The 54,596-nt window shown below is 70.8% G+C and carries 48 protein-coding genes and 1 pseudogene; 22 read left to right on the forward strand and 27 right to left on the reverse strand.

What is annotated here, in order from left to right; genetic code table 11:
* Nucleotides 1-390: 390 nt before the first annotated feature.
* The 3 genes from AB0E94_RS44625 to AB0E94_RS44635 form a co-directional block, all read right to left on the reverse strand.
* Entirely contained in the window at nt 391-1,551 is a 1,161-nt protein-coding gene (locus tag AB0E94_RS44625) for a hypothetical protein (protein WP_360339957.1), read from the reverse strand.
* An 18-nt stretch (nt 1,552-1,569) separates the two neighbouring features.
* Nucleotides 1,570-2,082: a SigE family RNA polymerase sigma factor gene (locus tag AB0E94_RS44630; protein WP_360339960.1), complete on the reverse strand. Its 513-nt coding sequence runs from the start codon at nt 2,080-2,082 to the stop codon at nt 1,570-1,572.
* 84 nt (nt 2,083-2,166) lie between these two features.
* Nucleotides 2,167-2,991: a phosphotransferase gene (locus AB0E94_RS44635; RefSeq protein WP_360339963.1), complete on the reverse strand. Its 825-nt coding sequence runs from the start codon at nt 2,989-2,991 to the stop codon at nt 2,167-2,169.
* Between the two features lie 120 nt (nt 2,992-3,111).
* Between AB0E94_RS44635 and AB0E94_RS44640 the strand changes: the two genes are divergently transcribed.
* Both AB0E94_RS44640 and AB0E94_RS44645 read left to right on the forward strand, forming a co-directional pair.
* Nucleotides 3,112-3,456: a hypothetical protein gene (locus AB0E94_RS44640; RefSeq protein ID WP_360339966.1), complete on the forward strand. Its 345-nt coding sequence runs from the start codon at nt 3,112-3,114 to the stop codon at nt 3,454-3,456.
* Nucleotides 3,457-3,487: 31 nt separating this feature from the next.
* Nucleotides 3,488-4,123, forward strand: coding sequence for a GNAT family N-acetyltransferase (locus AB0E94_RS44645; protein WP_360339969.1), 636 nt, complete (start codon nt 3,488-3,490; stop codon nt 4,121-4,123).
* Here AB0E94_RS44645 and AB0E94_RS44650 read toward each other — a convergent pair.
* Both AB0E94_RS44650 and AB0E94_RS44655 read right to left on the reverse strand, forming a co-directional pair.
* Nucleotides 4,118-4,960 (reverse strand): substrate-binding domain-containing protein, encoded by an 843-nt coding sequence (locus AB0E94_RS44650; RefSeq protein ID WP_360339972.1) that lies wholly within the window; start codon nt 4,958-4,960, stop codon nt 4,118-4,120. The genes AB0E94_RS44645 and AB0E94_RS44650 overlap by 6 nt on opposite strands.
* Nucleotides 4,960-7,428, reverse strand: coding sequence for a glycoside hydrolase family 2 TIM barrel-domain containing protein (locus AB0E94_RS44655; protein ID WP_360339975.1), 2,469 nt, complete (start codon nt 7,426-7,428; stop codon nt 4,960-4,962). The genes AB0E94_RS44650 and AB0E94_RS44655 overlap by 1 nt, the downstream gene beginning before the upstream one ends.
* A gap of 109 nt (nt 7,429-7,537) precedes the next feature.
* Between AB0E94_RS44655 and AB0E94_RS44660 the strand changes: the two genes are divergently transcribed.
* Both AB0E94_RS44660 and AB0E94_RS44665 read left to right on the forward strand, forming a co-directional pair.
* Nucleotides 7,538-9,718 (forward strand): alpha-galactosidase, encoded by a 2,181-nt coding sequence (locus AB0E94_RS44660; RefSeq protein WP_360339978.1) that lies wholly within the window; start codon nt 7,538-7,540, stop codon nt 9,716-9,718.
* A gap of 185 nt (nt 9,719-9,903) precedes the next feature.
* Nucleotides 9,904-11,250, forward strand: a complete 1,347-nt coding sequence (locus AB0E94_RS44665; protein WP_360339981.1) for an ROK family transcriptional regulator — start codon at nt 9,904-9,906, stop codon at nt 11,248-11,250.
* Nucleotides 11,251-11,328: 78 nt separating this feature from the next.
* Here the strand turns inward: AB0E94_RS44665 and AB0E94_RS44670 are convergent, their stop codons facing one another.
* Entirely contained in the window at nt 11,329-11,724 is a 396-nt protein-coding gene (locus AB0E94_RS44670; RefSeq protein WP_360339984.1) for a VOC family protein, read from the reverse strand.
* A 91-nt stretch (nt 11,725-11,815) separates the two neighbouring features.
* Nucleotides 11,816-12,229, reverse strand: coding sequence for a hypothetical protein (locus AB0E94_RS44675; RefSeq protein ID WP_360339987.1), 414 nt, complete (start codon nt 12,227-12,229; stop codon nt 11,816-11,818).
* A gap of 297 nt (nt 12,230-12,526) precedes the next feature.
* Between AB0E94_RS44675 and AB0E94_RS44680 the strand changes: the two genes are divergently transcribed.
* Together AB0E94_RS44680 and AB0E94_RS44685 are read left to right on the forward strand one after the other, a co-directional pair.
* Complete coding sequence (locus tag AB0E94_RS44680) at nt 12,527-13,165, forward strand: HEAT repeat domain-containing protein (RefSeq protein ID WP_360340093.1); 639 nt, start codon at nt 12,527-12,529, stop codon at nt 13,163-13,165.
* A 7-nt stretch (nt 13,166-13,172) separates the two neighbouring features.
* Complete coding sequence (locus AB0E94_RS44685; RefSeq protein WP_360339990.1) at nt 13,173-14,162, forward strand: HEAT repeat domain-containing protein; 990 nt, start codon at nt 13,173-13,175, stop codon at nt 14,160-14,162.
* Between the two features lie 68 nt (nt 14,163-14,230).
* Here AB0E94_RS44685 and map read toward each other — a convergent pair whose 3' ends face one another.
* On the reverse strand, nt 14,231-14,998 hold the full coding sequence (gene map, locus AB0E94_RS44690; protein WP_360339993.1) for a type I methionyl aminopeptidase: 768 nt from the start codon (nt 14,996-14,998) through the stop codon (nt 14,231-14,233).
* Nucleotides 14,999-15,062: 64 nt separating this feature from the next.
* Here map and AB0E94_RS44695 point away from each other — a divergent pair, with 64 nt between their 5' ends.
* Nucleotides 15,063-15,329, forward strand: coding sequence for a helix-turn-helix transcriptional regulator (locus tag AB0E94_RS44695; protein WP_360339996.1), 267 nt, complete (start codon nt 15,063-15,065; stop codon nt 15,327-15,329).
* On the opposite strand, the gene AB0E94_RS44700 is transcribed toward AB0E94_RS44695, so the two are convergent.
* From AB0E94_RS44700 to AB0E94_RS44720, 5 genes are read right to left on the reverse strand one after another with little or no spacing between them, the layout of a single operon-like run.
* Entirely contained in the window at nt 15,317-16,189 is an 873-nt protein-coding gene (locus tag AB0E94_RS44700; protein ID WP_360339999.1) for an ATP-binding cassette domain-containing protein, read from the reverse strand. The genes AB0E94_RS44695 and AB0E94_RS44700 overlap by 13 nt on opposite strands.
* Nucleotides 16,186-17,094, reverse strand: a complete 909-nt coding sequence (locus tag AB0E94_RS44705; RefSeq protein WP_360340002.1) for an ABC transporter ATP-binding protein — start codon at nt 17,092-17,094, stop codon at nt 16,186-16,188. Before AB0E94_RS44705 ends, AB0E94_RS44700 begins: the two co-directional genes overlap by 4 nt.
* Nucleotides 17,091-17,969, reverse strand: coding sequence for an ABC transporter permease (locus tag AB0E94_RS44710; protein WP_360340005.1), 879 nt, complete (start codon nt 17,967-17,969; stop codon nt 17,091-17,093). The genes AB0E94_RS44705 and AB0E94_RS44710 overlap by 4 nt, the downstream gene beginning before the upstream one ends.
* Complete coding sequence (locus AB0E94_RS44715) at nt 17,966-18,955, reverse strand: ABC transporter permease (protein WP_360340008.1); 990 nt, start codon at nt 18,953-18,955, stop codon at nt 17,966-17,968. The genes AB0E94_RS44710 and AB0E94_RS44715 overlap by 4 nt, the downstream gene beginning before the upstream one ends.
* A 6-nt stretch (nt 18,956-18,961) precedes the next feature.
* A complete protein-coding gene (locus AB0E94_RS44720; protein ID WP_360340011.1) occupies nt 18,962-20,629 on the reverse strand; it encodes an ABC transporter substrate-binding protein in 1,668 nt (555 codons plus the stop codon).
* 207 nt (nt 20,630-20,836) lie between these two features.
* Between AB0E94_RS44720 and AB0E94_RS44725 the strand changes: the two genes are divergently transcribed.
* Both AB0E94_RS44725 and AB0E94_RS44730 read left to right on the forward strand, forming a co-directional pair.
* Nucleotides 20,837-22,207 (forward strand): cellulase family glycosylhydrolase, encoded by a 1,371-nt coding sequence (locus AB0E94_RS44725; protein WP_360340014.1) that lies wholly within the window; start codon nt 20,837-20,839, stop codon nt 22,205-22,207.
* A gap of 104 nt (nt 22,208-22,311) precedes the next feature.
* Nucleotides 22,312-23,925 (forward strand): methyl-accepting chemotaxis protein, encoded by a 1,614-nt coding sequence (locus AB0E94_RS44730; protein WP_360340017.1) that lies wholly within the window; start codon nt 22,312-22,314, stop codon nt 23,923-23,925.
* A 288-nt stretch (nt 23,926-24,213) separates the two neighbouring features.
* Here the strand turns inward: AB0E94_RS44730 and AB0E94_RS44735 are convergent.
* Both AB0E94_RS44735 and AB0E94_RS44740 read right to left on the reverse strand, forming a co-directional pair.
* Nucleotides 24,214-24,336 (reverse strand): annotated as a pseudogene (locus AB0E94_RS44735) (ClpX C4-type zinc finger protein); the annotation flags it as partial.
* Between the two features lie 40 nt (nt 24,337-24,376).
* Nucleotides 24,377-24,823, reverse strand: a complete 447-nt coding sequence (locus AB0E94_RS44740) for a hypothetical protein (protein ID WP_360340020.1) — start codon at nt 24,821-24,823, stop codon at nt 24,377-24,379.
* Nucleotides 24,824-24,903: 80 nt separating this feature from the next.
* On the opposite strand from AB0E94_RS44740, the gene AB0E94_RS44745 reads away from it, so the two are divergent.
* The 4 genes from AB0E94_RS44745 (at nt 24,904) to AB0E94_RS44760 (ending at nt 27,952) form a co-directional block, all read left to right on the forward strand.
* Entirely contained in the window at nt 24,904-26,301 is a 1,398-nt protein-coding gene (locus tag AB0E94_RS44745) for an ATP-binding protein (RefSeq protein WP_360340023.1), read from the forward strand.
* A gap of 10 nt (nt 26,302-26,311) precedes the next feature.
* A complete protein-coding gene (locus tag AB0E94_RS44750) occupies nt 26,312-26,683 on the forward strand; it encodes a YccF domain-containing protein (RefSeq protein WP_360340096.1) in 372 nt (123 codons plus the stop codon).
* Nucleotides 26,684-26,986: 303 nt separating this feature from the next.
* Complete coding sequence (locus AB0E94_RS44755; RefSeq protein ID WP_360340026.1) at nt 26,987-27,325, forward strand: hypothetical protein; 339 nt, start codon at nt 26,987-26,989, stop codon at nt 27,323-27,325.
* Between the two features lie 63 nt (nt 27,326-27,388).
* Complete coding sequence (locus AB0E94_RS44760) at nt 27,389-27,952, forward strand: alpha/beta fold hydrolase (protein ID WP_360340029.1); 564 nt, start codon at nt 27,389-27,391, stop codon at nt 27,950-27,952.
* A 5-nt stretch (nt 27,953-27,957) separates the two neighbouring features.
* Here the strand turns inward: AB0E94_RS44760 and AB0E94_RS44765 are convergent, their stop codons facing one another.
* From AB0E94_RS44765 to AB0E94_RS44775, 3 genes are read right to left on the reverse strand one after another with little or no spacing between them, the layout of a single operon-like run.
* Nucleotides 27,958-28,167 (reverse strand): dodecin, encoded by a 210-nt coding sequence (locus AB0E94_RS44765; protein ID WP_360340032.1) that lies wholly within the window; start codon nt 28,165-28,167, stop codon nt 27,958-27,960.
* A 41-nt stretch (nt 28,168-28,208) separates the two neighbouring features.
* The gene (locus tag AB0E94_RS44770) at nt 28,209-29,078 is read right to left on the reverse strand and encodes a LysR family transcriptional regulator (protein WP_360340035.1); all 870 of its coding nucleotides are present in this window, start codon (nt 29,076-29,078) and stop codon (nt 28,209-28,211) included.
* Nucleotides 29,078-31,540, reverse strand: coding sequence for a LuxR C-terminal-related transcriptional regulator (locus tag AB0E94_RS44775; RefSeq protein ID WP_360340038.1), 2,463 nt, complete (start codon nt 31,538-31,540; stop codon nt 29,078-29,080). Before AB0E94_RS44775 ends, AB0E94_RS44770 begins: the two co-directional genes overlap by 1 nt.
* Before the next feature lie 270 nt (nt 31,541-31,810).
* Between AB0E94_RS44775 and ppk2 the strand changes: the two genes are divergently transcribed.
* The 5 genes from ppk2 (at nt 31,811) to AB0E94_RS44800 (ending at nt 36,880) form a co-directional block, all read left to right on the forward strand.
* A complete protein-coding gene (gene ppk2, locus AB0E94_RS44780; protein WP_360340041.1) occupies nt 31,811-32,671 on the forward strand; it encodes a polyphosphate kinase 2 in 861 nt (286 codons plus the stop codon).
* 155 nt (nt 32,672-32,826) lie between these two features.
* Complete coding sequence (locus tag AB0E94_RS44785) at nt 32,827-33,366, forward strand: GrpB family protein (protein ID WP_360340044.1); 540 nt, start codon at nt 32,827-32,829, stop codon at nt 33,364-33,366.
* A gap of 45 nt (nt 33,367-33,411) precedes the next feature.
* Entirely contained in the window at nt 33,412-33,933 is a 522-nt protein-coding gene (locus AB0E94_RS44790; protein WP_317793099.1) for a PadR family transcriptional regulator, read from the forward strand.
* A gap of 20 nt (nt 33,934-33,953) precedes the next feature.
* Nucleotides 33,954-34,637 (forward strand): ABC transporter ATP-binding protein, encoded by a 684-nt coding sequence (locus AB0E94_RS44795; RefSeq protein WP_360340048.1) that lies wholly within the window; start codon nt 33,954-33,956, stop codon nt 34,635-34,637.
* The gene (locus tag AB0E94_RS44800) at nt 34,634-36,880 is read left to right on the forward strand and encodes an ABC transporter permease (protein WP_360340051.1); all 2,247 of its coding nucleotides are present in this window, start codon (nt 34,634-34,636) and stop codon (nt 36,878-36,880) included. Before AB0E94_RS44795 ends, AB0E94_RS44800 begins: the two co-directional genes overlap by 4 nt.
* Before the next feature lie 39 nt (nt 36,881-36,919).
* Here the strand turns inward: AB0E94_RS44800 and AB0E94_RS44805 are convergent, their stop codons facing one another.
* Nucleotides 36,920-39,949 carry a BTAD domain-containing putative transcriptional regulator gene (locus AB0E94_RS44805; RefSeq protein ID WP_360340054.1) on the reverse strand — a complete coding sequence of 1,010 codons (3,030 nt, stop codon included), beginning with the start codon at nt 39,947-39,949 and terminating at the stop codon, nt 36,920-36,922.
* 176 nt (nt 39,950-40,125) lie between these two features.
* Here AB0E94_RS44805 and AB0E94_RS44810 point away from each other — a divergent pair, with 176 nt between their 5' ends.
* The gene (locus tag AB0E94_RS44810; protein WP_360340057.1) at nt 40,126-40,926 is read left to right on the forward strand and encodes an alpha/beta hydrolase; all 801 of its coding nucleotides are present in this window, start codon (nt 40,126-40,128) and stop codon (nt 40,924-40,926) included.
* On the opposite strand, the gene AB0E94_RS44815 is transcribed toward AB0E94_RS44810, so the two are convergent.
* Both AB0E94_RS44815 and AB0E94_RS44820 read right to left on the reverse strand, forming a co-directional pair.
* A complete protein-coding gene (locus AB0E94_RS44815; RefSeq protein WP_360340060.1) occupies nt 40,927-42,450 on the reverse strand; it encodes a diguanylate cyclase in 1,524 nt (507 codons plus the stop codon).
* 58 nt (nt 42,451-42,508) lie between these two features.
* Nucleotides 42,509-43,048, reverse strand: coding sequence for a hypothetical protein (locus AB0E94_RS44820; protein ID WP_360340063.1), 540 nt, complete (start codon nt 43,046-43,048; stop codon nt 42,509-42,511).
* Between the two features lie 17 nt (nt 43,049-43,065).
* On the opposite strand from AB0E94_RS44820, the gene AB0E94_RS44825 reads away from it, so the two are divergent.
* Complete coding sequence (locus AB0E94_RS44825; RefSeq protein ID WP_360340066.1) at nt 43,066-43,725, forward strand: helix-turn-helix domain-containing protein; 660 nt, start codon at nt 43,066-43,068, stop codon at nt 43,723-43,725.
* A 20-nt stretch (nt 43,726-43,745) separates the two neighbouring features.
* Here the strand turns inward: AB0E94_RS44825 and AB0E94_RS44830 are convergent, their stop codons facing one another.
* The 5 genes from AB0E94_RS44830 to AB0E94_RS44850 are packed head-to-tail and all read right to left on the reverse strand — an operon-like array spanning nt 43,746 to nt 51,165.
* The gene (locus tag AB0E94_RS44830; protein ID WP_360340069.1) at nt 43,746-46,517 is read right to left on the reverse strand and encodes an AbfB domain-containing protein; all 2,772 of its coding nucleotides are present in this window, start codon (nt 46,515-46,517) and stop codon (nt 43,746-43,748) included.
* 9 nt (nt 46,518-46,526) lie between these two features.
* Nucleotides 46,527-47,540 carry an ABC transporter permease gene (locus AB0E94_RS44835; protein ID WP_360340072.1) on the reverse strand — a complete coding sequence of 338 codons (1,014 nt, stop codon included), beginning with the start codon at nt 47,538-47,540 and terminating at the stop codon, nt 46,527-46,529.
* Entirely contained in the window at nt 47,537-48,493 is a 957-nt protein-coding gene (locus AB0E94_RS44840) for an ABC transporter permease (protein WP_360340075.1), read from the reverse strand. Before AB0E94_RS44840 ends, AB0E94_RS44835 begins: the two co-directional genes overlap by 4 nt.
* Nucleotides 48,490-50,019, reverse strand: a complete 1,530-nt coding sequence (locus tag AB0E94_RS44845) for a sugar ABC transporter ATP-binding protein (protein ID WP_360340078.1) — start codon at nt 50,017-50,019, stop codon at nt 48,490-48,492. Before AB0E94_RS44845 ends, AB0E94_RS44840 begins: the two co-directional genes overlap by 4 nt.
* 60 nt (nt 50,020-50,079) lie before the next feature.
* Nucleotides 50,080-51,165 carry a substrate-binding domain-containing protein gene (locus AB0E94_RS44850; RefSeq protein WP_360340081.1) on the reverse strand — a complete coding sequence of 362 codons (1,086 nt, stop codon included), beginning with the start codon at nt 51,163-51,165 and terminating at the stop codon, nt 50,080-50,082.
* A 316-nt stretch (nt 51,166-51,481) separates the two neighbouring features.
* On the opposite strand from AB0E94_RS44850, the gene AB0E94_RS44855 reads away from it, so the two are divergent.
* Nucleotides 51,482-53,023 carry a ricin-type beta-trefoil lectin domain protein gene (locus tag AB0E94_RS44855; protein WP_360340084.1) on the forward strand — a complete coding sequence of 514 codons (1,542 nt, stop codon included), beginning with the start codon at nt 51,482-51,484 and terminating at the stop codon, nt 53,021-53,023.
* Nucleotides 53,024-53,295: 272 nt separating this feature from the next.
* Here AB0E94_RS44855 and AB0E94_RS44860 read toward each other — a convergent pair whose 3' ends face one another.
* Complete coding sequence (locus AB0E94_RS44860; protein WP_360340087.1) at nt 53,296-53,817, reverse strand: gamma carbonic anhydrase family protein; 522 nt, start codon at nt 53,815-53,817, stop codon at nt 53,296-53,298.
* Between the two features lie 132 nt (nt 53,818-53,949).
* On the opposite strand from AB0E94_RS44860, the gene AB0E94_RS44865 reads away from it, so the two are divergent.
* Nucleotides 53,950-54,300, forward strand: coding sequence for a hypothetical protein (locus tag AB0E94_RS44865; protein WP_360340090.1), 351 nt, complete (start codon nt 53,950-53,952; stop codon nt 54,298-54,300).
* Nucleotides 54,301-54,596 lie beyond the last annotated feature (296 nt).

A 54,596-nucleotide genomic window follows, 5' to 3' on the forward strand; every position in this document is an offset into this window, starting at 1 on the left:
TCGGATCCTGTCTCGACAAACCGGAACCTAAGGCCTGCAACGGCGTGCGCCTGTCTAAACCCCTCAAACCACCCACACATACGACCGGAGAGCCGACTTTTCAGGCCCGCGCCGATCTTGCAGCCCTTTCCACACCCCAGCACGAAGAAAGCTGCAAGGTCTCCCCAGCGCAGTAGACCTTGCACGGCAAACCGTGCCCAGACGTGAAGAAACGTGCAAGATCGCTGCCAACGTGGGGAACCGTGCAAGATCTACAAGGCTGATCGAGGACGAACCTTCTGCGAATACGGTTTCCAGCAACCACAGCCACGTCCGGTGTGAGGACCACGTGGCCGCCGCCTGAGCCGCGCAGCGGGGGCCGGCCCGTAGCGGCCGGCCCCCGCTCCCCCGTCAGTTGCAGTGCCAGATGACCGAGCGGCGCGTGGCGGACGCGTCGACGATCAGGCCGGTGATGGTCCGGCCGTCGTCACTCACGGTGAACTGGGAGTCGGCTGCCGCCATGGCGCCCTCGGGCACCGGGAGGTCCAGGGTGGTGTCGCCCGCGACGAGCACCGGGCCGCGGCCGGCCTCCGTGCCGACCAGCCAGCCCTCCGCGGTCACCGCGGTGGGCTCCAGCTTCGCCGACTCGAAGACCCGGGTCTCGCCGGTCCGCACGTTCCAGAGCGCCGGCGCCGACTTGAGGACGACCACCGAGGCGCCCCCGGCCGGCGGCCGCTCGGTGACCTGCACCGACCCGACGACCCAGCCGTTGCGGATGCCGAAGACCGTGCTCATCGTCGTCTTCTCGCCGCCGAGGTCCGGCAGGGGCAGGGCGGCCTGGGTGCCGTCGGGGCGCCAGACGAACCCCTTCCAGTCGACGGTGCCGATGATCGTGCCGTCCTCGTCGACGTCGATCGCGACCCCCTCCACCGTCCCCGGCGGGACCGCCAGGCGGACCGCGTCGCTCGTCGCCGACGACCACCGGACCGGCAGCCCGGCCGACTCGCCGACGATCGTCCCGGCGTCGTTGATCGCGTGCGGGCTGCCGTGCTCGACGCCCGGCAGCGGTGTCGCCGTCTCCTCGCGGTACACGAACGGGACCGGCTCCACCTGGCCGTCCTTCGCGAACCGCCAGCCGACCGCCGTCCCGGACCGGTTCACCGCGGTCATCGCCGCCGGCCCGGCGCCGGGCAACTCCACGGCCGTCCCCCGGCCGTCCTGCCAGAGCACCGCCCCGGCGACCGGCTCGGTGCGCCCGGCCAGGTGCCGGCCGGTCGGATCGGAACCCCGGACCACCGACGACGGGACCCCGGTCAGCTCCTGCATGGCGCAGGAGACCGGTGGCCGGCCCGGGCCGGCCACCTGGTCCGGTGCCGGGCCCGGGGCGAACAGGTCGCCGTTGACCGTGACGACGGCGGCGGCGGCCAGCGCGGTCACGGTGGCGCCGGCGAAGCCCGCACGGTGGATCGCCCGGCGGCGGCGGCCGGTGGCGATCGCGCCACGGACGTCGACAGCGGACGGGGTGGGTGGCTCGTCGTCGAGCAACTGGATCAGGTCATGCTCGGTACGCATCATCGCTCCCGGAAGAAGTCAGCTCGCGAACTGGAAAGCGGCGGCATCGGAGTCACCGAGCAGGCGCCGGAGCGTGGCCAGGCCACGTGAGGTGTGGGTCTTGACCGTGCCGGCGGTGCAGCCGAGCGCGGTGGCGACCTCGTCGACAGGCAGGTCGTAGTAGAAACGCAGCACCAGAACGGCCTGCTGGCGCCGGGGCAGGCGGCTCAGCGCAGCCCGTACCAGATGGCGGTCCTCTGCTCCTCCGTCGGCGACCGGCGCCGGCTCGGGCGCCTCGCGGAACAGGCCGACCCGGGCCCAGGCCAGGCGTTTCTCGTCCACATAGGTGCGCACCAGCATCTTGCGCACATAGGCGTCCAGGTTGTCGGCGCCTCGTGCCCGCTGCCATTTCACATACAATGTGGTGATCGTCTGCTGAACCAGGTCGTCGGCCCGGTGACCGTCGCCGGTCAGGAGATACGCCAGCCGTCGCAGCACGGGAATCCGCGCCGTGACATAGTCGGTGAACTCGTCATCCGAACCAGCCCCCATCGTCGTGCCCTCCCCGTCAGGTGTTTCGCGACTGAGACGGGCTCGGCGGATCGACCGGTTGACACGTCCTGCGAGAAATCTTCCTCAGAGCGCCTCGGCGATCATCCGGTGGCCCTGCGCCTCGAAGTCGTCGAGCCCCTGCGCGTACGCCCAGCAGGCGGTGCCGATCGCCTCCCGCATCCGGCCCCGGTCCCAGGCGCCGGGCGTGCGCGGGTCTGACCCGTACCCCGCCAGGAAGGCCGTCTCCAGGGCGGGGTCGTCGCGGAAGTCCTGGGCGGCCAGCCGGGACAGGTCGGTGTAGGCGGGCCGCAGCGCGGCCCGGCCGAAGTCGATGACGCTGACCACACCCTCGTGGATCAGCCAGTTGCGGGGCTGCCAGTCACCGTGCGTGGGCACGACCGGTTCGGGGGCGGCCGGCCAGCCGGTGATCAGGTCGCGCAGCCGGGCGGCGGTGGCCGGCGCGATGCGGTGCGGGCCGTCGAGGAGTCTCAGGCATTTGGCGTTCTCCCGGCGCTCGTAGTCGTCGGCGCCGGACGGGCGGCCGTGCAGCAGCGCCAGCAGTTCGCCCGCCTGCCGGAACACGTCCGGGCTGGCCACCGTCACCAGCTCGCCGGGCAGATAGGTGGTGACCAGCAGTTTCGCGTCGACGTCACCGTGCACCAGGGCGGGCGCCCGGCCGCGGCCGGTCAACGGGGTCAGCCACTCGTGGTGGGCGCGGAGCTCGCGGGCGATGTGGTGGTCGGCGGCGCCGCCGGCTTTCAGGATCAGCCGCCGGCCGTCGTGCACGAGCTCCAGCACCGTGGTCTCGACGATGCCCCAGCTGTGGTCCCGGACCACTCGCGCGCCGGGGAGCCAGGTGTCGAGCAGGGCGTGCTGGAGTGGCGCGAGTTTACCGATCGGATCAGACACGGTGGGGGCTCCCCTGGGTGGCCTTGCGGTATTTGTAGCATTTTGCAGCATCGCTTGATCGAGTCCACGCCGAACCCCGAGTATCCATAGGTCTATTTCGATCTATCAACGGGGATTCAGATGCGAAACCGAGCAACGGTACGGGCCACGGCCATCGCCGCCCTCGTCACCGGCGGACTGGTGATGGTCCCGGCGGCCGCGCAGGCCCAGCCGTCCAACTGCTGGAGCAGGTACTGGGAGGGCACCTCCATCCAGACCGGATGGCAGGCGGGCTGCAACACGACCACCCGCCCGGGCAACGACCAGTGGCGGGCGATCGCCTACTGCGTCCGGGAGAACAACCCCAGCGTCCGCGTCACCGTCTACGGTGGCTGGGTCGGCGGGGCCGGCGGCGTGACGTCGATCGCCCGCTGCGCGCTCAACTACTCGCCGAGCAGCGGCACGTACCAGACCCGCATCATCTGATCAGGTCATCTGATCAGGACCGTGCGCCGGGGTGGCTCGCCCACCCCGGCGTACGCTGTCCGGGTGCGTCGCGACCTGCTCGAAGGGCGGCACCTTCAACATGATCACCGATATCGCCGCGCTGGCCGCTGACCCGTCGCCGCTCGCTCGCACGATCACTGTGGACGGCGTCGAACTGGGCGTCCGCGCGCTGCTGCCCCAGGACGAGGGCGCCCTGGTGGCGTTCCTGGCCGGGCTGTCCGGGACGAGCCGCCGGTTCTGGCACGGCGACACCGCCCACGAGGTCGCGGCGGCGGACTGGATCGAAGCGATCGGCCGCTACGACAAGCTGCGTCTGGTCGCCGTCGACGGGACCGGACTGGCCGGGGTGGTCGACCTGAGTCTGTCGCTGCCGGCGGGGCACGAGATCACCCGGTACGCGGAGCACGGCATCCAGCTCGACCCGGAGCGGACGGCCCGGTTCGGCCCGTGTGTGGCCGGTCGGTGGCAGGGACGTGGCCTGGCCGATGCGCTGATCCCGCCGGCCTGGGACGCGATCCGCCTGCTCGGCCGGGACGTGGTGGTGCTGTTCGGCGGGGTGCACGAGAACAACGAGCGGGCCCGCCGCTTCTACCGGCGACACGGATTCGTCGAGGTGGGCGCCCTCGACATGTGGCGCAGGCTATGACGGGGCGGGCCCGGTGCTGGCACGCTGCAGGACGCGGATCGGTGGCCCCGGATATTCGGCCGGTTCCGCGCCGTCGAGGGCGGCGACCACCGCGCGCCCGACGGTGATCCCGTGTTCGTGCACGTCGATGCTGAGCGCCGACAGCGGCGGCACCGCCAGCTCACACAGTGGCGAATCGTCGTGCACGAGCAGGCTGACACCGGCCGGGACGCTCACTCCGGACCGGATCAGCTCCTGTTCGGCGGCCACCGCCATCACGTCGTTGTCGAACACGACAGCGGTCGGCGGCGGATCCGCTTCGAGAAGGGCGCGCACTCCCCGTACCCCGGCCTCGGCTCCGTAGTCTCCTTCGACGATGTGCACGAGAACGTCGTGTTCGGCGGCCGCGGCGTGCATGCCCGCGGTCCGTTCGGCGGTGTGCACCAGGTCGGCCGGGCCGCTGACCCGGCCGATCACGCGGTGCCCGAGGCCGGCGAGCATCTCGACGGCGATGGTGGTGGCGCCCGCGTCGTCGGTGACGACCCGCGGGAACGTGGGGGCGTCGGCCCGCCCGGCGAGCACGGCCGGCAGCCCGAGGCCGGCGAGGTGGCCGGGCCGGGTGTCGCCGTGGACGAGGTTGACGACGACGACCGCCTGCACGGTGCCGTCGCCGGCCCAGCGACGGTAGGTGCCGAGTTCGGCGTCGAGGTCGGGCACGACCAGGAGCAGGACGGTGACGCCGTGCGGGGACAGCGCCTCCTCCATGCCCGCGATCAGCTCCATGATGAACGGTTCGACGCCGATCCGGGCGTTGCTGCCGGTGAGGACGAGCCCGATCAGGCCACCCGGCGCCGGCATCAGCCGACCTTGGCCGGCAGGCTGAGCGCGTTCGCCGAGCGCAGCACCTCGGGCGCGCTGAAGGCCTCGCCGTCGACGGTGGCCGTGGTGCGGACGGTGAACGTGTGGGTCTCGCCGGGCAGCAGGTCGATCAGCATGTCGTCGACGAGGGCGTCGGGCGCGAGCCGGTCGGCGAGGAGCGCGATGTCGCGGGCGAACGATGCGGCGGTCACGGTCACCGAGTATCCGCCCTCGATCGCGACCGTGTGCGCCCGGACCGCGGCCGGGTCGTAGCGCAGGTCCTTGTCCTCGGCGAACAGGTGGATCGCGCGCAGCCCACCGGCGTCGGCGACCAGCACCTCACGATCGGTTTCGGACACCGCGAGCAGTTCGGCGTCGAGTTCGATCAGCGCCACCGATCGGGCCGCCACGTCGAGGTCCGCGACGGTCTCGGCCAGGACCACGCCGTCGAAGCGGACGCGGCGCAGCCGGGCGCTTTCGCGCCAGGGTTCGTCACGGTCGTTGATCACGGCCAGGACGGTCCGTCCGTCCCGCTCACGGATCGAGAGCAACACCTGGTGGTACGCCCTGCGCAGCGCGAACCAGGAGGGCTTGAGCCGCCCGGCGCCGTCCACGACCGCCCACGAGGTGACCGGCCAGCAGTCGTTGAGCTGCCAGATGATGCTGCCCATGGTGCGCGGGGCATGACTGCGCAGATGCTCGACGGCGTACGCGGTGGCGCGGGCCTGGTTGAGCTGGGTGGCCCAGTGCCAGTCCCCGAAGTCGGCCGGCACCGGCATGTGGTGGGCCAGCCCCCGGTCGAGTTTGCCGTTGCCGTCCTCGGCCTTCTGGTGCAGCAGGAACACCGGGGACTCCTTGCGCAGGTCCTCCGGGGCGATCGCCGAGGTCAGCGTGGCCCAGGTGGGTGGCGCCTGCCAGCCGAACTCGGAGCAGAACCGGGGCACGAAGTTGTCGTGGAACGTGTAGTCCTCCCGGTTCCAGGCGTCCCACTCGTGCCGGGTGCCGTACCTGTCGTCGTTGGGGTGCACGATCTCCGGGTCGTGACCGGGGCTGGACGGGCTGCCGGGATGGTACGGGCGGGTCGGGTCGAGTTCGGCGAGCAGCGCCGGGAAGTCCTCGTAGTAGTAGCGGGCGCCCCAGGTCCGGCCGTCGAGGTCGGCTTTCCAGCCCCAGTCCTCGTGGCCCCAGATGTTCTCGTTGCCGCCGTTCCACAGGATCAGCGACGGGTGCGGGGCGAGACGGGTCACGTTCTCCCGGGCCTCGGCGAGGATCTCCGAGCGGATCGGGTCCTCCTCGCTGTACGCGGCGCAGGCCAGCGGGAAGTCCTGCCAGACCAGCACGCCACGCTCGTCGCACACCTCGTAGAAGTCGTCGGACTCCCAGATGCCGCCGCCCCAGATGCGCAGCAGGTTCGCGTTCGCGGCGACCGCCCGGTCCACCGCCGCGGCAAGGCTCGCGCGGGTGATCCGGGTCAGGAGGTGGTCCTCGGGGATCCAGTTCAGGCCGAGGACGAAGATCTCCCGCTCGTTGACGACCAGGGTGAACCGGCTGCCGTCCGCATCGGGGGTCTCGTCGAGGCGGACGGACCGGAAACCGACCCGCGTCGTGTGCGTGTCGAGTTTCCCGGATCCGCTGGAAAGGGTGACGGCGACGTCGGTGAGCGGCTGGTCACCGTGTCCGGCCGGCCACCAGACCGGCGCGCCGGGGACTTCAAGGACGAGGGTGGTACGGACGGCGCCGGGCGCGATGACCGCCTCGGCACGCAGGAACCCGGCCGTGAGCTCGACACGGAGCTGTTCGTCGGTGGCGCGTTCGACGGTGACGTGCACGGTCAGCCTGCCGGTGCGCCCGTCGGTGTCGAGGGTGGCCAGCGGCCGGACCTCGGCGAGCCGGGCGGTGTGCCAGCGCTCCAGCCGCACGCCCTTCCAGATGCCGGCCGTCTGCAGGTCGGGGCCCCAGTCCCAGCCGAACGAGCAGGCCATCTTGCGGACCGCGTTGAACGGGTGCGGGTACGGCCGGGGGCGGCTGCCGAGTTGCTCCTCGATCTGCTCGGCGTACTCCAGGGCCGAGTCGAAGCGGACGCTGAGCGGGACGTCGCCGCCGGTCAGCAGGTGCCGCACGTCGAAACGGTAGCCACGGTGCATGTTCGCGGTGCGGCCCAGCTCCTCGTCGCCGAGGGTGATCGTGGCGACCGTGTCGAGGCCGTCGAAGACCAGGTCGACACGGTCGCCCGGCTCGGCCGGGCCGGCGGTGACCGTCGTGTCGTAACGCCAGGCGCTGCGGTGGAACCAGGTGAGCTCGGCCTCGTTGCCGCCCAGGTACGGGTCGGGGATCAGGCCGGCGTCGAGCAGGTCGGTGTGCACGGTGCCGGGGACGGTTGCGGGCACCGGGGCGGCGGCGATCTCCGGCGGGACCGGTCCACCGGCGGCCCGGACGGTCCAGCCGGTGTGCAGGTCGGTCTTGAGCATGTCGGGAAACTCCCTGTCGAGTGGGTTCGGGGGTTGCCGCCGCGCCGGGGCTACCACATTCTTAAGCAACTGAACGAAGTCCGTCAACGCTGGTGGAGCGGAGGTACGGGTGGCCGATTTCGTCCATCTGAGCAGGGACGGCGTGAGTGTGGTGCTGGACTGCCGTGGGTCGTCACTGCCCGCGATCGTGCACTGGGGAGCGGCGCTCGACCCCCCACCCGGCGTGGCGACCTGTGGCGCGGAACGCACCACGGATCACCGCGCGGACCTGGCGGCGGTGGCGCTGGCCGCGGCCCCGCAGCCGATCGGGTTCTCGGTGGACGGGGCGGTGCGGGTGTCGGTCGTGCCGGAGCAGTCGGCCGGCTGGCTGGGGCTGCCTGGACTCGCCGGGCATCGTGATGGTCGGGCGTGGTCGAGCGCGTTTGCCGTGTCCGGCATTGATCGGGGGCGGGTAGCCGTACAGATCAATGGTTTTGATCGGGATGCGGGCCTGGAGCTGACCGTCGACCTGGAGTTGCTGGCCGGTGGGGTGTTGCGCGCTCGCGCGCGGGTGACGAGCGTGGCGCCGGGAACGTACTGGCTCGAGCATTTGATGGTTTTTCTGCCGGTACCGGATTCGGCGGTGGAATTGCTGGATTTCACCGGGCACCATCTGCGGGAGCGGGCGCCGCAGCGGACCGCGTTCACCCACGGGCTGCGGGTGCGGGAGAACCGGACCGGGCGGACCGGATATGACTCCGCGTATGTGCTGTGCGCCGGGACAGCAGGCTTCGCCAATCGGTCCGGGCAGGTCTGGGGATTGCATACGGCGTTCTCCGGTGGGGCGCGGACCGTTGCCGAGCGTAACTATCACGGGCATGCGGCGCTGGGTGGCGGCGAGTTGCTGCTGCCGGGCGAGGTGGGGCTCGGTGCGGGTGAGTCGTACACCTCGCCGTGGGTCTACGGGGTGTTCGGGGCGGACGGGCTGGACTCGATCGCTGACCGGTTTCACACGTATCTGCGGTCTCGTCCGCATCATCCCATCCGGCCGCGGCCCGTCGTCGTCAACACGTGGGAGGCCGTCTACTTCGATCATGACCTTGAGCGGCTGACCGAATTTGCCCAGGCCGCGGCGGAGGTCGGGGCGGAGCGGTTCGTGCTCGATGACGGGTGGTTCGGGTCGCGGCGCGACGACACGTCCGGGCTCGGGGACTGGACGGTGTCGGCCGACGTGTGGCCGGACGGGCTCGGGCCGCTGATCCGGGTGGTGCGGTCGCTGGGGATGGAGTTCGGGCTGTGGGTGGAGCCGGAGATGGTCAATCCGGACTCGGACCTGGCGCGGGCCCATCCGGACTGGATCATGGGGGTCGGTCACCGTCTGCCACCGGCGGCACGGTCGCAGCAGGTGATGGATCTGCACAACCCGGATGCGTTCACGTATGTGCTCGGGCGTCTCGATGCGCTGCTGACCGAATATGACATCGCCTACCTGAAGTGGGACCACAACCGGGATCTGGTCGAAGCCGGGCATCCCGGCAGCGGGCGGGCCGGGGTTCACGATCAGACCCTGGCCGCCTACCGGCTGCTGGACGAGTTGCGGGCGCGGCATCCCGGGGTGGAGATCGAATCGTGTTCGTCCGGGGGCGGGCGGGTCGATCTGGAGATCCTCGAGCGGACCGACCGGGTCTGGGCCTCCGACTGCATCGACGCTCACGAGCGGGTGGCGATCCAGCGGTGGACGTCGCTGCTGGCGCCGTTGGAGTTGATCGGTTCGCACGTGGGGGCGCCCACGTCGCACACCACACATCGGACGTTGCCGTTGTCCGCACGAGCCGCCTCCGCCATTTTCGGGCACTTCGGCATCGAGTGGGATCTGTCGGTTATTTCGAAGGAAGAGCGCGGCGAGCTGGCGGCCTGGGTCGACCTCTACAAATCGGTCCGCGGGCTGCTGCACTCCGGGACTCTCGTGCACGGCGATGTGGCCGACCCCGCCTACTCGGTGACCGGCGTCGTCGGGGCGGATGACGCGCTGTTCGCCCTGACCGCGACGGCGACCAGTGTGTCGTACCCACCAGGTGTCGTGACCCTGCCCGGCCTCGATCCGGACCGCGTCTTCCACGTCCGCCCGCAGCCACCCGGCGACGTCCCCGACGGCAACGCCGCAGCCTGGGGCGCTGCGCTACCCTGGTGCACGCCGCAGGGCGTCCGTCTCAGCGGGCGCGCGCTGGGCGCCTCCGGGCTCCGGCTGCCGGTGCTGTATCCCGACCGTGTCCTGCTCGTCCGTGTGACCCCGACCGAGGTGGCTGAGTGAGGGAAGCGGTCGGCGAGCCGGTCTCGAGCCACGGCCAGGTGGCTTCCAGCCACGGCCAGACGGTTTCCAGCCACGGCCAGACGGTTTCCAGCCGCGGCCAGGCGGTTTCCAGCCGCGGCCAGGCGGTTTCCAGCCGCGGCCAGGCGGTTTCCAGCCGCGGCCAGGCGGTTTCCAAGGGCGGCCAGATGCGGGGAAACGTCGGCGAACCGGTTTCGAACCGCCCGGGCCGGGGTCGCCGGCCCGCCGCGCGGGAGAGCATCCTCGACGCCATTCGTGCGTCCGACCAGCTCAGCCGGGTCGAGCTGGCCGCGGTGACCGGCCTGACCGAGGCTGCCGTGTCGATGACCGTCCGCCGTCTGCTCGACGAGGGCCTGGTCGTCGAGACCGGCCGCACCCCCACCGGCGGCAAACCACGCACCCTGCTGCGCCTGGACCCGGCCGCACGCCTCGCCGTCGGCGTCCACCTGGACCGGGACGTGACGACGTTCGTCCTGACCGGCCAGACCGGCGGCGTGATCTCCCGCCTGACCCGTCCCGCGCCGCCACCGCCCACCACGCCGCCCTCCCCCGTGGCGCCTGCCTTTCCCGCGGCGCCTTCACCGACTCCGGCCTTCGCCGCGGTGTCCCTGCTCGCCGGCCCGGTCGATCCGGCGGTTGCCTCCGCTGCCGCATCGTCCTCCGCCGGCCTGCTCGCCCACCTCGCCGAGGGCATCGGCACGCTTCTCGCCGGGTCCGGAGTGGATCACGCACGCTGCCTGGGCATCGGCGTCGTCTGGCCGGCCCCGGCCGGCGGCCTGCCGCCCGGCTGGGACTCCCCGCCACACCTGCGCGACTGGGACGCCGACGAACTCGGCCGCCGCCTGGCCGAGGAGACCGGCTGGCCGGTGCTGGTCGAGAACGACGCCACCGCCGCGGCCGTCGGCGAATACTGGGTGGCCCGGGTCGGCCCGGAACGCGCGTTCGCCGCCCTCTACATGGGAAGCGGCATCGGCGCCGGAATCGTCGCCGACGGCCGGGCCATGCGCGGCGGCCACGGCGCAGCGGGCGAATTCGGGCACATCTGCGTCGAGGTCGACGGCCCACCCTGCTGGTGCGGAAGCCGCGGCTGCCTGGAGGCCCTGGCCGGCCCGCGCACGGTGGTGGTCGCCGCCCGCTCCGACCCGGCCGCACTGGCCGAGGCGGGCCTGGGCAACGCGACGGGCCGCGGCGTGGCGGCGGACTTCGCCGCGGTGGCCCGGGCCGCGCGAGCCGGCGCCCCCCATTGCCTGGCGCTGCTGCAAAACTCGGCACGGTACGTCGCAGCCGCCGCCGAATCGGTGGTCAACCTGCTGGACGTCGACCTGGTGGTGCTGACCGGCCCCGGTTTCGCCGCGGCGTCGTTCGTCTACGGCCCGGCGATCATGCGCCGGGTGGCCCCCGCCGACACCAAGACGTGGCGCCGATCAGTAACGGTCACCGTCTCCCTGGCCGCCGCCACCGCTTCGGCCACCGGCGCCGCCGCCCTGGTCCTCCAGTCCCACCTGCGCCGCTGACCGAGCCGCCGTCCCGCCCCCTCCTCGTCAACCGCCCCGGGCCTTCCCCACCCGCCCCCCGAAGTCCTTCCTTCCGGTCTAGGTCGCGGTGGTTTCGTTGATTTCGATCAAGTGGCCGTCCGGGTCCCGGAGGAACGCCCGGACCTCGCCGCCCCACTCGGGTTCGGCTGGTCCGCTCAGCAGGCCGACGCCGTCGGCGATCAACTCCGAGCACGACAGGCGGCAGTCGTCGACCTGGAGAACGATTGCCGCAGTCGCTGTGGTCGCCACGGTGTCCGGTGCCCGCAACGCGAGTCCGGGCCGGTCCGCCGGTGGATCACCCGCACCGGCGAGGTGCAGAACCGCACTCCCGTTGACGAGTTTCGCGTAGGTGTCCCACTCGACCTCGGCCGCGAAGCCGAGTCTCCGGTAGAAGGTGGCACTCACCGCGACATCCCGCACCACCAGCAACGGCGCGATCCCCGACACCCGCATCCCGAAAACGCTACCCGAGACCGGCATCCGCAGGCATTGATCAACTTCCCGCGACCGGCGACGTTGATCGACTCATCGACGCCTCCACCCTTCAGGGCGAGAAGGTCCAGTCAACGATGGACAAGCGGCTGGTGGGATGCACCACCGACAGTTGCAACGGCACCGTCTCCCGGCGGATCGGTACGACGAGTGCCAAATCGGCCTGTTCACCCGGGTCGAGCTGCGGATCCCCGGCAATGGCGGGATCGATCGGGAGCGAGCGCGACAGGTCGGCCAGGTAGACCTGGCCGAGAGAGTCGAGCAGGCCCGTTCCCGAGGCGAAGCCGGCCGGCGTCCGTATGGCGCCGATGTTCTCCATGCGGACCCTGAAGAACAGGGTTCGCTCCGGTCCGATGTCCAAGGGCGGCCGATTCGGGTCCGGGCAGGCCGAGATCTCCACGCGGGCGCCGTCAGCCCCGTTCACGGTTCCGGACCAGCCCGGGCAGGCCACCATCAGGGGCTTCACGAGACTGAGCCTGGTCGTGTAACTCTCGGATCCGGGACTCTGTACAACCACCAAAGGCGGGACGACCGACCGCTCATCTGCGCGGATTCCGGCGATCAACGCGGTAGCGATCACCACGATGGTGAGGGCTGCTGCGCCGGTCGCCACTCGACGGGCGAGTGGAGTGAGTCGGGGCGCGGTCACGGACACGCCATCGGCGACCGGCCCGCGGATCCAAGCACAACCGGGCAATGACCGGGCTTGACCTTGACACTGTGACAAGCCCTTCACTGGGGCGTGGAGGTGGTCCCGGTGATCATGCAGGCTCTCCAGGGGTTGGAGAACACGAGCTCGTCGGTCCGGTTGCAGGCGGTGATGGCGATCGGTACCGCCCCGGACCCCGGGTATGTCGACGGGCTCGTCGACAGGTGTGCGGTGGAACCGGACTTCTACGTGCGGGACATGCTCACCTGGGCGATCACCCGGCATCCGGCGGCGGTGACGGTTCCGCGGCTGGTCGGGGAGCTGCGGTCGGCGAATCCGCAGGCTCGCAGTCAGGCCCTGCACACGCTGTCGAAGGTCGGCGACCGGACGGCCTGGCCGGCGATCACCCGCGAGCTGCTGACCGACGCCGACGACGAGGTGGCCCGGACCGCCTGGCGAACCGCGGTCGCGCTGGTGCCGGAGGACGCGAAACCGGGGCTGGCCGCGGTGCTGACGTCGCAGCTCGGGCGGGGTGACCGGGCGACCCGGCTGAGTTTGAGCCGGGCACTGATCGCGCTCGGTGAGACAATCGTCCCGACCTTGGAGGCCGCGATGAGGAGCACTGACCCGCACGTCGCCGGTCACGCGGCCGCGACCCGACGGCTGCTCGACGACCCGGACGCCGGTTTCGAGCTCGCCGTCGACGAGGCGATCCGGATCGTGGCGCTGGGCCCCCAGGCACGGGAGAAGTGAAGGGCAGGTGCTGATCGGTGAGGTGGCGCAGCGGTCCGGGGTGAGCGCCCGGATGCTGCGCCACTACGAGTCGCTCGGTCTGCTCCGGCCGACCGGGCGCAGCCATGCCGGGTATCGGGAGTACACCGGCGAGGACATCCGGCGGATCTTCCACATCGAGAGCCTGCGGTCGTTGGGTCTGTCGCTGCGCGACGTCGGGCGGGCGCTGGAGGATCCCGCGTTCACCCCGTCCGGCCTGGTCGAGGATCTGATCCGGCGGACCCGGGAACGCATCGCCCGGGAGACCGAACTACTCACCCGGCTCCAGCGGATCGGGGACGCCGAGCCGACCGGCTGGGCTGACGTGCTTCAGGTCGTCGCGTTGCTGCACGCCCTCGGGTCGGACAGACCGGAGGACCGGCAGCGGGCGGCCCTGGCCACCGGCACGGCGCCGGTGTCGGCCCTGGTCGAGGCGGCGCTGAACGAGTCGGACCCGAATGTGGCCGGCGCCCTCCGGTGGGCGCTGGCCCAGTCCGGTGACGCCGGGCCGGAGCTGCTGGCCGACGGTCTGGAATCGCCACTGGCCGAGGTACGGCAACGGGCCGTGCGTACGCTCGCCGAGATCCCCACCGACACGGCGGCCGCGCTTCTGCACCAGGCTCTCGGCAGCGCGGACATCGCGGTCCGGCGGCATGCGGCGCTGACGCTCGGCCCGCGCGGGGTGCCCGAGACGATTCCGATCCTGATCGACATGGTCGTCCACGCGGTGAACGACGTCGACGCCGCCGATGCCCTGGGGGTGCTGGCGGCCGATCCCACGCTGGCCGAGGCCATCGCCTCCGGGCTGGTCGGGCGGCTCTCCCCCGGTGACGTGCCGGTGCGCCGCCGGATCACCCAGGCTCTCGCCGACATCCCCGGCGACACGGCCACCCGGACTCTCACCGAACTGTCCCGGGACGAGGACCGTGGCGTCGCGCTGACCGCCGCGTACCTGCTGGAGTTGCGTGGCGAACGTTGACGGGTCGTCTGCCTTGCCGGCGCAGGTCGGCGGCGACGGCCCGGTGTTCCGCCTCATGGCGGTCGATGTCAGGGGCGGCGGGTGAGGACCTGCGGGCCGGCCGGGGTGATGGCGACCGTGTGTTCGGAGTGGGCCGTGCGGGAGCCGTCGGCGGAGCGGATCGTCCAGCCGTCCTTGTCGAACTTGATCTTGTCGGTGGAGCGGCAGAACCACGGCTCGATGGCGATCGTCAGGCCCGGGTCCAGGCGCATGCCGCGGCGGGCCCGGCCGCTGTTGGGGACGTGCGGGTCCTCGTGCATGGTGCGGCCGATGCCGTGGCCGCCGAACTCGCCGTTGACGCCGTAACCGTAGGAGCGGGCGACCTCGCCGATCGCCGCCGACACGTCGCCGAGACGGCCGCCGGGCTGGGCTGCCGCGATGCCGGCTTCGAGAGCGACCTCGGTGGCCTCGATCAGCTTGAGGTCGGCCGGGTCGGGGGTGCCGACGACGACCGAGAGCGCCGAGTCGGCGACCCAGCCGTCGATGCCGACCGCCATGTCGATGCTGACCAGGTCACCGTCACGCAGCACGTAGTCGTGCGGCAGGCCGTGCAGGACGGCGTCGTTGACCGACAGGCAGAGCACGTTGCGGAACGGGCCGCGGCCGAACGACGGCGCGTAGTCCCAGTAGCAGGACTCGGCACCGCGCTCCTTGATCCGGCTGCGGGCGTGGTGCTCGATGTCCATCAGGTTGACCCCGACCTCGGCGACCCCGCGTAGTTCGGCGAGCAGTTCGCCGACGAACTTCCCGGCCACCGCCATCCGGCCGATCTCCTCGGCGGACTTGAGCTCGATCACGACAGCCTCCCTCTCCGTGTGCGGTATTTTTATACCACGCAGCTGGAGCGGCTATCCTGCGGGCATGGTTCGCCAACCGCTCACCGCCGAACAGATCGCCGCGGGCCAGCGTCTCGGGGCCGCGCTCCGGGCCGCGCGGGGCGCACGCAGCCTGGTCGAGGTGGCTCTGGCGGCCGGCATCTCGCCGGAGACCCTGCGCAAGATCGAGACGGGCCGGCTGCCGGCGCCCGCATTCGGCACGGTCGTCTGCCTCAGCCAGGCCCTCGACATCCCGCTGAGCGACCTGGCCGACGTCTGGCTGGCCGGCGCCGTGTTCAGTCAGGCATCCTGAGGCCCGAGCAAACCAGGGTCCGGGACCACGGCCGGCCCCGAAGCCGCAGCCGGACCCAACGGCCCCGCAGCCGCAGCCGCAGCCGGGCCGAAACGGCGTGCCGGGCTCGGCGTCGCGTCGGCCAGCAGCCGGGTGTACTCGTGTTTCGGGTTGAGGATCACCTCGTCGGCCGGTCCGCGCTCGACGATCCGCCCGCGGTACATGACCAGGATGTCGTCGGAGAAGTGCCGGGCCGTGGCCAGGTCGTGGGTGATGTAGAGGACGCCCAGGTCCTCCTCGCGCTGGAGGGTGGCCAGCAGGTTGAGCACGCCGAGGCGGATCGACACGTCGAGCATCGAGACCGGCTCGTCGGCGATCAGGATGCCCGGTGACGGGGCCAGCGCGCGGGCGATGGCGACCCGCTGCCGCTGGCCGCCGGAGAGCTCGTGCGGGCGACGGCCGGCCATTCCGGGGTCGAGCTGGACGCGTTCGAGCAGCTGGCGGACCCGGGCGTCGATGTCGGCGCGGCTCAGCTCGGGGTGGTGCAGCCGCAGCGGCCGGGTCAAGTGATGGGCGACGTCGTGATGCGGGTTGAGGGACGCGAACGGGTCCTGGAACACCATCTGGACCAGCCGCCGGTACCGGACCAGCCCCGCGCCGCGCCGGGCGACCGGCCGGCCGTCGAGCAGGATCTCGCCGGCGGTCGGGCGTTCGAGCTGGAGCAGCAGTCTGGCGATCGTCGACTTGCCGCTGCCGCTCTGCCCGACCAGCGCGACGGTCCGGCCGTGGTCGAGGGTGAACCCGACGTCGTCGACGGCCCGCAGCCGCGCCGATCGCGACCGGTACTCCTTGACGAGGCCACGCGCCTCCAGCCGGGTCATGCGGCGCCGCCCCGGACGAACGCGGCGCGGTCGCCGGTGAGGCTGGGGAAGGAGGCCAGCAGTTTGCGGGTGTACTGGTGCCGGGGCTCGTGGTAGATCCGCTCGGCGTCGTCGAGTTCGACGATCTCCCCGTGCCGCATGACGGCGATCCGGTCGCTGATCTCCAGCAGCAGCGGCAGGTCGTGGGTGATGAAGATGACCGCGAACCCGAGTTCGTCCCGGAGCCGGCTGATCTCGCGCAGGATGTCGCGCTGCACCACGACGTCGAGGGCGGTGGTCGGCTCGTCCATGATCATGATCTGCGGCTCCAGGGCCATGGCCATCGCGATCATCACCCTCTGCCGCATGCCGCCGGAGAGCTCATGGGGATAGGACCTCAATCTGGTACGGTCCACGCCCACCCGTTCCAGCAGGTCACCGCAGCGCCGCCGCCGTTCGCCGCGGGACATCCGGGGGCGGTGCGTGACGAACACGTCCTCGAACTGGTCGAGGATCGAGATCACCGGGTTGAGCGAGTTCATGGCGCCCTGGAAGACCATCGAGATCCGGTCCCATCGGGCGGTCCGCAGCTCCTCGGCGTTCAGCTCACCCCAGTCGACCTCGCCGGACGAGGGCGAAGGAGCCGGCGAGGAGGGGGCCGCGGCGGAAGGGGAAGGAGTCGCGGGAGGGGAGGAGGCGGGTGCGGCGGCGTGGAACACCGCGCGGCCCGCGGTGATCACGGCGGGTGGTTTGAGGAGACGGACCATCCCGTACGCCAGCGTGCTCTTGCCGCAACCGCTCTCACCGGCCAGTCCGAGGATCTCGCCGCGCCGCAGCGTGAAGGAGACGTCCTTGACCGCGTGCACGACCGGATCGACGAGATAGTCGACGCTCAGGTTCTCGACGGTCAGCACCGGCTCGCTCACAGCGTCGCCTCCCGGGCCCGGCGCAGCTGCTCGCGCGACATCCGCCAGCCGCGGCGGGCGGCCCGGGTCTGGTCCCGGAGCCGGGGATTGATCTTCTCGTCGATCGAGAAGTTGATCAGCGCGAGGGCCGCCCCGAAAAGAGCGAGGAGCAGCCCCGGCGGTACGAACCACCACCACGCCCCGAGTCGCAGCGCGAGGCCGTTCTGCGCGTAGTACAGCATGGTCCCCCAGGTGAACGTGCCGCTGGCGCCGAGCCCGAGGTAGGACAGGCCGGCTTCGCCGAGGATCGCGAAGATGACCGCGAACACCACCTGGGAGGCGAGCAGCGGGACCAGGTTGGGCAGGATCTCGACGAGCAGGATCCGCCACCGTTTCTCCCCGGCGACCCGGCTCGCCAGCACGTAGTCGCGGCTGCGCAGGCTGAGGGTGGAGCCACGCAGCACCCGGGCCGACCCGGCCCAGCTGGTGATGGCGAGCACGATCGAGACGAGCAGCAGGCTACGGTCCGGCATGTAGGCCGAGATGACGATCACCACCGGCAGCCCGGGGATCACCAGCATGACGTTGATGAACAGGGAGAACGATTCGTCCAGCCAGCCGCCCGCGTAGGCGCCGACGATGCCGAAGAAGCCGGACAGCAGCAGGGTGAGCACCCCGACGACGGCGCCGACGATCAGCGAGCCGCGGGTCGAGTACGCGAGCTGGGCCAGCACGTCCTGCCCGGTCTGGGTGGTGCCGAGCAGGTGGTCGGCGCTGGGCGGGGTGAGCCCGATGTCGTCGACGCGCAGCGGGTCCTGCACGACGAGCGGGCCGAGCAGCCCGAACAGCGCGATCGGCACGGCGATGAGCAGGCCCACGGTGAGTTTGCCGGTCACGGGGCGGTCCGGATCCGCGGGTCGACGACCGAGTAGAGCAGGTCGACCAGCAGGTTCGCGCCCAGCACGGACAGCGTGATGATCAGGAAGATGCCCTGCATGAGGGCGTAGTCGTTGCCGCCGACGGCCTGGAGCAGGGCGGATCCGATGCCGGGGTAGGAGAAGACGGCCTCGGTGACGATCGACCCGGCGACCACGAAACCGAGCGAGATGGCGAACCCGGAGACGGACGGCAGGATCGCGTTGCGTGCCGCGTACCGAATCATGATCTTTCTGGGTCTGAGCCCTTTGGCCTCGGCGGTGATCATGTAGTCCTCGGAGAGCGTGGCGACCATCATGTTGCGCATGCCGAGCATCCAGCCGCCGATCGACGAGATGATGATGGTGAGCGCCGGCAGGGTTCCGTAGTAGAGGACCGAGCCGAGGAAGGGCCCGTTCCAGCCGGGGGTCACGTTGTAGACGTCGTATCCGCCGTTGAGCGGGAAGACCGGCCAGACGCTGCCGAGCACGAAGAGCAGGATCAGGGCGAGCCAGAAGTACGGCACGGACTGGAACATCGTGGTGACCGGGATGAGGTTGTCGGTCCACGAGCCGCGTTTCCAGCCGGCGACGGTGCCCAGGCCGACACCGGTCAGGAACGAGATGACGGTGGCCAGGCCGATCAGCCCGATCGTCCAGGGCAGGGTCTGCCCGATGATCGTGCTGACCGGCGCCGGGAAGAACACCAGCGAGACACCCAGGTCGCCGCGGGCCAGCCCGGCCAGGTAGTCGCCGTACTGGGCGAGCAGCGACCGGCTGGAGTCGGCGCCGAGCAGGGCCTCGATGGCTTTGCGGGTCTCCGCGGTCACCGGGCCCTTCTGGCCCATCTTGGACAGCATGATCTCCACGGGGTCGCCCGGCATCATCCGCGGGATCGCGAAGTTGACGGTGAGCGCCGCCCACAGGGCGACCACGTAGAAACCGAGCTTGCGGATCAGGTGGCGCACCCGGGGCTACTTGGCGGGCTGGAGGTTGGCCAGGACGATGCCGTTGTCCCAGATCTTCCAGGAGGCGGGCAGCGCGTACTTGTTGTCGTTGGTCGGCCAGCCGGTGGCGCGGCTGGTGTTGAACTCGGTGAGCAGCGAGTTCACGTAGATCGGGATGTACGGCAGGTCCCGCACGATCTCCTTCTGGATGATCGTGTACTGCTCCTTCTGCGCGGCCTCGTCGTTGGTGCCGCCGGCGATGTCGAGCGCGGCGTCGACCACCGGGTTGCTGTAGCGGGCGAAGTTGCCGCTGGTCTGGGCCGCCTCACCGACCTTGGCGGTGGTCACGGTGGCGTATTTGGCCTGGTAGGTGTGGTACGGGTTGGAGTTGGCGCCGAGCCCGATGGAGTCCAGGGAGAGCTGGTAGCGGCCCTGCACCTGGTTGTTGTTCCACTCGTTCCAGGACAGCTGGGTCGGCTTGAGCTCGATGCCGGCTTCCTTGAGCTGCTGGCCCATGGCGTCGTTGAGCGAGATGAAGTCGCTCCAGCCGGTGACGGTCTGGATGGTCAGCGACAGGCGCTGGCCGTCCTTGGCCCGGATGCCGTCGCCGCCCTTGGCCCAGCCGGCCGCGTCGAGGATCTGGTTCGCCTTGGCCACGTCCGGGGTGCCGGGCACGGTCACCTGGGTCGGGTCGGTGATCCATTTCTTGTCGCGCTCGGGCAGCAGCAGGGTCGGCGAGGCGACTCCGGCGTACCCGCCGCCGGCGAGTTTGTTGAGCTGGTCGCGGTTGAGCGCGTGGTAGATGGCCTGGCGCACGGCGGTGTCGGTCTGCGGGCCGGAGCATCCGTAGGCGGTGCTCGAGCACGTGAAGATCGACGCGGTGAGGACCGGCGTGTTCACGTACGACAGGTCCTTGTGGTTCTTCAGCAGCTGGTCCAGGCCGGGCAGGAACGAGCTCATCCAGTCGACCTGACCGGCGGTGAGCGCCGCGCTGGCGGCGTCGGCGGTGGCCAGCGAGATGTAGCGGACGTTCTGGATCTGCGGTTTGCCGGGCTGCCAGTAACTCGGGTTCTTCTCCAGGACATAGCTCTGCGAGGAGAAGGACTTCAGCTTGTACGGGCCGGTGCCGACCGGGTTCGGGTTGATGGTCTTCGCCGGGTCGTCGATCGCGCTCCAGACGTGCTCCGGGACGATCGGGGTGTGGCCGATGATCGACGCCTCGTCGGTGAACGACTTGGTGCCGAAGGTGAGCACGGCGGTCTTGTCGTCCTTGGCCACCGAGGACTTGAGGTCCAGGCCGGTCGCGTTGATCGCCTTGGTGCGCCGGATCAGGTCGAAGGTGAACGCCACGTCCTTGGCGCTGAACGGCTTCCCGTCGTTCCAGGTGACGCCCTCACGGGTGGTGATGGTGAGCTCGGTGCCGTCGGCGTTCCACTGGTAGGCGGTGCCGAGCATCGGCTGCGGCGGCGCCTCGCTGGCCACGTTGTACCAGAACAGCGCCTCGTGCATGGTGCCGTTGGTGGGCTGGAGCTGCGTCGGTGAGAACGGATTCCAGTTCTCCACGATGGTGCCGTTCGCGCCGTTGAAGATGGTGATCGAGCTGTTCGCGGCGTCCGGTTTCGCGTCGCCGTCGGAGCTGGAGCATCCGGCGAGCGCGAGCATCACCGCGGCAGCCGCCGCGACGGTCTTCTTCATCGGCGGGTTCCTCGTTCCAACGCAGGGATCAACTTCGATGTGGCTCATTATTAAGCGGCTTAAGTTTGCGATGTCAAGCGCGGGTTCTCATCGAAGATCATTAGCCTTCTGCCTCTTGACCGGCTTAGTTAAGTCCTTTTAGATTCTCGACGACCGTCCCCCGACATCTGTCCGTCGCCGTCCCCTGACGGACAGGGAGGAATCCCCATGAAAGCCAAATGGTGGGGCGGCCTCGCGGCCGTCCTGACCGCCGCCGCGGCGGTCCTCACCCTCGCCCAGCCGGCACAGGCCGCCGCCGGGTTCACCGTCTCCGGCACCCGCATCCTGGACGCCAACGGCAACACGTTCCTGATGCGCGGGGTCAACCACGCGCACACCTGGTACGCGAGCCAGACCAGCAAGTCACTGGCCGACATCAAGGCCCTCGGCGCCAACACCGTCCGGGTGGTGCTCGCCAGTGGCCAGCGCTGGACCGCGAACTCGGCCTCCGACGTCAGCAACGTGATCACCCAGTGCAAGGCCAACCGGCTGATCTGTGTGCTCGAGGTGCACGACACCACCGGGTACGGCGAGCAGTCCGGCGCGGCCACCCTGGCCCAGGCCGTCGACTACTGGATCTCCGTCAAGAGCGCCCTGACCGGCCAGGAGAACTTCGTCATCCTGAACATCGGCAACGAGCCGTACGGCAACGGCACCGCCTCGACGAACTGGACCGCCGACACCAAGTCCGCGATCAGCCGCCTGCGGGCCGCCGGGTTCCAGCACCAGATCATGGTGGACGCGCCGAACTGGGGCCAGGACTGGCAGTTCATCATGCGCGACAACGCCGCCTCGGTCTTCGCCGCCGACCCCAGCCGCAACACCGTCTTCTCCATCCACATGTACGGCGTGTTCGACACCGCCGCCGAGATCAACGACTACCTGGGCCGCTTCCAGTCGGCGGGACTGCCGATCGTGGTCGGCGAGTTCGGGCACAACCACTCCGACGGCAACCCCGACGAGGACACCATCCTGGCCACCAGCCAGCAGCTCGGCATCGGATACCTGGGCTGGTCGTGGTCCGGCAACGGCGGCGGCGTCGAATACCTCGACCTGGTCACCAACTTCGACCCGGCCCAGCTGACCAGCTGGGGCCAGCGGCTGTTCAACGGCGCCAACGGCATCAAGGCCACGTCGAAGGAGGCCAGCGTGTTCGGCGGGACCTCGTCCCCGTCGCCGAGCAGCCCCTCCCCGTCGAACCCGCCGTCGAACTCGCCGTCGCCCAGCAACCCGCCCGCCGGTGGGTGCACCGCCACCTACGCGGTCACCAACTCGTGGACCGGCGGCTTCCAGGGCAACGTCACCGTCAAGGCGGGCAGCAGCGCGGTCAACAGCTGGACCGTGACGTGGACCTGGCCCAACGGGCAGCGCTTCACCAACACGTGGAACGCCACGGTGACCACCTCGGGTGAGACGGTCACCGCCCGCAACGCCTCCTACAACGGCAAGCTGGCCGCCGGCGCCGAGACGAGCTGGGGCTTCACCGCCTCCCGCGGGACAACCAACAACAACCCGGCTGTGACCTGCGCCGCAGCCTGAGCGTGGAACGGCGCCGCGGGCCGTCCCCGTGGCGCCGTTTCCCTCAGTCCGATGATCACTGCGCCGAGAGGAAGGCACACACATTCATTAGGAGAAGAATTCCGATGCGTCTCGGTGACATCAGTGTCGGCAAACGACTCGCCGTTTCGTACTGCGCCCTGACCGCTCTCATCGTCACCTCGGCCGGCGCCGGGTGGTGGGGGCTGCGGCAGCAGGCCGCCGCCGAGCGGCAGATGGCGGGCCTGGAACAGACTCGCGACGACGTGCAGGCCGTCAAGTACAACGCCGCCGACGTGACCGGCTGGCAGGCTCTCTGGATCGGTGACGTCGCGGCCTACGGATACCAGCAGGCCACCGGCGCGGACGGCTACAACCGGCAGGGCGAGCTCAAGTCGAAGAAGGCCGTCTACGACGGTCTGAAAGCGACGGACACCGCCGGCATGACCGACGCCGAACGAGCCCTGTTCGACCAGCTCGAACCGGCCTGGGACGACTTCTTCACCTGGGACGACACGCTGAACGAGTGGTTGTCCGCGAACGACAAGGCGGCCATCGCCAAGACGATGGACAGCGTCAACGGCGGCGACGCCTCCAAGGCCTACGTCAAGATCCTCGACATCACCGCGGAACTCGACGAATCCGTCAACGCCCGGGCCGCGGCACTGCGGGCCGAGGTCGATCGGGTACGGACGACCGCCCTCACCATGCTCGGCGTGGCGCTCGCGCTGGCTGTCCTGGTCGCGGTGCTGATGGGCGTCTGGGTCACCAGGTCCGTGGTCGGCCCGCTGGCCACCGTGGTCGCGGCCCTGCGCCGCCTGGCCGACCGCGACCTGACCGTCAGCGTCGACCTGAAACGCCGCGACGAGCTGGGGCGCCTCGGCGAGGCGGTGAACGAGACCGCGTCGTCACTGCGCGAGACGGTCTCCGCCATCGCCGGGCACGCGAGCGCGGTCGCCGGCGCGTCCCAGGAGCTGTCGGCGGTGTCCGAGCAGATCGCCGACGCCAGCACCGAGATGGACACCCAGGCCGCGACGGTCGCCACGTCGGCCGGTCACGTCTCCGGCAACGTGCACACCCTGCAGGCCGGCAGCGCCGAGATGAGCCAGGCGATCGACGAGATCGCCCGCAACGCCGGTGAAGCGGCCCGCGTCGCCGGCGAGGCGGTCACCGTCGTCGACCGGACCAACCGGACCGTGTCCAAGCTGGGCGACTCGTCGGCCGAGATCAGCGCCGTGGTCAAGATGATCACGGCGATCGCCGAGCAGACGAACCTGCTCGCCCTGAACGCCACCATCGAGGCGGCCCGGGCCGGTGAGCTCGGCAAGGGCTTCGCGGTGGTGGCCGGTGAGGTCAAGGAGCTGTCCCAGGAGACCGCGCGGGCCACCGACGAGATCGCCCGGCTGGTCAAGGCGATCCAGTCGGACTCGCACGAGGCGGTCGGCGCGATCGGCCAGATCGGCGACGTGGTGGCCCGGATCAGCGACTTCCAGACCCTGATCGCCGCCGCCGTCGAGGAGCAGACCGCCACCACCAGCGAGATGACCCGCAACGTGGCCGAGGTCGCGGACGCCAGCGCCGACATCGCCGGCAACATCGCCGGGGTGGCCGGTGCGGTCGGCGCCACCACGACGGTCGCCACCAAGGCCCGGGAGAACGCCGGCAACCTGAGCCGGACCAGCAACGAGCTGCGCGAACTGGTGTCCGGCTTCACCCTCTGACCCTGGCCCTGACCCTGGCCTTGCTCCTGCGGCGCGGCGCCCTCACTCCTCGCCGGAGAACCGCTCCCACGCCGACTGGCGGGTGATCTGCAACGCGGCCCCGATCCGCGCCCAGGTCACCCGCCGCTCGCGCAGGATGGTGACCAGCCGCTGGAGGCTGGCCTCGGTCTGCACGCCGACCGCGGCGATGCGCGGCAGCACCTCGAGGATCTGCTCGTCGGTCATCGACTCCTCCCACACCGGCAGAGGTGTGGACGGCTCGTCCGGCGCACGTTGCTGCTCGATGCCGAGCACGTCGTTGCAGAGCCCGACGCACTCGTTGCAGATGTAGACGCCGGGCCCGGCGATCAGCTTCTCGACCGCATCGGCCGGCTTGGCACAGAACGAACAGTTGAGCTTGACGTCGGTCATCACGCCCCCCTCGGGCACTGTCAGGCACATCCTGACAGCGTCAGGCTACACCTGACACACGCGCGGCCGGAAGGGCGGCCGGGCGACGGTCCGGGAGCAGGAGCAGAACCGCGAGCAGCAGCATCGCGGCCAGGGCGACCACGTTGCCGATCCGGTCGGCGACCGGGAACACGCCCAGATGGAAGGCATGCCAGAGGAAATGCTGGGCGGTGAAGACGGTCCAGGCGCCGCCGGTCACCCGTAGCGCGGACGGGGTGGGCCGGCGCAGCGCCCAGACGCTCAGCACCAGCAGGGCCAGGAACAGGCCGCCCACGTCGCGGGTCAGGTGCTCGTTGTACGGGCCCAGCGCAGACACCCAATGCCGTCCGGGAAGCGGGAAGTCGTTGTGGAACGAGAGCGGAAAGGCCGCGGCCCAGACGCCGAGGACCGCCGCCGAGACGGCCAGCATCGCGGCGGCGAGGCGCTTGGTGGAGATCGGGATGCTCATGCCACAGGGACGAGGCAGCCCAGCGGTACGTGACAGTCCGATCCGACACCTCCATGAATCACCAGCTATAGGCTGAAAAGGTGGGGAAAACGTCCCGGTCGTACGTCATCGTCTCGTTCGCTGTGGTGACGGTGCTGGCGATGTTGTCGGCCGCGACACCGCCCCGCATGCTCACCTTCGGGATGCTCGCCCTCGGCCCCGCGCTCGCCGCGGCCTCGGCCAGCCCGGTCGCCGTCCTGGCGACCGGCGCCTACGCCCTGGCCGCGGCCTTCGCGATCTCCACATGGCAAGGGCTGCTCGGCACTCTCGATCAGTTCCTGCGGCTCATCGTGATGGTCACCATCACGGTCATCGGCTGGGGCCTCGCCCGGCACCACCACCGGCTGCTGGGCGTCGCGGCGGAGGCAGCACGGGAGCGGGAGATGCTCGCCGCGTTCGCCGAACAGTCGTCCGACGCGGTCATCGGCACCACCCTCGACGGGAGGGTCACCTCGTGGAACAGCGGCGCAGAACGCCTCTACGGCTACACCGCGGACGAGATGGTCGGCGGCGACGTCCGCCGGGTCCTGCCACCCGAACGCCTCGCCGTCGTCGACCACACCCTCGCCGAACTCGCCGCCGGCAAGGAGATCCACCTGGACGAGGTCCGCCGGATCCGCCGGGACGGCAGCCCGGTGACGGTGTCGGTCGCCGTGTCACCGATCCGCGACGCGACAGGCGCCATCGTCGCCGCCGCCACCACCGAACGTGACGTCACCGACAAACTGCGCCGGATCCGCGCCGAACGCATGGAGAGCCTCGGCCACCTCGCCGGCGGAGTCGCGCACGACTTCAACAACCTGCTCGCCATCATCGTCAACTACGCCGACATGATGGCCGACGAGGTCACCCCGGCCGGCGCCCGCGATCTGGCCCGCATCCGCGACGCCGCCGGCCGGGCCGGCGCGCTCACCAGCCAGCTGCTGCTCTTCGCCAAACGCGAGCCCACCGAGGTCGAGACAGTCGACCTGAACCGTGTCGTCACCGACGCGCAGGAACTGCTCGGCCGCAGCATCGGCGGCCTGATCCGGCTGACCTGCCGGCCACACCCCGAACCCGTGCCGGTACGGGCCAACCGCGGCCGCCTCGACCAGATCCTGATGAACCTCGTGATCAACGCCCGGGACGCGATGCCCGACGGCGGCGACGTGACCATCGAGACCGACCGGGTCGACACGTTCGGCAAGCTCACCGTGCGCGACACCGGCACCGGCATGACGGCCGAGGTCAAGGAGCGGCTGTTCGAGCCGTTCTTCACCACGAAACCGGTGGACCGGGGCACCGGGCTCGGGCTGTCCACGGTCTACGGCATCGTCACCGACGCGGGCGGCCAGATCAGCGTCGACTCGGCACCCGGGGCCGGCACCACCTTCGTGATCATGCTGCCGCTCGTGGCGGCGTTCTCGCCGGTGACGCTTGGCGCGGGTAGGTCATCATGAACTCGTGCGCTTGATCCTCAACATCCTCTGGTTCATCTTCGGCAGCGGCTTCCTACTCGCGATCGGCTACGGCTTCGCGGCTCTCATCTGTTTCGCCCTCATCGTGACCATCCCGTTCGGTGTCGCGTCGATGCGCCTCGCGGTGTATTCGCTGTGGCCCTTCGGCCGGACCATCGTCGACCGTCGCGACGCCGGTGTCGCCTCCGGCATCGCCAACATCCTGTGGCTCGTCCTGTTCGGCTGGTGGATCGCGCTGGCCCACGTCGCCGCGGGCGTCGCCCAGTGCGTGACGATCATCGGCATCCCGTTCGGCATCGCCAACTTCAAGCTGGTCCCGGCCGCCCTGTGGCCCCTCGGCCGGGAGATCGTCGACGTCGACTGAGGTCACGGCGGCCCGGCACGCTCTCCGGAGCGTGCCGGCCAGCGGTGCGAAACGAACCGCCACTCGGCACGTTGCAGCTTTGCCGCTGACGCGTGCCGGCCAGCGGTGCGAAACGAACCACAGCCCGGCACACTCCCGCCGCGCCCCCGCAACGTGCCGGCCAGCGGTTCGAGACGAGCCGTGGGTCGGCACATTGCCGCTTCATCGCTGACGCGTGCCGAGCTGCGGTGTGGAACGGACCATGGGTTGGCACGGTGATGGCTGGTGCCTGGGGGCGCGTGGGGGCGGGGCTATTCTGGGGCGGTGAACGTTCGCCCACACCCGACGGTTCGGTGGGCGTTCGCGGTCGTCGTCATGGTGGTGCTGCTGCTGGCGGCCAGTTCGCTGTTCTCGGCGGCGGCCCCTCATCACCGGGCCGGCGCGCAGGTGTCCACGGCGTGTGCCGATCAGCACCATGGGGGCGCGGTCACCTCCGAGCACGAGCATCAGCACGGCAACGACTGGACTCCGCGCCTCAACCAGCGGGCCCGGAGCGTGACGGTGGCCTCCGTGCCGTACCACCACGGTGAAGTTGATCTTCTGATTCCCGCCTCGGCGGTTCCCGGTGTGCTGCTGAGCCGGCTGGGTGTGCTGCGGGTGTAGGAGACGGGTCCGTCCACCCGCCACTCCCCCCGTTGCGCCTGCCGATCAGGAAGACGACCCATCGTGCACCCTCGACCCCCTCGGCGTACCACCCATACCCACGGCACGCTCGTCTACGACCGCTGGGGCTGCTCCGGCCGCCCGGTGGTGCTGCTGCACGGACTCCACTACGACCGCACCATGTGGTGGCCGATGGCCGCCGAACTCGCCGACGACATCACCGCGGTCGCCGTCGACCTGCCCGGCCACGGCGAATCGGCGCCGCGCGACCACTGCGACGTCGACGATCTGGCCCACGACCTGGCGATGCTCGTGCACGGGCTGGACCTGCGCCGCGCTCCGATCCTGATCGCGCACGCCGAGGCCGCGCACCTGTCCGAACGGTTCGCGGCCCGGTACAGCACCCAGCGCGTGGTCACGGTCGGCAGCTCCGGGCCGGCGCCCCTCGACGACGTTCCGGAGGTGTACCGGCAGTTCGCCGTACCCCATCTTGATCCGGCCCTGCCGGCCGCCTACCGTGACTGGCTCACCGGCGCCCTGCCCCGGTCGACCCACCTGGGCGCCGAGGCCTTTCCGCATCTGCGGGACCCGGCCGGGTTCGCGGCGATCCTGCACACGCTGCGGTGAACGGGTCAGTCGTCGACGCGGAACCCGAGCTTGACCAGCACCTGGTAGTGGGCGACCTCGCCGTCGACGACCTGACCGCGGATCTCCTTCGCCTCGAACCACTCGATGTTGCGGACGGTCTCGGCGGCCTTTCGCACAGCGGTACGGACGGCGTCATCGATGCTCTCCGGGCTGCTGCCGACCACCTCGGTGAGCCGGTACACGTGGTGCGTCACGACGATCCCCTCACTCTTCGGGTATATGTCCGGTTCCGACCCTATGCCAGATCGAGGAAGGCCCGCAGGAGGCCCGACTCACCGCCGGCCGGCCAGACCGCGGCCCACTGGACCGGCGGGAGTCCCGGCATCGGCAGCAGCACGACGTCGGTGCGGGGTGAGAAGCGGGCCGCGTGCTCGCCGACCGGGAAGACGCCCCGCCCGGCGGCGACCAGGGCCAGCGCCTCCGGAAAGTTGCTCGCCTCCGGCCCGGGCCGCGCCGGGCCGGGTGGGAGCCGGTAGATCCGGGACTCCTCGGCGGCCCCGGCGCGCAGCCGGATCACCGGGAAGCCGGCCAGCGCGTCGCGGGTGGCCTCGGGACTTGCGGCGAGCGGATGGCCACGGGCGACCGCGAGCACCCACGGTTCGGCGAGCAGCACCGGGCCGACCCGCATGCCGTCGACCGGCGGTGCCGTGATGAGCAGGTCCAGGTCGCGGGCGGCGTCGCCGATGCGTGTCTCGTGGACGTGGACCGTACAGCCGGGATGTCTGTCGTTGAACGTCGCGACCGCGCCGAGCAGAAGCCGTCCGGCGACCGCCCCGGCGAACCCGGCCCGCAGGGTGCCCCGGATGCCGCGGCTCGCCTCGACCGCCCGGCGGACCGCCGCCTCGATCCCGGCCACGTGCGGAGCGAGATCGCCGACCAGCCGCGCGCCGACCGGGGTCAGCCCGACGACCCGGCTGTTGCGGACGAACAGGCTCGCCCCGATCCGCCGTTCCAGGCGCTGGATGATCCGGGTGACCCGGGCGCTGGGCAGGTGCAGGCGTTCCGCGGTACGGCCGACGTGCAGCTGTTCGGCGAGGGTCAGCAGCACCTCGATCTCGTTACGGTCGAGCACGTCGGTCCCGCCGCCGCCGATGGCCGTCCGCATCAGATCAGGCCGGCCTGGCGTGCGGCGATCACGGCTTCCCGGCGGCGGCCGACACCGTATTTCCGGTAGATCGACCGCATGTGGGCCTTCACGGTGTTGACCGAGATGCCGAGGTTGACGGCGATCTCCGCGGCGGTCAGCACGGTTGGCAGGTACTGGAGCACGTCCACCTCCCGCTCGCTGAGCGGCCCGGCCGCCGGCACCCCCGGCAGCACCGGGATCTCGCCGGTGATCTCGGCGAGCACCCCGCCGCCGCCCGCCGGCCCGCGCAGTTCGGTCAGCCACTGCCGGCGCTCGGCCAGGACCAGCACCCGCTGGGCGTCGTAGGTCCGGAACGGGCGGCGGATCCGCTCCGGCTCGGCGATCGCGAGCGCGCGGGCCAGCGCCTCGCTCGCCACCGAGCTGCGGCCCTGACTGTCGGCGGTGAGCGCGGTGAGGATCCAGGCGCCGACCGCGGACACGCGGTCGGAGCCGTCCCGGACCCGGCCGAGCAGGGTCTCGGCGGCTGCCGCGTTGCCGGTGGCCTGGAAGGCGCGGGCCAGGCAGAGCTGCTCGGCGGGCAGCAGCCCGGCCCGGCCCCGGTAGCGGGCCAGCACCATGCCCGAGTCGCCGAGCATCAGGCGGATCTCCGCGTCGGCCAGCGCGAGCAACCGGTTGAGCAGCGGCGCGGACACCGGCGGGCCGATCTCGGCGGCGATCCGGGACAGCACCGCCCCGGCCGCGGCCGGCTCGCCGCGGTCGGTGAGCAGGCGGACCCGGACCAGCCCGGCCAGCACCGACTGGGCCACCTCGGGCCGTTCGCCGATCGCGTGCAGCGCCTTGCGCAGCTGCTCCTCGGCCTCGGCGTCCCGGCCACGCTCGGATTCGACGAGAGCCCGGGCCAGGTACGCCGGGCCCATCGCCATCCGGTACTGCACATCGAGGCGCCGGGCGATCTGGTCGGCTGCGTCGGCGTGCCGCTCGGACTCGCGCAGAGCGCCCTGCACGAAAGCGAGCTGGGCCAGCAGCGCCAGCGAGTTGATCTCGAAGAGCGGCACGTCTGCGGTGCGGGCCGAACCGGTGGCGGCCCACAGGTAGCGGTCGGCGTGGTCGAGGCGGCCGGTCCAGAGCAGTCCGGCGCCCTTGCAGTTGAGCATCATCGCGCGGTACTGGGTCAGCGCCGGGAGCTCGTCGAAGGTGCGCCGGGCCAGGTCGTTCAGGGCGGTGGTGCTGGTCTCGATCAGCTGGGTCATCTCGCCGCGCCAGCGCACCACCGAGGTGGCCCGGAGCACGGCGAGCGCTGCGCCGACCTCGGTGCGGGCCGCGTCGTCGCGGCCGGCGAGCAGCGCCTCCGCGGTGGCCACGGCGCGGGGCATGGCCGCGTGGTCGCCGTGCGCGTACACCAGGATCGCCCCGCACACGGCCAGCTCGGCCGAGTCGGACAGCCGCTCCAGCGGGACGCGCCGGAGCACCTCGACCAGTTGTGGACGGTCGGCCGAGGTGAACAGGGGCAGGCCGCGCCGGACCACATACCGCGCGGTCATGTCCCAGTCACCGGATTCCGCGGCGTGCACGATGGCGGTGAGCACGCTGCCGTTCTTCACGTGCCAGGCGGCCGTGGCGCGGTGCAGCCGCGCCGGTTCGGCGGGCCGCCGGCGGGCCAGGCGCCGGCGCAGCGCCGACCGGAACAGCGGGTGGTAGCGGAACCAGCGGTCGTCGCCGCAGCGCTCCACGAACAGGTTGCGCTGGACCAGGTGTTCCAGTATCCGGTGGCCGTCGTGGTCGCCGGTCAGCGCGTCGGCGAGATGCCCGCAGATCCGGTTCGGGATGCTGGTCCGCAGCAGGAACTCCCGGGCCCGGTCGTCCAGGCCGGGCAGCACCTCACGGATCAGGTACTCCTCGGCGATCTCGTCGGCGGCGGCCGGGTCCGGGGTGTCGAGGAGGAGCCGGAGCCCGGCCGGCCAGCCCTCGGTCCGGCGGACCAGTTCGGCGAGGTCGTGCCGGCTCCGGTCGCGCCGCAACTCGGCCGCTTCGTCGAGCTGGAACCCGAGGTCGGCCGCCCCGATCTCGGTGAGGTCGCCGCTGATCCGCAGCCGGTGCAGTGCGAGGTCCGGCCGGCGGCGGCTGATCAGCACGAACCGCAGCCGCTCGGACCGGCGCTGGACCATGCCGGCGAGGATGCCGAGGACCCGCTGGTCGGTGATCGCCTGGAGATCGTCGAGGATCAGCACGCCCGGGTCCCCGTCGCGCAGCGCCAGCTCCAGGTCGGCCCGGAAGTGATCCGGGTCGTTGTGCCGGGCGTCCAGGGTGAGCCATCCGGCCGCCCGTTCGGCCGCCCAGGCCTCGGCCAGAGTGGTCTTGCCCCAGCCCGGCCCGGCACAAATCAGCGTCACCGCCCGCTGGACGCCGTCGTCCAGTGCCGCGATCAACCGGGGCCGCCGGCCCACACTGCTCTCGATGCGCTGGTCCGTCCGTTCTCTCACATCGCCCCCAGACGATCTTTCCGGCCCCGGGGCAAACCGAATCACAGTGCGCGCACGGGCGGCAACCGCCGGTATTCGCGCGTTACGCCGAAGAACGCCGTTTCCCCTGCGTGCAAGTTGCAGATCAGGCGCGCAGTTCATCCGCTACGGATGAGTCCGCGACCACCCGCCGCAACGGAACGGATCACTCGGCAGGGATGACGCGTACCCGGCCCGGCCTGGCCATCCTGGGAGCGCCATGACCCGACGACACGCTGGAGGAGGCCCACCTTGGCCGAGACGACACCACCGGCGCCGCCGGATCTGGCCGCGCGATACGAACAGGCGAAACTCGAGATCAGCCGGCTCCGCCGCCGCCTCGACGCCGAGGGGATGCTCCGCCCCTGGCAGGTCGAGCTGCTGAAACTCCAGCAGCATCTGGAGGCCCAGAACCTGCGGATGATCGTGCTCTTCGAAGGGCGCGACGCCTCGGGCAAGGGCGGGGCGATCCGCCGGGTCGCGCGTTACATGAACGCGCGGCACTGCCGGGTGGTCGCGCTCGGCCGGCCGACCGCCGAACAGCGCTCGCAGTGGTATTTCCAGCGTTACGTGGCCGAGTTCCCCACCGGCGGTGAGCTCGTCCTGTTCGACCGGAGCTGGTACAACCGCGCGATGGTGGAACGGGTCTTCGACTTCTGCACCGCCGACGAATACCACCACTTCCTGCGCGGGGTCACCGGCTTCGAGAAGGACCTGACCAGGCAGGGGACGATCCTGGTCAAGCTCTACTTCAGCGTGACCCGCCAGGAACAGGCCCGGCGGTTCGAGCGCCGCCGCACCGATCCGCTGCGCCAGTGGAAACTCAGCGAGATCGATCTCCAGGCCCAGGATCGATGGGACGACTTCACCAACTTCAAATACGAGATGCTCAGGTGTACGGACACCCGCCCCGCGCCGTGGGTGATCATCCGCTCCAACGACAAGCAGCTCGCGCGGCTGAACGCGATGAAGGTCATCCTCGGGGCGGTCGACTACAAGGACCGCTCGGCCGATCTGGACTTCACGCCCGACCCGCGGATCGTCGTCACCGGGGCGGACGAGGTGGCGCTGATGCAGGCGGAACGGCGGCGTCTCGGCCGGTTCACCGGGTAGATCAGGCCGCCCACCGGCGGCTTCCGGCTCGCGGCGGCCGCCGGCTTCCACCTCGCGCCGGCCGCCGGCTCCCGCCTGGCGCTTGCCGCCGGCTTTCCTCTCGTGCCGGCCGACGGTGTGGCCCTGAAGTGTGCGGGTCATCGGAAAATGCCTCCATGAGCATCGAGGTCATCGAATACGACCCGGCGTGGCCGGGCATGGCGGCGGACGCGATCAGCGAGCTCCGGCCGGTGCTGCACGGCGCCGTGTCGGCGATCGAGCACATCGGCTCGACAGCCGTCCCCGGGCTGGCCGCCAAACCGACGATCGACCTGATGGCGGCGGCGGCCGATCTCGGCGAGGTGGGCCGGCGCGCGGACGCCCTGGCCCGGCTCGGCTACCAGCGACACACCAACGGCATGGCCGACCGCCTGCTCTACATGCGTTTCGTGGCGGGCCGGCGCACCCACATCCTGCACGTGGTGAGCGCGGACAGCTGGCCGACCCGCAATCAGCGGATCCTGCGCGACTATCTGCGGGCCCACCCGCGGGAGGCCGCACGTTACGCCGAACTGAAGCGGGACCTGGCGGAGGCGGGCACGCACCCTGGTGACTACGCACGGGCGAAGACCGCGCTCATCCAGGAACTGACCGACCGGGCCCGCGCCGAACGTGGCCTGCCCTCGATGCCGGTCTGGGAGAAGGAGCAGCGCTGAGCTGGGTATGCACACGGTTTATACATGGTGTGTATAGTAGCGCACATGTCAGTCACCTTCGCTCTGCTGGGCCTGTTGGAAAACGGGCCACGCCACGGCTACGACCTGAAGCGCACCTATGACGACACCTTCGGGCGTGACCGGGCGCTGCACTACGGGCAGGTCTACTCGACGATGGCCCGCCTGCTGAAGAACGGTCTGGTCGAGGTCGAGTCGGAGCCGGGCGACGGCCCCGACCGCAAGCGCTACGCGATCACCCATGCCGGCGTCACCGACGTGGCGGAGTGGATCGGCCGGCCGGAGAAGCCGGAGCCCTATCTGCAGAGCACCCTCTACACCAAGGTCGTGCTGGCGCTGCTGACCGGCCGCGACGCCAACGAGGTGCTCGACTCCCAGCGCGCCGAGCACCTGCGGATGATGCGGGAGCTGACCCGGCGCAAGAGCGACGGCGACCTCGCCGACGAGCTGATCTGCGACCACGCCCTGTTCCACCTCGAGGCCGACCTGCGCTGGCTGGAGCTGACCGCCGCCCGCCTGGATCGTCTGGCCGCCCGCGTCCGCCCGTGAATCCCCAGGGAGTTGCCACGATGACCGATCAACCGCTGCTGGTCGCCGAGAGTCTGCGGCTCAACTTCGGCGAGACCAAGGCGCTCGACGACGCCTCCCTGCACGTCTGGCCGGGTGAGGTGGTCGCGCTGATGGGCCCGTCCGGCTCCGGCAAGTCGACTCTGCTGCACTGCCTGGCCGGCATTCTGCAGCCCGAGTCGGGCCGGGTCGGCTACGACGGCCGTGACCTGACCGCGATGTCCGACAGCGAGCGCAGCGCCCTGCGGCGCGGCGAGTTCGGGTTCGTCTTCCAGTTCGGGCAGCTCGTGCCGGAGCTGACCTGTGTGGAGAATGTGGCGCTGCCCCTGCGGCTGTCCGGCGCCGGCCGGCGGGCGGCGCACCGCACCGCCACCGAGTGGCTGAAGCGACTGGAGGTCGGCGAGGTGGCCGGCAAGCGTCCCGGCCAGGTGTCCGGCGGCCAGGGCCAGCGGGTCGCGGTGGCCCGGGCGCTGGTCAGCCGGCCCCGCGTGGTGTTCGCCGACGAGCCGACCGGCGCGCTCGACTCGCTCAACGGCGAGCTGGTGATGAAGTTGTTCATCGCAGCCGCCCGGGACACCGGGGCCGCGGTCGTGCTGGTCACCCACGAGGCGCGGGTGGCGGCGTATTCCGACCGGGAGGCCGTGGTGCGTGACGGCCGGGTCCGCGAGCAGGAGTATGCACGGTGACCGGCCGTGGCCGGTTCCGCCGGTGGATCTTCGAGCTCGGCCTCGGCGCCCGGATGAGCGTCGCCGGTGGCCGGGCCGGCTGGGCCAGGCTCGCGCTGATCGCAGCCGGCACCGGGGTGGGTGTCGCCCTGCTGGTGTGCATGGCCGCGCTGCCCTCCGCGCTGGAGGCGAGCAGCGCCCGCAAGGAGGCGCGCACCGAGGCGATCAACAGCGAGCGTGACCTCGCCCGCGGCGACGACACGATGCTGATCGGCCTCGCCACGACGACCTTCCGGGATGACGCGATCCACGGGCGGATGCTTCAGCCAGAGGGCTCACGGCCGCCCGTCCCGCCCGGCCTCACCACGCTCCCGAGGCCCGGCGAGATGGTGGTCTCCCCCGCTCTGCGGCAGTTGATCGCCGACAATCCGGTGCTGGCCGATCGGTGGGATGCCCGGATCGTCGGGACGATCGGCGACGAGGGCCTGACCGGTCCCGCCGATCTCGCCTTCTACCTGGGGACCGACTCGCTCACCGAGGAGACCGGCTACCGGATCGACGCGTTCGGGCACACCTTCGAGTCGGAGGGCGTGTCGCCGGTGATGGTCCTGCTCACCGCGGTCGGCATGGTCGTGCTGCTGACGCCGGTGATCGTGTTCATGGCCAGCGCCGTCCGGTTCGGCGGGGAGGCCCGTGACAAGCGCCTCGCCGCGTTACGGCTGGTCGGGTCGGATGCCGGGATGACCCGGCGGATCGCGTCCGGGGAGACCCTCGCCGGGGCCGTGCTCGGCCTGCTGGTCGGCGCGGTTCTCGCGGTCGTGGCGGCGTTGCTGGCCAACCGGTATGCGACCGGGCCGATGAGTTTCTTCCTGTCCGACATGCGCCCGGTCCCGGTGCTGGTTCTGCTGATCGCGCTGGGTGTTCCGTCGGTGGCCGTCCTGGTGACACTGTCGGCGATGCGCCGGGTCGTGGTGGAGCCGCTCGGGGTGGTCCGGCTCAGCGTCACCGTCCGGCGGCGGCTGTGGTGGCGGCTGATCCTGCCCGTGGCCGGCGTCGCCCTGCTGTGGCCGCTGAAAGACGGGCTCGGCGAGTCGTCGGGTTCGATCGAGTTCCAGGCGGCCACGGGGGTCGCCCTGCTGCTGATCGGCCTGGCGCTGCTGTTGCCGTGGCTGGTCGACGCGGTCGTGCACCGGCTCGGTGGCGGCGGTGTCGCGTGGGAGCTGGCGGTGCGCCGCCTCCAGCTGGACAGTGGCACGGCGGTGCGCGCGGTGTCCGGGATCGCGGTCTCGGTGGCCGGGGTGATCGCGGTGCAGGGCCTGGTCAGCGGCATCGAGGCGCAGGTCGGCGGCTCCGGCCCGACGTCCGCACGCACCGCGCATCACCAGATCCTGCCGAAGACGGACCTGCCGATCAGCACGTGGACCACGGCGCTCAAGGAGACGCCCGGGGTCCAGACCATCGAGCCCGTGCGCATCAACAGAGCCAGCCAGGACGGTGTGGAGGCCCTTGTCCGGATCGGGAGCTGTGCGGCGCTGGCCGGATTCGCGGACGTCTCCGGCTGCGCCGACGGCGACGCCTACGCCATCAACGTGGCCGGCAGCGGAGTCTTCGCCGTCGAGGGTGGCGGGCAATGGACGGCGCCCGCGTCCACCCGTGACGTCGTGGCGATCGACACCCTCCTCGACTACGGGCCGGTGCTGCTGATCACCCCGGCCGCGGCGGGCGACGCGTTCCCGATGGGCGAGGTGCGCTACACCGTGACCCTCGACGGCCGGAGTCCCGACGCGGTGGACCGGCTGCGTAACACGGCGGCCCGGCTGGATCCGCAGACGCTGCTGTTCGGGCCGGGCAACGACGCCGTCGCCAACGCGCTGCGCACGATCCGGCAGGGTCTGCTGGCCGGCACGATCGCGATGCTCGCCCTGATCGGGGCCAGCATGGTGGTCAACGTGGCCGAGCAGATGCGGGAGCGGCGCAAGGTGCTGGCGGTGCTGGTCGCGTTCGGGACGAGGCGGCGCACGCTCTCCGGGTCGGTGCTGTTGCAGGCGGCGGTGCCGGTGCTGCTCGGCATGACGCTGGCGATCGGTTTCGGCAGCGGGCTGTCCTCGGTGCTGATGGCGGCGGTGCAGGCGCCGGTCACGGTGGACTGGTTCGGGATCGGCACGACGTCCGGGATGGCCGCGCTGGTCGTGCTCGGGACGACGGCCGCCGCACTGCCGACCCTGCTGCGCCTGACCCGGCCAGGAAACCTGCGCAGCGAGTAACGGAGATTCGATCGGGTGCTCACCGTCGGGGCGATGTGTTCAGATCGTGCCGGCGGTGAGTTTGGCGGCCACCTTGTCGGTGTCGGGGTGGCCGATCCCGGTCATGATGCCGAGCGCGTCGCGCCACGCCTCGGCGGCCTGTTCCGGCTCGCCGGCGGCGGCGTGGTTGTCGCCGAGGCGGTGCAGGGTGTTCGCCTCGTAGACCCGGTCGCCCGTGGTGCGCCGCAGGCGGATGGCCGCACGGTAGATCTCGTCGGCCTCCCGGTACCGGCCGAGGTGGTGCAGGGCGTGCGCGAGAGTGTCGCGGGTGGCCGCCTCGCCCTGGAGGCTGCCGTGCTCGATGACGATCGGCAGGGCCTGCCGCGCGTTCCCGACCGCCTCGAGGTGCTCGCCCCGCAGGACCTGCACCCACGCGATCGAGTTCAGCACGTGCGCCTGGCCGAGCCGGTCGTCGCCGGCCACACAGTGGTCGACCGCCTTCCACAGCTGGGTGAGGGCGTGGTCGTAGCGTTCCTCCTTGTAGGAGATGCCGGCGATCCGGCGGTACACCTCGGCGAGTCCGGCGTGGTGGCCGAGCGCGGTGAAATGGATGATCGCCTCGTCGAGCCGGGTCCGGGCGTCATCGAAACGGCCGAACTCGGTGTAGGCGAGACCGAGCTGGCTGTTGGCGAAGGCCCGGCCGAGCACCGGACCGAGATCAGCGCCGGCATCCACACCAGACGAGCCGGGCGGGCCGGGCGGGCCGGGCCGGCCGGGCGGGCCGACATCCACGCCGGGGGCGTCGGCGAGCGCGTTCAGGGCCGTCTCCTGGGTCGTCACCCAGTCCGCCCAATGGCCACGCCAGTGCAGGTAGGGGCCGATCGCCCAGGCCAGCCGCCAGGTGTGGCCGGGCAACCCGGCCGACGCCGAACGGGCGACGACAGCGAGCAGGGCCGGCCGCTCCCGGGCGAACCAGGCCATGGCGCTCTGGCGGTCGGCCTCCCCGCCGACCAGCACGCCGGGCGCCGGCGCATCGATGGGGACAGGCGGCCGGGTGGCGATCCGCCGTTCGTTGGCCATCGCGGTGTGCAGGTGATGGTCGAAGAACCGGAGCAGAGCGGCGGCACGATCGGCGCCGGTGTCCACGTCGGCCGCCAGCTCGGCGGCGTAAACGGCGAGCAGGTCGTGCATCGTGTAACGGCCCGGACCGACCTGGTTGACGAGGCTGGTGCGGACCAGCTCGCGCAGCAGCGGGCGCACCTCGCGTTCCGGGACGCCGGCGAGGCTGGCGGCGGCGGTGACCGTGACGTCGCCGGTGCCGGCGTGCCCGAGCAGGCGGAACAGCCGGGCCGCGGCCGGGTCGAGGGCGTGATAGGACCAGGAGAAGACGGTCCGGACGTCGACGGCGGCGTCGTTGTTCGCGAAGGCGTCCAGCCCGTCGTCGTCGGCCGTCAGATCGTGCAGCACCTCGGCCAGCGAGAGCGCCGGGCGCATCGCGGCGCGGGCCGCCAGCACGGCGAGCGCCAGTGGCAGGCAGCCGCAGCGGCGGATGATCTCGGCGGTGGCGCCGGGTTCCGCGTCGACCCGGTGGCGCCCGAGGCGCTGCACGAGCAGTTCGCGCGAGTCGGCCAGCGGGAGCACGTCCAGCAGCAGCGGGTGCGCGCCGTGGGTGGCGACCAGACCGGCGAGGTCGTCGCGGCTCGTGACGATGGCCAGGCAGCCGGGGTTGCCGGGCAGCAGCGGGCGTACCTGTTCGGCGTCGCGGGCGTTGTCGAGCACGACCAGGACCCGTCGCTCGGCCAGCAGGCTGCGGTAGAGGGCGGCCTGCCCGTCGACGGTCCGGGGGATCCGCTCCGGCGGCACGCCGAACGCGTCGAGGAAGTGACGCAGCGCCTCGTCGGGCCGCATCACCGAGCCGGCCGGGTCGAAACCGCGCAGGTTCACGTAGAGCTGGCCGTCGGGATAGCGGTCGGCGACCCGGTGCGCCCAGTGCACGGCTGTGGTGGTCTTGCCGACGCCGGCCATGCCGCTGATCGCGCTGATGACGAGGATGCGGGCGCCGGGCTCGGGCAACAGATCGAGCACCAGGCGCAGCTCGTCGCGGCGGCCGGTGAAGGTCGCCAGGTCCGGCGGCAGCTGAGCCGGCCGGACCGTCAGGCTCCCGGGAACGACGGGCTCGACCGGGGCCGGCACGCGGACGGGCGATGCCGGGGTGCGAAGGGCCGAGGCCGGCACGCGGACGGGCGACGCCGGGGTGCGAAGGGCCGAGGCCGGCACGCGAACGGGCGACGCCGGGGCGCGACGGGCCGAGGCCGGTTCGGTGGGCGCCGCGGGCGTGAGGATGGCCGTGTGGGCGGCCCGGAGCTCGGCGCCCGGGTCGATGCCCAGGTCGTCGGCGAGGCGGACGCGGACCCGTTCGTACCCGATCAGGGCCTCGGCCGGCCGGCCCACCGCGCCGAGCAGCAGCATGAGCCGCGCCTGCAACGGCTCGTCGAGTGGATCACGGTCGGCGGCCGCGCGGACGCCGGTGATCACGTCCTCCGGCCGGCCCGCCGCCAGCGCGCAGTCGGCGGCCTCCCGGGCGACGTCGGCGCGGGCCCGGTCGACGGCCAGGAAGAGCGGATCGGCGCGGGCCGGCGCGCTCACATTGCCGGCACACGGGCCCTGCACGAGTTCCAGCGCCTCGGCGAACCGGGCGGCCGCGCCGGCGCCGTCACCGGCGGCAAGCGTGTCCCGGGCGGCCTGGGCCAGTCGCCGGAAGCGGAGCAGGTCGACGCTGTCGCCGTCATCGGAGAACTGGTATCCGCCGGCGGACCGGAGCAGCCAGCGGCCCTGCCGGCGCGCCCCGAGCCCCGGTTCCAGCAGCCGCCGCAGCGTGCCGACGTGCCCGTGCAGGGCGTTGACCGCGGTCGACGGCGGTTCCTGGCCCCACAGCAGGTCGACGATGGCGTCCAGCCCGACCGGCCGCCCGGCCTGGGCCAGCAGCACCGCGAGAAGGGTGCGCACCTGCGGCGCGCCGAGCTGGATCTCCGTACCGTCCCGCCAGGCCCGGACCGGTCCCAGCACGGTGAATCGGAGGTCGGGCTCCATCTGTCGGGTCGTCCTCACTGTTTCCTCAGTCGATTCCGGTGTGCCCCGGCCTACCGTCCAGTCGCGACGAACCAGCGGACACCGCGCCGGGATCCTGACATTCACGGTAGGAGATCAGCCATCGTCCGCTCGGTCGTTCAAGTCGGCCCCGTCGAGAGGACGAAACCATGGGGCACGTGACCGACCGGCCCGACACCGTCGTTCTGGTCCACGGCTTCTGGGTGACCCCGCGCAGCTGGGAGCACTGGATCACGCACTACGAGCAGCGCGGTTTCCGGGTCCTGGCGCCCGGCTACCCCGGGTTCGAGGTGGAGGTGGAAGCCCTCAACGCGAACCCGGACATCATCACCGCCGTCACCGTCCCGGCGATCATCGACAGGCTGACGGCGGTGATCGACGGGCTGGACCGGCCGCCGGTCATCATCGGCCACTCGGCCGGCGGCGCGTTCACGCAGATCCTGCTCGACCGCGGGCTGGGCGCGGCCGGCGTGGTGCTGAACTCGGCGCCCACCGAGGGGGTCCGGGTGGTGCCGGCGTCGCAGATCAGGTCGACGTTCCCGGCCCTGAGGTCGCCGGCGAACCGGCACCGGGCGGTCGGGCTGACGTTCGACGAGTGGCGCCACGCCTTCACCAACACGTTCGGCGAGGAGGAGTCCCGGGAGTTGTACGAGCGCTACCACGTCCCGGCCAGCGGGCGGATCCTGTGGGGCAGTGTGCTGGCCGAATTCCAGCCCGGCCACCAGGACACCTGGGTCGACTACCGTAACCACGCCCGCGCGCCGTTGCTGTTCATCTCCGGCGGGGAGGACCACATCATGCCCCCGGCGGTGCAACGCTCCAACGTCCGGCACTACACGTCAAGAACAATCACCGAGCATTTCGAGTACGACGGGTACGCGCATCTGCTGCCGGCCCAGAAGGGCTGGGAGGAGATCGCCGACCACGCCCTCGACTGGGCGCTACGGCACGCCCGATGATCAGTGGCGCAGGGCCAGCGAGCCGTCCGCGACGACCCGGTTGCGGCCCTGGTTCTTGGCCGTGTAGAGGGCACGGTCGGCCCGTCGCAGCAGCTCTTCGACCCCGGTCCCGGGGACGAGTTCGGCGACCCCGGCGCTGAACGTGACCCGCAACGCGCCACGTGGGGTGTCGAGAGTGGCCTGCTCGCAGCACCGGCGCCAGTGTTCGGCGAGTTCGGCGGCGGTGTCCGCGCCGGCTCCGGGCAGGATGACCGCGAACTCCTCACCGCCGTAACGGGCCACCGTGCCGGTGTCCCCGACGGCCGCCGTCAACTGCTGGGCCAGGCGGATCAGCACCTGGTCGCCGACCGCGTGGCCGTACGTGTCATTGATGTTCTTGAAATGGTCGACGTCGAGCATGACCACCGCGAGCCGGTCGGCCTGTTCGCTCAGCACCGCCGTCAGGTGGCGGCGGTTGTAGACACCGGTGAGGCCGTCGCGTACCGCCTGGTCGGTGAGTTCGGCGCGGAGGCGTTCCAGTTCGGTGACGTCACGGACCACGACGACCGCGCCGGACGTGCTGCCGCCGGCCGTGCGCATGCGGACCACGCGCACGTCGTACATCGTGCCGTTTCCGCTGGTGAGGGTCTGTTGTTCGGCGCCGCCGGCGAAGGCCGCGGTGAGCTCCGGCCCGACTGCCTCGAACCACATCCGGCCGACCACGTCACCGTCGGGCACGTGGCCCTCCCCGGCGAGCATCTCGGCGGCGGCCGGGTTGACGTCAAGAACCCGGCCGTCCTGGTCGATCACCATCACGGCGTCCGTGATCGCGGCGATGACCTGCCCGTACGCGACGGGCATCCGGCGCGCGGGGGTGCCGGACCGGTCCGCCCAGAACCACATCGACGCGGTGATCAGGAAGAGGACCGGGGTCAGGTCGACCTGGCGGGCGCCGAGGTCGGCGAAGACGGTGAGGATGTTGCCGCCCAGCGGGGCGAGCGCGCCGGCCAGGAAGATCACGAAGACCCGGCGGTGCCCGCGGACCGCCCGGCGCATGGCGCCCACCGACCGGACCGTGCCGAGGCCGATCATCGCGTAGCAGTACGCGGTGTGCAGCCAGTACAGCGGCCCGAACTGCACGATGACGCCCTCGACGGAGTCGACGGTGGCCGAGGTGAAGAAGAGATGGTGCCACGGGTCGGTGATCACGGCCGCGACGAGCAGCGCCGGATGCACCCAGAGCACGACCCGGCGCCGGCGCAGCAGTTCGACCCGGCGGCCGGTGAAGACCGTCGAGTGCCACAGGAACCCGGCCACGACCATGGCCACGCCGGGGAACATCACGTAGGTCGCCCCGAGCGCGATCGGCGCCGCGTCGGCCCCGACGGCGACCGCCTGGGCCAGCGACCACAGCGCTGCCCCGGCGGTGATCAGCGCCAGTGACGGCGCCAGCGGCGTCCGGTGGCGCCGCCGCCAGGACAGCACCGCGTAGGTCGCCGCGACCAGGGTCGCGGCGGCATACACCGTGACCAGTGCGGCTCGCATGCGGTCTCCTTCGTTCCGGCGATGCGCATCGGCCGGGCGGAAACCGAGTTGAGGAAAACTATCCGTAGAGGCGGTCGAGCAGGCGGAACAGCGGCCGGTCGTAGGCGCGCAGGGCGGCCCGGGTGTTGATGTGGTTGTGCACGCCGTCCCCGCCGATCGGCCCGGTGCCGCCGGCCCCGAAGTACGTCTCCAGGCCCTGCGCGAAGTATTCGTCGACGGCGCCGCCGCCACCGGTGTTGAGCCACAGCCCGAGACGGCGGGCGGCCCGGTGGGCGGCGGCCAGCTCACCGTCGAGCTCCGGGTCGAGACGGCGCAGCGCCACCCGCAGCAGGACGTGCCCGAACTGCCTGACGAACCGGTCCTCGGTCGACACCAGCAGCGGAAGGGCCTGGCCGGGACACCACGCCGGATCGGGCACGACGATCACATGTATGCCGCGCCGGACGAGTTCCGGCACCACCCGGTACGAACGGAGCCGGATCAGGACACCGAGCCGTTCCCGGACCCGGGCGAGAACGTCGTCGCTGATGTCGCCGGATCCGAACACCGGAATCCCCCAGGCGTCGACGTGCCGGGAGGGGTCTGCGAGCCGGTTCATGGGGCTACCCTGTTAGCGTGAACAATTCGCCGACCGTGACCCGACCTGGCCGGGAGCTGTACGCCGGCCAGTCCCGTGAGCAGCGGGAGTCCGAGCGGCACGACAAGATCGTGGCCGCGGCCGTGCATCTGTTCGCCACCCGTGACTACGACGAGGTGACGGTCGCCGACGTCTGTGCCGCGGCGAAGGTGTCGAAACGCTACTTCTACCACCATTTCACCGACCGGGCCGACCTGCTCTTCCGGGTGCACACCGCGCAGAACTCGTGGCTGCTCGACGCCCTGGTGGCGGCCGGGCCGCCCGCCGGGACGGTCGAGGAGCTGGTCACCCCGGTGATGCACACGCTGACCCGGCTGCTGCGGGAGCATCCGGAGCGGGCGCGGGTGATCTACATCAACGCCCCGCGGATGGAGCTGCGCCGGCGTGGCCTGCTGCGGGAGGAGGCCGTACTGCTCGGTGATCTGATTCTCCGGTCCGGTAACACGCCGGCCGACCGGCGGCTGTTCGAGCGTGCGGTGCTGGCCCTGGTCGCCGGGGCGACCGAGCTGATCATCGAGTGGGTGGTGCAGGGTTTCACCGAGCCGGCCGAGGAGCTGGCCGGTCATCTGACCAGCATCGCCGTGTCGATGCTGGCGGAGATGGTCGCGGGCGTCGCCGTGACGCCGGAACCGGCCTGAGCCGGCTCCGGCGTCACGGGTCACGCCGCCCAGGGTGCGGCGAGGTTCCATGTGCTGTCCGCCGAGAGGGTCTGCGGCCTGTCGAATCCGGCGCCGGCGCCGGCCGCGATGTGGGCCGCTGATTCGAAGTGCCGCAGGTAGGAGCCGGGCAGGTTGTACGACTCCAGGGTGACCCCGGTGCCGCCGAGTCCCGGCCGGGCACAGAACGTGGCGTCGCCCGCGAACAGTGCGGACCCGTCGTTGACGGCGAGCCGGATCCGGCTGTCGGCGTGCCGCAGGTACTGGCCCGGGTAGTTGACCGACTCGAACGTGTAGCACGAGTTGTCGGCCAGCCCTCGCCGCACCGTGAAGGTCGCGTCCTGTTTGAGAAGCGCACTACTGCCGGAACCGACGATCTCGGTGGAGCCGAGACCGCCCGCATGCCGCAGGTACCGGTCGGTGTGACCCCAGGTGGTGACCTGGAGCGACCGCTGCACGTCGACCGGGAGCAGCACCGAGCTGCGCCAGAGCGCCGGGTCCGCCACGTTCCAGGTGGCGTCGGCGGCGAAACCGCCGCCGGTGTTCGGGTCGATCCGCACCTGGTCACTGGCGTGCCGCAGGTACCGGCCGGGCTGGTTGGCCGCCTCGAAGGAGATCCCGCCGGCCGCCAGGCCCGGCCGGGTGCACCAGGTGGCGTCGGCGGCGAAGGTGCCGCCCGTGTCGGCGTCGAGCCGGACCAGGCTGCCGGCGTGCCGCAGGTAGCGGCCCGGATAGTTGACCGACTCGAAGGAGTAGCAGCGAGGATCGGACAACCCGGCGACGGTACGGAACGACGCGTCCTGCCGTGCGGTGTCGCCACTGATCACGTCGGTCCGGGCCAGCGAGTTCGCGTGCCGCAGACGCCGGTCGGTGTGCCCGGCCGTGGTGACCTGGAACGACCGGACGTGCCCGAGGGTGAGCTGCGGCGAGGCGTTGAGGTTGCGGGACGCGTTGATCAGTGCCGTGTGTGCGGCCCGGACCAGCCCGGTGTCCACCTTCTGCACCCGCCGGTCATAGGTGAGCAGCCCGTTGTACTCCCCTTCGACGTCGGTGATCTCGGTGAACACGAATCCGGACAGCCCTCGGGTGGTCATCAGCCGCTGCGCGTCCCGGACCATCCCGGTGTACCTGTCGTTGAGCTGCGCGGCGCTGGTGACGGTCTCGTAGGCGAAGAACCCGCCGTGCGGGCTGTACTCGTGACCCGGCGTGCGCAGCCCGATGCCGCCGAACTCGCCGAGGATCGACACCCGCGTCGACGACGGCTGTGGCGCGTCCGGTCCGGTGTAGATGTGCCAGTCCAGGATGTCGCCGGTGCCCGGGTCGCCCTTGGAGACGCAGCAGTTGTAGCCGCTGTGCGCGTTCATCAGCCGGGTCGGGTCGTAACTCTCCAGGTCCCGGGTGATCCGGGTGGTGTCGCCGAGGTTCCACTCGCCCCAGCCCTCGTTGAACGGCACGTAGGTGATCACCGAGGGGAACGCCCGGTGCTCGTCGATGATCTCCCGTGCCTCGGTCTCGAACTGGGCGATCTGCGCGGCGGTGCGGGTCTGGTCGAACGCCGGGGTGGACGGGATGTCCTGCCACACAAGCAGGCCGAGGCGGTCGGCGTGGTAGTACCAGCGGGCCGGTTCGGTCTTGATGTGCTTGCGGACCATGTTGAAGCCCAGGTCCTTGTGTTTCTGCAGGTCGAACTGGAGAGCCGCGTCGGTCGGCGCGGTGTACAGCCCGTCCGGCCAGAAGCCCTGGTCGAGGGTGCCGATCTGGAACACGAACTCGCCGTTCAGGGTGGGCCGCAGCACCCCGTTGACCAGCTTGGTGCCGACCTCGCGCATGCCGAAGTAGTTCACCACGTGGTCGACCGTGGTCCCGCCGGCGTTGCGCAACGAGACCCGCAGGTTGTAGAGGAACGGGTCGTCCGGCGACCACCGGCGGGCGTTCGGCACCGGGACGGTGAATTCGGTGAACCCGCCGGTCGCGGACCCGACCACCGTCGCGCCGGCGAGAGCCTCGGCGAAGACGCTGTGCCCGGTGACGTTTCCCCTGGTGAAGACCCGGACTCGGAGCGAGTTCGAAGCAAGCTGAGGGTAGACGTCGACCGAATAGATCGACGACGAGGCGGTCGGTTCGATCCACACCGTCTGCCAGATTCCCGACGTCGGCGTGTAGAAGATGTTGCTCTGGCTGTTGACCTGTTTACCGACCGGCTGTTTCTCACCACGCCCGTTGGTCGGGTCGTAGACCCGCACGATCAGCTCGTTCACGCCACCGTTCACAGCGTCGGTGACGTCCACTTCGAATCGGTCGTAGCCGCCTTTGTGGGTGGTGACCTGCCGGCCGTTGACCCACACGGTGGCCTCGTAGTCGACCGCGCCGAAATGCAACTGCACGCGGCGGCCGTTCCAGCCGGCCGGAACGGTGAACGTCCGCCGATAGAACATCAGATCACGGTTGTCGTTGCGCATGATCCCGGACAGCGCCGACTCGACCGGATAGGGCACCAGAATACGTTCGGGAAGGGTCTGCCCGATCGGCGGCGCCGCGTAACGGTCGGTGTCGGCGGCCGGGTTGAGGAATTCCCATTCGCCGTTCAGCGACTGCCAGTCCGGCCGGGTCATCTGCGGGCGCGGATATTCCGGAAGCGGGTTGGAGGTGGAGACCTGGCTGGTCCAGGGCGTGGAGAGCGGCGGCGTCTTGGGGGATATCGCCGCCGAGGCGGGCGCGGCGGCTCCGACCAGGCCGGTGGCGGCCAGGGTCAGAGCCGCGAGGAAACGGCGCATGGGGAACTCCTAGGAGATACGGCGGAGACGGTTGAGGACGGTCTGCACGACGACCACGACAGCGAGGAAGGTGCCGCTGATCACCTGCTGCCAATTGCTGTTCAGGTCACCGACCTGATTGATCATGTTCTGGATGACACCGAGCAGGAGCACCCCGGCGACGGTTCCGGCGATGCTTCCGGCGCCGCCGGTGAGAAGGGTTCCGCCGATCACCACGGCGGCGATGGCGTCCAATTCCATACCGGCGCCGAGAACGGTGACGCCGGATCCCAATTTGGCGGCGTTGACGGCGCCGGCCAGGCCGGCGAGCAACCCCGAAAGGACATAAACCAAGATTTTGGTACGCCGTACCGAAACCCCCATGAGAGCTGAGGCGTCCTCACTCCCGCCGATCGCGTACACCGACTGCCCGAACCCGGTCCGGGCGAGCACCAGCATCCCGATCAGCACCAGGACCACGGCGAGCCACACCTGGTTGCCGACACCGAGCAGGGAGCCGGTGCCGAGCGTGCCGAAGGCGTCGCTCTGCACCACGAACGTGGTGGACCCCTCGTCGCTGATCGCCCGCATCAGTCCCCGGGCGCCGAGCAGCGCGGCCAGTGTGACGATGAACGGCGCCATCCGCGTGTAGGCGATCAGCAGCCCGTTGACCAGCCCGATCAGCCCGCACACGGCCAGCGGCACGAGCACCGCCGCGACCAGCCCGTACCGGGACGCCCAGGCGGCGAGCACCCCGCCGAGCACGTAGAGCGACCCGACCGACAGGTCGATGCCGCCGGTGACGATCACGAAGGTCATGCCGAGCGCGATCAGCATCGGCGGCGCCGCGGCGACCAGGATGGTGCCGGCGTTGTCGAGGCTGCGGAAGTCCGGGAACACGGCGAGCGCGAACACCACCACCGTGACCAGGACGGCGAGCGCCCCCTGGCGCTGGACGACGCCGACGATCCGGTCGGTGCGCTCACTGCGGGCGACGTCGGTGGCGCTCATGGCCGGGCTCCCGTCGAGCAGGGCCGGGGTCATCGCGACTTCCTCTCCCGGGCCACGTAGACGGCGACGAGGATGATGACCGCCTGGGCCATCTCGGCCGTCGACGGCCCCAGATCGTGCTTGATCATGGTGGCGATCACGAGCTGCATCAGCAGAGCGCCGGCGACGGTGCCGAGGATGCGGACCTTGCCGCCGGTGAGCGGGGTGCCGCCGACGACGACGGCGGTGATCGCGGACAGTTCGATGAGCAGGCCAACTGCGGACGCGTCGCTGGACTGGATGCGGGCCACCGACAGCAGGCCGGCGATCGAGGCGAGGACCGCGCAGATCACGTAGACGGTGATCAGCACCCGTTTGACCGGCAGCCCGGCCAGCTCGGTGGCCCGCCGGTTGCCGCCGACGGCCAGCAGCCGCCGGCCGAACACGGTGCGGCGCAGCACGAACGCGACGATCGCGACCAGGACCGCGGCGATCCACACCAGCACCGGGATGCCGAGCAGGTCACCGGAGCCGAGGTAGAGCACGTCCGGGTTGCGGATGTCCTTGAGCTGGCCGTCCGAGATGACCACGGCCAGGCCGCGGCCGCCGACGAACACGGCCAGGGTGGCGACGATCGGCTGCAACCCGACCCGGGCCACCAGCACACCGTTGATCAGGCCGACCGCGACTCCGGCGGCGAGCGACACTGCGATCGCGGCGACCACGCCGTACCCGAGGTAGAGCGGGATCAGGGCAGCGGCCAGCGCCATCACCGAGCCGACCGACAGGTCGATGCCCTCGGTGCCGATGACCAGCGCCATCCCGAGCGCGACGATCACGATCGGGGCGACCTGGATCAGCTGGATGCGCAGGTTGCTGAGGGTGAGGAAGTACGGGGTGAAGAAGATGTTGTAGAGGATCAGCAGCCCGACGGCGAGGTAGACGCCGTACTCGGGCAGCCAGGACCTGATGTCCGGGCGGCGGGCGGTGAGAGTGGTCGTGGTCATGCGGGTTCCTCGGGGGGTGCTGCCGCGGCGATGCCGGCCATGAGGTGTTCGGTGGTCACCTGGTCGCCGGTGAGGTGGCCGACGACGACGCCGTCGCGCAACACCACCACCCGGTCGGCGCCTTCGACCAGTTCCTCGGCGTCGGACGAGACCAGGACGACGCCCAGTCCCTCGCCGGCGAGCTCGTCGATCAGGCTCTGCACCTCGGCCTTGGCGCCGACGTCGATGCCGCGGGTGGGCTCGTCCAGCAGCAGGATCTTCGGATCGGTGGCGAGCAGGCGGGCGAGCAGAACCTTCTGCTGGTTGCCGCCGGACAGGTTGCCGACCAGCTGGTCCGGGCTGGACGCCTTGATCCGCAGCCGGGTCATGTACCGCTCGACGACCTGGTCGATCTTCGCGTCCGAGACGATGCCGAGCCGCGACATGCGCGGCAGCACGGCGAGGGCGATGTTGTCGCGGACCGACAGGCCGGCCACGATGCCCTCGGCCTTGCGGTCCTCCGGCTGCACGGCGATGCCCGCGGCGACGGCCTGGACGGTGGTCGGCCGTTTCAGTTCGGCGCCGTCGACCTCGACGGTCCCGGAGTCGATCGGGTACGCGCCACCGATCGCCTTGATCGTCTCGCTGCGGCCGGCGCCGAGCAGTCCACCCAGGCCCACGACCTCACCGGGCCGCACGTCGAAGCTGATGTCGTGCAGCCTGGTCCGGCTGGTCAGCCCGGTGACCTTGAGGACCGGCCGGGCGTCGCCGTCGGTCTCGTGGTCGCCGGCGAACGCGGTGAAGCCCTGCCGCCTGGTCTGCGACATCTCCCGGCCGAGCATCATCGACACGAGCTCGATGCGTTCCAGGCCGGCGAGCTTTCCGGTGTGGACCAGCCGGCCGTCGCGCAGGATGGTGACCGAGTCGCAGATCTCGTAGAGCTCGTCCATCCGGTGCGACACGTAGACGATGCCGATGCCCTGGCCGTGCAGGCGGCGGATCACCGAGAACAGCGTCTGCACCTCGCGGGGCTCCAGCGAGGAGGTGGGCTCGTCCATGATGACGACCTTCGCGTCGATCATCACGGCCCGGGCCAGGGCGACCATCTGCTGCGCGCCGAGGGCCAGGGTGCCGAGCTGGCGGCGTACGTCGGTGGTCACGCCGTAGTCGGCGAGGATGCCGCGGGCCTCGCGTTCCATCCGGCCGCGGTCGATCAGGCCGAGCGGGTTGCGGGGCTCCCGGCCGAGGAAGAGGTTCTGGGCCACGCTCATCAGCGGGATGAGGTTGACCTCCTGGTAGATCGTGGAGATCCCGGCGCGCTGGGCGTCCATCGGGGCGGCGAACGAGACCGGCCGGCCCTGGTAACGCAGTTCGCCGGTGTCCGGCTGGTAGACGCCGGTCAGCACTTTGATCAGGGTGGACTTGCCGGCGCCGTTCTCACCGACGAGGGCGTGCACCTCGCCGGGCCGCAGGGTGAAGGACACGTCGTCGAGCGCGCGGACCCCGGGGAAACTCTTGGACACGCCGGCGACTTCGAGCAGCGTCACGCGTACCTCTCAAAGGGGGTTGGGAAAGGGCGCCCGGCGGAGAGCCGGACGCCCTCGCGATCAGTAGGCGCTGCCGACGTCGGTCTTGGCGTTGGTGGTGTCGTACGCGCGGTCGGAGATGATGATGTCCTGGCCGACCGCCTCGCCGGCGAAGAACTTGGTCGCGGTCTCGAAGGCCAGCGGGCCGAAGCGCGGGTTGGACTCGATGACCGCGGAGATCCAGCCGTCCACGATGCCCTGGACCGCGCCCTTGGTGCCGTCGATCGACACGATCTTGACGTCGCCGGCCTTCTTGCCGGCGCCCTTGAGCGCGGTCACCGCGCCGAGGGCCATCTCGTCGTTCTCGCCGTAGATGCCGTTGATGTTGGGGTTGGACTGGAGCAGCTGCTCGGCGACCTTCTGGCCCTCCTCGCGGGAGAAGTTGCCGGTCTGCTCGAAGGTGACCTTGATGTCCGGGGCGACCTTGGCGATCTGGTCCTTGAAGCCGCTGGTCCGGAGGGTGGTCACGTTGTTGCCGGGCGCGCCCAGCAGGATCGCGACCTCACCCTTGTTGCCCAGCGCCTTGGCCATCTCGTCGGCGGCGCGCTTGCCCTGCTCGGCGAAGTCGGAGCCGATGAAGGTCAGGTAGTCCTTGCAGGCGGTGGCGTTGATCTTGCGGTCGATCGTGACGATCGGGATCTTCTTGGCCGACGCCTTGGCGAAGACCGAGTCCCAGCCGTCGGAGTTGAGCGGCGCGATGACCAGCAGCTGCACGCCGGAGTCGATCATCTGCTCGACGTCGCTGATCTGCTTGTTGAACTGTGAGTTCGCGTTCGCTGTTGTGAGGTTTGCGATGCCCAGCTTGGCGGCCTCGTCCTTGATGGACTGGGTCTCGGCGATCCGGAACGGGTTGGCCTCCTTCTCCGACTGAGAGAAGCCGACCTTGGCCGTCTTGAGATCGACCTTGGTGCCGCCGTACTGGTCGATGGTGCAGGTGGCGGCGCCGGGCGCGGCCGACTGGACGACCTGCGACGCGGCAGGTACGGGGCCGGCGCCGCTGGTCGCGGGGGTCTCCTCGGACTTGGCGCAGGCGCCCGCTCCGGCCAGCACCATGGCAGCACCGAGCACGGCAGCCGCAGGCCGCCACCTGTTCGACCGAACACTCATTGCGTGAACTCCTTGCGAGAGAAGCGGCTGCTAGCCGCGGTGATGTCTCGTTGGGGGTGACCGCGGGGTGACTCGCGGTGGAACACATTCACGCATCATCGAACTTTTTCTGTCAAGGACTTGCGCGGAAACCTAACTGAAACGAACATGTTCCAGATGACAGCCTCGCGCATTGCCGAACACCTGGCAACAGACCCGCCCTAAGGCATCGACATATTTTGTTGAAGCTTGTTGACAGTTACCTTAGCCGTCACAAGACTCTGCCGGTGAGAGCGCTCTCTTTCCCCCGTCAAGTGCGTGCAAGAAAGGACGAACCATGCACCGTCCCGCACTGCTCGGCGCCGCTCTCCTGCTGGCTGCGACCCTGAGCCCCGCCCCCGGCTTCGCCGCCCCACCAGCGCCGCCATCCCCCGCCCTCGCCCCCGGCATGCTCGCCGCTGCCCTCTCCCCCGGCATGCTCGCCGCCATGCAGCGCGATCTCGGGCTGGACGCCGACGAGGTCGCCGCGCGCCTGACCGTGGAGGCCGCTGCCCCGGTCGTCGAGAAGCGCCTGCGAGCCCAGCTCGGCAAACGGTTCGCCGGGGCCTGGATCCCGGACGGCGGCACCCGCCTGACCGTGGCCGTCACCAGCGCCGCCGACGCCGCCGCGGTCCGGGCCGAGGGCGCCGTCCCGAAGCTGGTCCAGCGCGGTGAGAGCGACCTCGCCACCACCCGCGCCAAGCTCGACAAACGCGGCGACGCGGCACCGGACACCGTGCACAGCTGGTACGCCGACCCGGTCTCGAACACCGTCGTCATCACCGCCGCACCCGGCGCCGAGGCCCAGGCCCGGAAGTTCGCCGAGGCCAGCGGCGCGACCGGGGTCACCGTCCGGGCCACCACCGCGGCCCGTCCACAACCGATGTACGACACCCGCGGCGGCGACCAGTACGTGATCAACGGCAACACGCTGTGCTCGGTCGGGTTCTCGGTGGCCGGCGGGTTCGTCACGGCCGGGCACTGCGGCGGGACCGGCAGCCCCACCCTCGGATTCAACAACGTCGCACAGGGCACGTTCGCCGGCTCGTCCTTCCCCGGCAACGACTACGCGTGGGTGCGCACCAACGGCAACTGGGTCTCCCAGCCGTGGGTCAACAACTACTCCGGCGGGAACGTGCTGGTCGCCGGCTCGCAGGAGGCCGCGATCGGCAGCTCGATCTGCCGCTCCGGGCGGACCACCGGCTGGCGCTGCGGCACCCTGCTCGGCAAGAACGAGACGATCAACTACGCGCAGGGCTCGGTGTCCGGGCTGAGCCGCAGCAACGCGTGCGCCCAGCCCGGCGACTCGGGCGGGTCGTGGATCTCCGGCAATCAGGCCCAAGGCGTCACCAGCGGCGGCACCGGCGACTGCACCTCCGGCGGCACCATGTGGTTCCAGCCGGTCAACGAGATCCTTTCGGTGTACGGCCTGTCGCTCACCACATCCGGCGGCAGTGCTGGCAGCGCCGTGATCAGCAACTGGAACAACAAGTGCCTCGACGTGCCGAACTCGAACTTCGCCGACGGCGTCCTCGTCCAGATGTGGAACTGCAACGGCTCAGCCGCCCAGCGCTGGGAGGCCGTCGGCGGGGCGCTGCGCACCGGCAACAACAAGTGCCTGGACGTGCCGTGGGGCTCCACCGCCAACGGGGTGGTCCTGCAGATCGTCACGTGCAGCGGCAACCCGGCCCAGCAGTGGGTGCTCAGCGCCGCCGGTGATCTGGTGAACCCGCAGGCCAACAAGTGCATCGACATCCAGGACTGGAACAACAACGAAGGCGCCCGGGTGCAGCTCTGGGACTGCGCCGGAACCCTCAACCAGAAGTGGCGTCGCGGCTGACGTCCTGACCGCGTTACCTGACCGGTCCAGGCGGCGGGCCCGGCCGGTCAGGTAACGCTTCACCTTGCTCGACCGCCGCCCGATGCCGCCCGGCCGGCTACTCCGCCTTGCGCGACCGCTGCCATATGCCGCCCTACCGGCTACTCCGCCTTGCTCGACCGCCGGCCCTATGGCGCTCAGTCGGCTACTCCGCCTTGCTCGACCGCCGGCCCTATGGCGCTCGGCCGGCTATTCCGCCTTGCTCGACCGCCGGCCCTATGGCGCTCGGCCGGCTATTCCGCCGGCGGTGCGGTCGCCGCCCGGTGCTGCTTGGCCAGCTCGACGTAGATCAAGGCGTTGGCGGCGATGGCGGCATGCTCGTCGGTGGTGGTCTCCCGGCGCACCTTGCCCGGCGCGCCGAGCACGAGCGACCCGGGCGGGATCGTCACGCCTTCCGGGATCAGCGCGCCTGCGGCGATGATCGAACGGGCGCCGACGTGAGCGCCGTTCATGACGATCGCGCCCATGCCGATCAGCACGTCGTCCTCGATGACACAGCCGTGCAGGACGGCCCGATGACCGACGCTGACGTTGGCGCCGATGCTGGCCGGATGCCCCGGGTCGGCGTGCACGACCACACCGTCCTGAAGATTCGTGCCGGCGCCGATGCTGATCGCGTCCAGATCGGCGCGCACGACCGTGTGATACCAGACGCTGGAGTCCGGGCCGAGCGTGACACGGCCCGCGACGACCGCGCCCGGCGCGATCCAGGCGGTGGGCGAGGCTTGCGGGAGATGGCCGCCGATCTCGATCATGGAGGCATCTTACGCACGGTCAGCGGAACCATCACCCGGCCTCTATTCTGAAAATTAATCGACATAGATGTTTACAGACGCCGACCTTGGGTACGCCCGCCGCCTGAAGCACCGACACCGTCAGCGAGAGGTATGGGCAGCGTGATCGTCGAGGACACCACCGCCGCGGCCTGGGTATGGCCGCGCTGCGCCGTCGCCACCACGCTCACCCCGGCCGAGATGGACGGGCTGGCCGACCTGCCCGAACGGGTCGGAGCTCCGCCGTCCGACAACGTCGCCTGTGAACTCGCCGCCGGCCACGAACAGATGCACGCCGCATTCATCCTCGCCGACGACGGCGGCGACCGCTGGTGGTGGATCCGCTGGAACCGCCAGGCCCGGGAACTACGCCACCTGGACACTTGCGAACAAGCCGACCCACCGAGCGGCGACGACTGCCTGCTGCCGGCCACCCACCCGGGCCGCCACAGCTTCCAGATGTAACCACCCCTAGCCCGCGCTCCCGCCCATCTCCACAACCGCGCCCCCTGCCCGGCCCGCGCCCACTCTCGCGGCCACCTCCGTGCCTCGCCGCCCGCGACTCGCTGCTCGCCGCCCGCGACTCGCTGCTCGCTGCTCGCTGCTCGCTGCCCGCCGATCTTGCACGGTTCTCCACCCTCGCGCCGATCTTGCAGGCCTTTCCACGTCCCGCTTGGAGTCAAGGGGTGGTTGCATCGGTGCTGGTGAGGAACTCGTTGAGTTTTTCGGTGGGGGTGCGCCAGTTGAGGGTTTCGCGGGGG

This window comes from Actinoplanes sp. NPDC026670 (genome assembly GCF_040638175.1).
In the GTDB taxonomy this organism is placed as follows: domain Bacteria; phylum Actinomycetota; class Actinomycetes; order Mycobacteriales; family Micromonosporaceae; genus Actinoplanes.

What these genes read in the sequence shown, in the direction of transcription:
- AB0E94_RS44835 (WP_360340072.1), bottom strand. Translation starts at nt 47,540, where the DNA reads ATGACCCCGGCCCTGCTCGACGGGAGCCCGGCCATGAGCGCCACCGAC.
- AB0E94_RS44830 (WP_360340069.1), bottom strand. Translation starts at nt 46,517, where the DNA reads ATGCGCCGTTTCCTCGCGGCTCTGACCCTGGCCGCCACCGGCCTGGTC.
- AB0E94_RS44730 (WP_360340017.1), top strand. Translation starts at nt 22,312, where the DNA reads ATGCGTCTCGGTGACATCAGTGTCGGCAAACGACTCGCCGTTTCGTAC.
- AB0E94_RS44785 (WP_360340044.1), top strand. Translation starts at nt 32,827, where the DNA reads ATGAGCATCGAGGTCATCGAATACGACCCGGCGTGGCCGGGCATGGCG.
- AB0E94_RS44630 (WP_360339960.1), bottom strand. Translation starts at nt 2,082, where the DNA reads ATGGGGGCTGGTTCGGATGACGAGTTCACCGACTATGTCACGGCGCGG.
- AB0E94_RS44680 (WP_360340093.1), top strand. Translation starts at nt 12,527, where the DNA reads ATGCAGGCTCTCCAGGGGTTGGAGAACACGAGCTCGTCGGTCCGGTTG.
- AB0E94_RS44820 (WP_360340063.1), bottom strand. Translation starts at nt 43,048, where the DNA reads ATGAACCGGCTCGCAGACCCCTCCCGGCACGTCGACGCCTGGGGGATT.
- AB0E94_RS44860 (WP_360340087.1), bottom strand. Translation starts at nt 53,817, where the DNA reads ATGATCGAGATCGGCGGCCATCTCCCGCAAGCCTCGCCCACCGCCTGG.
- AB0E94_RS44700 (WP_360339999.1), bottom strand. Translation starts at nt 16,189, where the DNA reads ATGACCCGGCTGGAGGCGCGTGGCCTCGTCAAGGAGTACCGGTCGCGA.
- AB0E94_RS44655 (WP_360339975.1), bottom strand. Translation starts at nt 7,428, where the DNA reads ATGCTCAAGACCGACCTGCACACCGGCTGGACCGTCCGGGCCGCCGGT.
- AB0E94_RS44850 (WP_360340081.1), bottom strand. Translation starts at nt 51,165, where the DNA reads ATGAGTGTTCGGTCGAACAGGTGGCGGCCTGCGGCTGCCGTGCTCGGT.
- AB0E94_RS44865 (WP_360340090.1), top strand. Translation starts at nt 53,950, where the DNA reads ATGGGCAGCGTGATCGTCGAGGACACCACCGCCGCGGCCTGGGTATGG.
- AB0E94_RS44815 (WP_360340060.1), bottom strand. Translation starts at nt 42,450, where the DNA reads ATGCGAGCCGCACTGGTCACGGTGTATGCCGCCGCGACCCTGGTCGCG.
- AB0E94_RS44670 (WP_360339984.1), bottom strand. Translation starts at nt 11,724, where the DNA reads ATGCGGGTGTCGGGGATCGCGCCGTTGCTGGTGGTGCGGGATGTCGCG.
- AB0E94_RS44625 (WP_360339957.1), bottom strand. Translation starts at nt 1,551, where the DNA reads ATGCGTACCGAGCATGACCTGATCCAGTTGCTCGACGACGAGCCACCC.
- AB0E94_RS44665 (WP_360339981.1), top strand. Translation starts at nt 9,904, where the DNA reads ATGCGGGGAAACGTCGGCGAACCGGTTTCGAACCGCCCGGGCCGGGGT.
- AB0E94_RS44740 (WP_360340020.1), bottom strand. Translation starts at nt 24,823, where the DNA reads ATGAGCATCCCGATCTCCACCAAGCGCCTCGCCGCCGCGATGCTGGCC.
- AB0E94_RS44840 (WP_360340075.1), bottom strand. Translation starts at nt 48,493, where the DNA reads ATGACCACGACCACTCTCACCGCCCGCCGCCCGGACATCAGGTCCTGG.
- AB0E94_RS44770 (WP_360340035.1), bottom strand. Translation starts at nt 29,078, where the DNA reads ATGCGGACGGCCATCGGCGGCGGCGGGACCGACGTGCTCGACCGTAAC.
- AB0E94_RS44790 (WP_317793099.1), top strand. Translation starts at nt 33,412, where the DNA reads ATGTCAGTCACCTTCGCTCTGCTGGGCCTGTTGGAAAACGGGCCACGC.
- AB0E94_RS44650 (WP_360339972.1), bottom strand. Translation starts at nt 4,960, where the DNA reads ATGCCGGCGCCGGGTGGCCTGATCGGGCTCGTCCTCACCGGCAGCAAC.
- AB0E94_RS44805 (WP_360340054.1), bottom strand. Translation starts at nt 39,949, where the DNA reads ATGGAGCCCGACCTCCGATTCACCGTGCTGGGACCGGTCCGGGCCTGG.
- AB0E94_RS44640 (WP_360339966.1), top strand. Translation starts at nt 3,112, where the DNA reads ATGCGAAACCGAGCAACGGTACGGGCCACGGCCATCGCCGCCCTCGTC.
- AB0E94_RS44695 (WP_360339996.1), top strand. Translation starts at nt 15,063, where the DNA reads ATGGTTCGCCAACCGCTCACCGCCGAACAGATCGCCGCGGGCCAGCGT.
- AB0E94_RS44855 (WP_360340084.1), top strand. Translation starts at nt 51,482, where the DNA reads ATGCACCGTCCCGCACTGCTCGGCGCCGCTCTCCTGCTGGCTGCGACC.
- AB0E94_RS44795 (WP_360340048.1), top strand. Translation starts at nt 33,954, where the DNA reads ATGACCGATCAACCGCTGCTGGTCGCCGAGAGTCTGCGGCTCAACTTC.
- AB0E94_RS44720 (WP_360340011.1), bottom strand. Translation starts at nt 20,629, where the DNA reads ATGAAGAAGACCGTCGCGGCGGCTGCCGCGGTGATGCTCGCGCTCGCC.
- AB0E94_RS44725 (WP_360340014.1), top strand. Translation starts at nt 20,837, where the DNA reads ATGAAAGCCAAATGGTGGGGCGGCCTCGCGGCCGTCCTGACCGCCGCC.